The 57,671-nt window shown below is 33.4% G+C and carries 61 protein-coding genes, 1 tRNA gene and 1 pseudogene (2 of these 63 cut by a window edge); 52 read left to right on the forward strand and 11 right to left on the reverse strand.

Features of this window, described 5'->3' with window-relative positions:
- The 5 genes from BG261_RS06965 to ruvA form a co-directional block, all read left to right on the forward strand.
- On the forward strand, window positions 1–289 hold the 3' end of the coding sequence (locus BG261_RS06965) for a hypothetical protein (protein WP_070792584.1). 644 nt of this gene lie to the left of the window's left edge; 289 of the gene's 933 nt are visible here — the last part of the coding sequence; its start codon lies beyond the left edge, outside the window; the stop codon is at window positions 287–289.
- A 152-nt stretch (window positions 290–441) separates the two neighbouring features.
- The gene (locus tag BG261_RS06970; protein ID WP_070792586.1) at window positions 442–834 is read left to right on the forward strand and encodes a hypothetical protein; all 393 of its coding nucleotides are present in this window, start codon (window positions 442–444) and stop codon (window positions 832–834) included.
- 26 nt (window positions 835–860) lie between these two features.
- A complete protein-coding gene (locus tag BG261_RS06975) occupies window positions 861–1,256 on the forward strand; it encodes a hypothetical protein (RefSeq protein ID WP_070792588.1) in 396 nt (131 codons plus the stop codon).
- A 175-nt stretch (window positions 1,257–1,431) separates the two neighbouring features.
- A complete protein-coding gene (mutL, locus tag BG261_RS06980) occupies window positions 1,432–3,450 on the forward strand; it encodes a DNA mismatch repair endonuclease MutL (RefSeq protein ID WP_070792589.1) in 2,019 nt (672 codons plus the stop codon).
- Between the two features lie 235 nt (window positions 3,451–3,685).
- A complete protein-coding gene (ruvA, locus tag BG261_RS06985) occupies window positions 3,686–4,270 on the forward strand; it encodes a Holliday junction branch migration protein RuvA (protein WP_070792599.1) in 585 nt (194 codons plus the stop codon).
- A 147-nt stretch (window positions 4,271–4,417) separates the two neighbouring features.
- Here ruvA and BG261_RS11485 read toward each other — a convergent pair whose 3' ends face one another.
- Entirely contained in the window at window positions 4,418–4,591 is a 174-nt protein-coding gene (locus BG261_RS11485) for a hypothetical protein (protein ID WP_158007184.1), read from the reverse strand.
- Window positions 4,592–4,631: 40 nt separating this feature from the next.
- Between BG261_RS11485 and BG261_RS06990 the strand changes: the two genes are divergently transcribed.
- From BG261_RS06990 to BG261_RS07015, 6 genes are all read left to right on the forward strand, one after another.
- Entirely contained in the window at window positions 4,632–4,919 is a 288-nt protein-coding gene (locus BG261_RS06990) for a hypothetical protein (RefSeq protein WP_070792601.1), read from the forward strand.
- A gap of 132 nt (window positions 4,920–5,051) precedes the next feature.
- A complete protein-coding gene (gene ruvB, locus BG261_RS06995) occupies window positions 5,052–6,056 on the forward strand; it encodes a Holliday junction branch migration DNA helicase RuvB (RefSeq protein ID WP_070792602.1) in 1,005 nt (334 codons plus the stop codon).
- Between the two features lie 21 nt (window positions 6,057–6,077).
- A complete protein-coding gene (locus BG261_RS07000) occupies window positions 6,078–8,309 on the forward strand; it encodes an HAD-IC family P-type ATPase (RefSeq protein ID WP_070792606.1) in 2,232 nt (743 codons plus the stop codon).
- A gap of 9 nt (window positions 8,310–8,318) precedes the next feature.
- Window positions 8,319–8,759 carry a low molecular weight protein-tyrosine-phosphatase gene (locus tag BG261_RS07005; RefSeq protein ID WP_070792608.1) on the forward strand — a complete coding sequence of 147 codons (441 nt, stop codon included), beginning with the start codon at window positions 8,319–8,321 and terminating at the stop codon, window positions 8,757–8,759.
- A 203-nt stretch (window positions 8,760–8,962) separates the two neighbouring features.
- Entirely contained in the window at window positions 8,963–11,563 is a 2,601-nt protein-coding gene (gene adhE / locus BG261_RS07010; protein WP_070792610.1) for a bifunctional acetaldehyde-CoA/alcohol dehydrogenase, read from the forward strand.
- 212 nt (window positions 11,564–11,775) lie between these two features.
- Window positions 11,776–12,345, forward strand: a complete 570-nt coding sequence (locus BG261_RS07015) for a GDSL-type esterase/lipase family protein (RefSeq protein ID WP_070792613.1) — start codon at window positions 11,776–11,778, stop codon at window positions 12,343–12,345.
- 66 nt (window positions 12,346–12,411) lie between these two features.
- Here the strand turns inward: BG261_RS07015 and BG261_RS07020 are convergent.
- A tRNA-Cys gene (locus BG261_RS07020) sits at window positions 12,412–12,482 on the reverse strand.
- A gap of 248 nt (window positions 12,483–12,730) precedes the next feature.
- Here BG261_RS07020 and rpsB point away from each other — a divergent pair.
- The 3 genes from rpsB (at window position 12,731) to BG261_RS07035 (ending at window position 16,589) form a co-directional block, all read left to right on the forward strand.
- The gene (rpsB, locus tag BG261_RS07025) at window positions 12,731–13,516 is read left to right on the forward strand and encodes a 30S ribosomal protein S2 (RefSeq protein WP_070787521.1); all 786 of its coding nucleotides are present in this window, start codon (window positions 12,731–12,733) and stop codon (window positions 13,514–13,516) included.
- Window positions 13,517–13,690: 174 nt separating this feature from the next.
- A complete protein-coding gene (tsf, locus tag BG261_RS07030; protein WP_070787522.1) occupies window positions 13,691–14,725 on the forward strand; it encodes a translation elongation factor Ts in 1,035 nt (344 codons plus the stop codon).
- Window positions 14,726–14,846: 121 nt separating this feature from the next.
- A complete protein-coding gene (locus BG261_RS07035; protein WP_070792614.1) occupies window positions 14,847–16,589 on the forward strand; it encodes a septation ring formation regulator EzrA in 1,743 nt (580 codons plus the stop codon).
- Between the two features lie 75 nt (window positions 16,590–16,664).
- Here BG261_RS07035 and recF read toward each other — a convergent pair whose 3' ends face one another.
- Both recF and yaaA read right to left on the reverse strand, forming a co-directional pair.
- Window positions 16,665–17,777, reverse strand: a complete 1,113-nt coding sequence (gene recF, locus BG261_RS07040; RefSeq protein ID WP_070792616.1) for a DNA replication/repair protein RecF — start codon at window positions 17,775–17,777, stop codon at window positions 16,665–16,667.
- A complete protein-coding gene (yaaA, locus tag BG261_RS07045) occupies window positions 17,778–18,128 on the reverse strand; it encodes a S4 domain-containing protein YaaA (protein ID WP_070792618.1) in 351 nt (116 codons plus the stop codon).
- Window positions 18,129–18,255: 127 nt separating this feature from the next.
- On the opposite strand from yaaA, the gene yfmF reads away from it, so the two are divergent.
- From yfmF to BG261_RS07115, 14 genes are all read left to right on the forward strand, one after another.
- The gene (gene yfmF / locus BG261_RS07050; RefSeq protein WP_070792620.1) at window positions 18,256–19,539 is read left to right on the forward strand and encodes an EF-P 5-aminopentanol modification-associated protein YfmF; all 1,284 of its coding nucleotides are present in this window, start codon (window positions 18,256–18,258) and stop codon (window positions 19,537–19,539) included.
- Window positions 19,526–20,809 carry an EF-P 5-aminopentanol modification-associated protein YfmH gene (yfmH, locus tag BG261_RS07055; protein ID WP_070792623.1) on the forward strand — a complete coding sequence of 428 codons (1,284 nt, stop codon included), beginning with the start codon at window positions 19,526–19,528 and terminating at the stop codon, window positions 20,807–20,809. The genes yfmF and yfmH overlap by 14 nt, the downstream gene beginning before the upstream one ends.
- 85 nt (window positions 20,810–20,894) lie before the next feature.
- Window positions 20,895–21,758, forward strand: coding sequence for a helix-turn-helix domain-containing protein (locus BG261_RS07060; RefSeq protein ID WP_070792625.1), 864 nt, complete (start codon window positions 20,895–20,897; stop codon window positions 21,756–21,758).
- Window positions 21,759–21,778: 20 nt separating this feature from the next.
- A complete protein-coding gene (gene pgsA, locus BG261_RS07065; protein ID WP_070792628.1) occupies window positions 21,779–22,330 on the forward strand; it encodes a CDP-diacylglycerol--glycerol-3-phosphate 3-phosphatidyltransferase in 552 nt (183 codons plus the stop codon).
- Between the two features lie 869 nt (window positions 22,331–23,199).
- Window positions 23,200–23,931 (forward strand): sensor histidine kinase, encoded by a 732-nt coding sequence (locus BG261_RS11490; protein WP_158007185.1) that lies wholly within the window; start codon window positions 23,200–23,202, stop codon window positions 23,929–23,931.
- An 8-nt stretch (window positions 23,932–23,939) separates the two neighbouring features.
- On the forward strand, window positions 23,940–24,704 hold the full coding sequence (locus BG261_RS07075; protein WP_070792634.1) for a response regulator transcription factor: 765 nt from the start codon (window positions 23,940–23,942) through the stop codon (window positions 24,702–24,704).
- A gap of 151 nt (window positions 24,705–24,855) precedes the next feature.
- On the forward strand, window positions 24,856–25,053 hold the full coding sequence (locus BG261_RS07080) for a helix-turn-helix domain-containing protein (protein WP_070792636.1): 198 nt from the start codon (window positions 24,856–24,858) through the stop codon (window positions 25,051–25,053).
- 228 nt (window positions 25,054–25,281) lie between these two features.
- A complete protein-coding gene (locus tag BG261_RS07085) occupies window positions 25,282–26,121 on the forward strand; it encodes an energy-coupling factor ABC transporter ATP-binding protein (RefSeq protein ID WP_070792638.1) in 840 nt (279 codons plus the stop codon).
- Window positions 26,097–26,951, forward strand: coding sequence for an energy-coupling factor ABC transporter ATP-binding protein (locus BG261_RS07090; protein WP_070792640.1), 855 nt, complete (start codon window positions 26,097–26,099; stop codon window positions 26,949–26,951). Before BG261_RS07085 ends, BG261_RS07090 begins: the two co-directional genes overlap by 25 nt.
- Window positions 26,944–27,747 carry an energy-coupling factor transporter transmembrane component T family protein gene (locus tag BG261_RS07095; RefSeq protein WP_070792643.1) on the forward strand — a complete coding sequence of 268 codons (804 nt, stop codon included), beginning with the start codon at window positions 26,944–26,946 and terminating at the stop codon, window positions 27,745–27,747. Before BG261_RS07090 ends, BG261_RS07095 begins: the two co-directional genes overlap by 8 nt.
- A 25-nt stretch (window positions 27,748–27,772) precedes the next feature.
- Window positions 27,773–28,486 carry a 2,3,4,5-tetrahydropyridine-2,6-dicarboxylate N-acetyltransferase gene (dapD, locus tag BG261_RS07100; RefSeq protein WP_070792645.1) on the forward strand — a complete coding sequence of 238 codons (714 nt, stop codon included), beginning with the start codon at window positions 27,773–27,775 and terminating at the stop codon, window positions 28,484–28,486.
- Window positions 28,487–28,548: 62 nt separating this feature from the next.
- Entirely contained in the window at window positions 28,549–28,938 is a 390-nt protein-coding gene (locus BG261_RS07105) for an iron chaperone (RefSeq protein WP_083318296.1), read from the forward strand.
- A 1-nt stretch (window position 28,939) separates the two neighbouring features.
- Window positions 28,940–30,064: an N-acetyldiaminopimelate deacetylase gene (locus BG261_RS07110; protein ID WP_070792647.1), complete on the forward strand. Its 1,125-nt coding sequence runs from the start codon at window positions 28,940–28,942 to the stop codon at window positions 30,062–30,064.
- Between the two features lie 10 nt (window positions 30,065–30,074).
- A complete protein-coding gene (locus tag BG261_RS07115) occupies window positions 30,075–30,890 on the forward strand; it encodes a methyltransferase domain-containing protein (RefSeq protein ID WP_070792650.1) in 816 nt (271 codons plus the stop codon).
- Window positions 30,891–30,930: 40 nt separating this feature from the next.
- On the opposite strand, the gene BG261_RS07120 is transcribed toward BG261_RS07115, so the two are convergent.
- On the reverse strand, window positions 30,931–31,293 hold the full coding sequence (locus BG261_RS07120; RefSeq protein WP_070792652.1) for a MerR family transcriptional regulator: 363 nt from the start codon (window positions 31,291–31,293) through the stop codon (window positions 30,931–30,933).
- A 138-nt stretch (window positions 31,294–31,431) separates the two neighbouring features.
- Between BG261_RS07120 and BG261_RS07125 the strand changes: the two genes are divergently transcribed.
- Entirely contained in the window at window positions 31,432–31,806 is a 375-nt protein-coding gene (locus tag BG261_RS07125) for a carboxymuconolactone decarboxylase family protein (protein ID WP_070792654.1), read from the forward strand.
- A 44-nt stretch (window positions 31,807–31,850) separates the two neighbouring features.
- On the opposite strand, the gene BG261_RS07130 is transcribed toward BG261_RS07125, so the two are convergent.
- Together BG261_RS07130 and BG261_RS07135 are read right to left on the reverse strand one after the other, a co-directional pair.
- Window positions 31,851–33,182 carry an MATE family efflux transporter gene (locus BG261_RS07130; RefSeq protein WP_070792656.1) on the reverse strand — a complete coding sequence of 444 codons (1,332 nt, stop codon included), beginning with the start codon at window positions 33,180–33,182 and terminating at the stop codon, window positions 31,851–31,853.
- A 212-nt stretch (window positions 33,183–33,394) separates the two neighbouring features.
- Window positions 33,395–33,595, reverse strand: coding sequence for a cold-shock protein (locus tag BG261_RS07135; RefSeq protein WP_070787541.1), 201 nt, complete (start codon window positions 33,593–33,595; stop codon window positions 33,395–33,397).
- A 133-nt stretch (window positions 33,596–33,728) separates the two neighbouring features.
- Between BG261_RS07135 and BG261_RS07140 the strand changes: the two genes are divergently transcribed.
- From BG261_RS07140 to gltX, 15 genes are all read left to right on the forward strand, one after another.
- Window positions 33,729–34,268, forward strand: coding sequence for a 5-formyltetrahydrofolate cyclo-ligase (locus BG261_RS07140; RefSeq protein ID WP_070792658.1), 540 nt, complete (start codon window positions 33,729–33,731; stop codon window positions 34,266–34,268).
- On the forward strand, window positions 34,265–34,951 hold the full coding sequence (locus BG261_RS07145) for a rhomboid family intramembrane serine protease (RefSeq protein ID WP_070792660.1): 687 nt from the start codon (window positions 34,265–34,267) through the stop codon (window positions 34,949–34,951). The genes BG261_RS07140 and BG261_RS07145 overlap by 4 nt, the downstream gene beginning before the upstream one ends.
- Before the next feature lie 352 nt (window positions 34,952–35,303).
- On the forward strand, window positions 35,304–35,615 hold the full coding sequence (locus BG261_RS07150) for a PTS lactose/cellobiose transporter subunit IIA (RefSeq protein ID WP_070787544.1): 312 nt from the start codon (window positions 35,304–35,306) through the stop codon (window positions 35,613–35,615).
- Window positions 35,616–35,778: 163 nt separating this feature from the next.
- Window positions 35,779–37,110: a PTS sugar transporter subunit IIC gene (locus BG261_RS07155; RefSeq protein WP_414653947.1), complete on the forward strand. Its 1,332-nt coding sequence runs from the start codon at window positions 35,779–35,781 to the stop codon at window positions 37,108–37,110.
- Between the two features lie 114 nt (window positions 37,111–37,224).
- The gene (locus BG261_RS11495) at window positions 37,225–37,380 is read left to right on the forward strand and encodes a hypothetical protein (RefSeq protein ID WP_158007187.1); all 156 of its coding nucleotides are present in this window, start codon (window positions 37,225–37,227) and stop codon (window positions 37,378–37,380) included.
- A complete protein-coding gene (locus BG261_RS07160; RefSeq protein ID WP_070792665.1) occupies window positions 37,358–37,780 on the forward strand; it encodes a DUF3284 domain-containing protein in 423 nt (140 codons plus the stop codon). Before BG261_RS11495 ends, BG261_RS07160 begins: the two co-directional genes overlap by 23 nt.
- Window positions 37,781–37,891: 111 nt before the next feature.
- The gene (locus tag BG261_RS07165) at window positions 37,892–38,647 is read left to right on the forward strand and encodes a DUF975 family protein (RefSeq protein WP_070792667.1); all 756 of its coding nucleotides are present in this window, start codon (window positions 37,892–37,894) and stop codon (window positions 38,645–38,647) included.
- Window positions 38,648–38,765: 118 nt separating this feature from the next.
- On the forward strand, window positions 38,766–39,212 hold the full coding sequence (locus BG261_RS07170; protein WP_070792669.1) for a dUTP diphosphatase: 447 nt from the start codon (window positions 38,766–38,768) through the stop codon (window positions 39,210–39,212).
- A 2-nt stretch (window positions 39,213–39,214) separates the two neighbouring features.
- Window positions 39,215–39,874 carry a hypothetical protein gene (locus tag BG261_RS07175; RefSeq protein ID WP_070792673.1) on the forward strand — a complete coding sequence of 220 codons (660 nt, stop codon included), beginning with the start codon at window positions 39,215–39,217 and terminating at the stop codon, window positions 39,872–39,874.
- Between the two features lie 18 nt (window positions 39,875–39,892).
- The gene (radA, locus tag BG261_RS07180) at window positions 39,893–41,257 is read left to right on the forward strand and encodes a DNA repair protein RadA (RefSeq protein ID WP_070792674.1); all 1,365 of its coding nucleotides are present in this window, start codon (window positions 39,893–39,895) and stop codon (window positions 41,255–41,257) included.
- A gap of 165 nt (window positions 41,258–41,422) precedes the next feature.
- A complete protein-coding gene (locus tag BG261_RS07185; RefSeq protein ID WP_070792675.1) occupies window positions 41,423–42,496 on the forward strand; it encodes a PIN/TRAM domain-containing protein in 1,074 nt (357 codons plus the stop codon).
- A 32-nt stretch (window positions 42,497–42,528) separates the two neighbouring features.
- A complete protein-coding gene (gene ispD / locus BG261_RS07190) occupies window positions 42,529–43,194 on the forward strand; it encodes a 2-C-methyl-D-erythritol 4-phosphate cytidylyltransferase (RefSeq protein ID WP_070792676.1) in 666 nt (221 codons plus the stop codon).
- Window positions 43,187–43,897, forward strand: a complete 711-nt coding sequence (locus BG261_RS07195; protein ID WP_070792677.1) for a TIGR00266 family protein — start codon at window positions 43,187–43,189, stop codon at window positions 43,895–43,897. The genes ispD and BG261_RS07195 overlap by 8 nt, the downstream gene beginning before the upstream one ends.
- A gap of 1 nt (window position 43,898) precedes the next feature.
- Window positions 43,899–44,378, forward strand: a complete 480-nt coding sequence (gene ispF, locus BG261_RS07200; protein WP_070792678.1) for a 2-C-methyl-D-erythritol 2,4-cyclodiphosphate synthase — start codon at window positions 43,899–43,901, stop codon at window positions 44,376–44,378.
- Between the two features lie 99 nt (window positions 44,379–44,477).
- Window positions 44,478–45,938, forward strand: coding sequence for a glutamate--tRNA ligase (gltX, locus tag BG261_RS07205; RefSeq protein WP_070792679.1), 1,461 nt, complete (start codon window positions 44,478–44,480; stop codon window positions 45,936–45,938).
- Window positions 45,939–46,274: 336 nt separating this feature from the next.
- On the opposite strand, the gene BG261_RS07210 is transcribed toward gltX, so the two are convergent.
- The 3 genes from BG261_RS07210 to BG261_RS07220 form a co-directional block, all read right to left on the reverse strand.
- Window positions 46,275–47,150, reverse strand: a complete 876-nt coding sequence (locus tag BG261_RS07210; RefSeq protein WP_070792680.1) for a hypothetical protein — start codon at window positions 47,148–47,150, stop codon at window positions 46,275–46,277.
- Between the two features lie 386 nt (window positions 47,151–47,536).
- On the reverse strand, window positions 47,537–48,244 hold the full coding sequence (locus BG261_RS07215; RefSeq protein WP_070792681.1) for a gamma-glutamyl-gamma-aminobutyrate hydrolase family protein: 708 nt from the start codon (window positions 48,242–48,244) through the stop codon (window positions 47,537–47,539).
- Window positions 48,245–48,396: 152 nt separating this feature from the next.
- Entirely contained in the window at window positions 48,397–48,990 is a 594-nt protein-coding gene (locus BG261_RS07220) for a class I SAM-dependent methyltransferase (protein WP_070792682.1), read from the reverse strand.
- A gap of 131 nt (window positions 48,991–49,121) precedes the next feature.
- Between BG261_RS07220 and BG261_RS07225 the strand changes: the two genes are divergently transcribed.
- The 8 genes and pseudogenes from BG261_RS07225 to tnpA all read left to right on the forward strand — a co-directional run bounded on the left by BG261_RS07225 (window position 49,122) and on the right by tnpA (window position 56,745).
- On the forward strand, window positions 49,122–49,412 hold the full coding sequence (locus tag BG261_RS07225; RefSeq protein WP_070792683.1) for a LapA family protein: 291 nt from the start codon (window positions 49,122–49,124) through the stop codon (window positions 49,410–49,412).
- A gap of 110 nt (window positions 49,413–49,522) precedes the next feature.
- Window positions 49,523–49,981, forward strand: coding sequence for a DUF4352 domain-containing protein (locus BG261_RS07230; protein WP_070792684.1), 459 nt, complete (start codon window positions 49,523–49,525; stop codon window positions 49,979–49,981).
- Window positions 49,982–50,209: 228 nt separating this feature from the next.
- Entirely contained in the window at window positions 50,210–51,208 is a 999-nt protein-coding gene (lplA, locus tag BG261_RS07235) for a lipoate--protein ligase (RefSeq protein WP_070792685.1), read from the forward strand.
- Window positions 51,209–51,224: 16 nt separating this feature from the next.
- Window positions 51,225–52,334: a thiamine pyrophosphate-dependent enzyme gene (locus BG261_RS07240; RefSeq protein WP_070792686.1), complete on the forward strand. Its 1,110-nt coding sequence runs from the start codon at window positions 51,225–51,227 to the stop codon at window positions 52,332–52,334.
- Complete coding sequence (locus BG261_RS07245; protein ID WP_070792687.1) at window positions 52,335–53,315, forward strand: alpha-ketoacid dehydrogenase subunit beta; 981 nt, start codon at window positions 52,335–52,337, stop codon at window positions 53,313–53,315. It begins immediately after the preceding gene.
- Entirely contained in the window at window positions 53,308–54,606 is a 1,299-nt protein-coding gene (locus BG261_RS07250) for a dihydrolipoamide acetyltransferase family protein (protein WP_070792688.1), read from the forward strand. Before BG261_RS07245 ends, BG261_RS07250 begins: the two co-directional genes overlap by 8 nt.
- Before the next feature lies 1 nt (window position 54,607).
- On the forward strand, window positions 54,608–56,020 hold the full coding sequence (gene lpdA / locus BG261_RS07255; protein WP_070792689.1) for a dihydrolipoyl dehydrogenase: 1,413 nt from the start codon (window positions 54,608–54,610) through the stop codon (window positions 56,018–56,020).
- Window positions 56,021–56,310: 290 nt separating this feature from the next.
- Window positions 56,311–56,745 (forward strand): annotated as a pseudogene (tnpA, locus tag BG261_RS11280) (IS200/IS605 family transposase).
- Window positions 56,746–57,099: 354 nt separating this feature from the next.
- Here tnpA and BG261_RS07265 read toward each other — a convergent pair.
- A protein-coding gene (locus tag BG261_RS07265) for a serine hydrolase domain-containing protein (RefSeq protein WP_070792690.1) crosses the window boundary here: on the reverse strand, window positions 57,100–57,671 show its 3' end. 700 nt of this gene lie beyond the right edge of the window; 572 of the gene's 1,272 nt are visible here — the last part of the coding sequence; its start codon lies off the right edge, out of view; its stop codon occupies window positions 57,100–57,102.

Genomic DNA, 57,671 nt, shown 5'->3' on the forward strand with positions numbered 1-57,671 from the left:
AGTAGTAAAAACTTTGACTGATCAAGACCTAGTATATGGTACAAAATCTGGTGAAAAATATCATTTATATGCAGATTGCCAATACTTAAAGAGTGATAATGTAAAAGAATTATTTGAAGGAAGTGTTGAAGATCTTCATGCAAAAAATCATAAGATTGGTACAGGTGAAGATGCCCTTTGTTCAGCTTGTAAGAAGCGTGCATTGAAAGCTAAAAATTGGACAGAAGATGACCTAAATAATGCAGTAGCTGAGGCAAATGAAGCAAAAGAGTCAGAAGCTAAAAAATAAGTATGTAAACTAAAAAGCGGGTGCCCGCTTTTTTATATTGATTGTTTTTAGAGTGTTCTAACATAAGTTGTTTATTGTTGTTTTTTGTTTTATAATATTTTTAATAAGAAAAGAATTTCTGGATATAAAAATGTACGATAAGGGGTGCTACTATGGCAATTGCTCAAACTTCTATATGGGTCAGCATTATTTTTACAGTTCTTTACATAGTTACAATTTATTTCACTAATCGTAAGGTACCAAATGCTCAGTACTATCTTTTTATTTTCATTTCTGTAATTATTATTTTTGTAGGAATCTACAATTATAGGTATTTAGGAAAAATTACACCTTACAATTATGATACATTGAGTATGTTGACATATATAGTTGGTAATATTTCTTTTGTTGCATTTGTAGTACCTTATGTTTATTCTATTGTAAAATTACTGAGAGGGGATAATGCTCAAAAAATTCCAATTATTATTGTATCCTTATTGCTTCTTATTTTATTATGGTGGCTATGGATGGTAATGTTTACGGGGATATTCATTGGATTTGTATAATTAAAGATTTATTTCGGGGGGAATATATGACTTTTACACTTAATTCACTTTCAGTGGTAGCAATTGTTTTCTCATTTGTCTATATTCTAATGATATACCTTACTAATCGTAAGGTGCCTTATGCAAAATATTTTTTACCAGTTTTTGTATTTATAATTATTTTGTTTAATATTTATTATTATAATAGTTACTTAATTCAGGTTTCAAATGAAAAATACATTAAAATCAAAACTCCTACGGAAATTGTAGGGATAATTCTTTTTATACCTTTTGTAATATCAGGCATTAATTGGTTAATTAAAAGATTTGAATTAGGAGCTGAACATAAAATATTAACTACTCTTATATTTATAGCTTTCAATATTTTGTTATTGCTATTGTGGATGATTGTTTTTACAGCCGTATTCTTAGTATTAGTATAATTATGTTTATGATTTTATTTATGGGCTTTGTCTAGTGATAAATACAAATTGATAATATTTGCAAGTATTAGTTTCTTAAGTAAGATAACTAATACTTTTTATTTAAAATGAAATTAAAGTGGTAATTGCTGAATTTTGATATAATGGAGTAAGTATTTAGACAAGGAAGTGAATTATGGCAAAAATTATAGAATTAGATGCAAATTTAGCCGATAAAATTGCTGCTGGTGAGGTTGTTGAACGACCAGCGAGCGTAGTAAAAGAATTAGTAGAAAATGCCATAGATGCAGGTAGTAGTCAGATTACTGTCGCCGTTGAAGAGAGTGGTCTCAAATCTATTAGTGTGACAGATAATGGTGAAGGAATTAGCGCAGATGATGTTAAACTTGCCCTTAAACGCCATGCAACTAGTAAAATAAAAACAGCAGACGATCTTTTCAGGATTAGAACACTTGGATTTCGAGGTGAAGCCATGCCATCTATTGCCAGTGTGAGTGAGATGACTATCGAAACGAGCGTGGGAACAGAAGAAGCAGGGAGCTATTTATATTCAAAAGGTGGTAATATCGAAACTTTTAAACCTGCAGCTAAGAGAGCTGGTACAAAGATTACTGTTGAGAATCTCTTCTTTAATACTCCAGCTCGTTTGAAGTACATGAAAAGTATGCAGGCAGAACTCTCTCACATCACTGATGTTATCAATAGACAAAGTTTGGCCCATCCCGAAATATCATTCACCCTAATAAATGATGGCAAACAAATGATGAAGACAGCGGGTAATGGTGATTTAAAGACTGCGATAGCTGGGGTTTACGGTGTTGCTACTGCTAAAAAGATGGTGGAAATTTCTGCTAGTGATTTAGACTTTGAGCTCAAAGGATACGTTTCATTACCAGAACTTACACGCGCTAATCGAAACTATATTACCGTTCTAATAAATGGACGTTATATCAAAAACTTCCTTATAAATCGCGCCATCGTTGATGGCTATGGAAGTAAACTTATGGTCGGTCGTTTCCCAGTGTCTGTTTTGGATATTAGACTTGACCCATTTCTAGCCGATGTAAACGTCCATCCAACCAAGCAAGAGGTACGCTTATCAAAAGAAAAAGAGTTGATGGATCTTGTAAAAAAAGCAATTTCAGAAGCTCTACAACCAGAAGTTTTAATTCCAGATGCACTTGATAACCTCCAAAAATCAAGAGAAAAAAGGATTAAACCAGAACAAACTACCTTACCACTTACTAGTTCAAATCTCTATTATGACAAGGAACGACATGATTTCTTTGTAAAAGATGATGTAAAGGAAGAACTTCCAAAATCATTTACAAGTAATCGTCAAGAAAGACCCCCCTTTGAGAAAGAAAAAGACTTTTCAAGTCCTCAGACTCAAGAAGTGTACTTTATTGAAGAAGAACTAGAAGTTAAGAAAGATGTTAGTTCACCAGCAATTAAGTTTGCTACTAGGATTGACGAATCTGAAGATGATATTGAACATCCAGACTTTAATTTTTCAGATAAAAAATCGTTAAAAGAGTTTGGTACAATTTCTGATAAACTAGTTAATGAAGAAGAATCTACATTCCCAGAACTTGATTACTTTGGTCAGATGCACGGCACATACCTTTTTGCCCAAGGTCGTGATGGTCTTTACATAGTTGACCAACATGCTGCACAGGAAAGAATCAAGTATGAATACTTCAGAGATAAAATTGGTGAAGTTGAAGATAAGCAACAGCAATTACTTGTTCCTTATATCTTTACTTTTCCAACAGATGATTTTCTTTTGATAAAAGAGAAGTTGGATATTTTGGCTCAAACTGGTATTAACTTGCAAGAATATGGGGATAGGCAGTTTATTTTACGTGAACATCCAACTTGGTTGAATGAATCAGAGGTTGAGGCTGCAGTCTATCAAATGATTGATATGCTTTTGACTTTGGGAAGAGTATCAGTCAAGGAATATCGAGCGGATTTGGCTATTATGATGTCTTGTAAAAAATCAATTAAGGCTAATCACTGGCTTGATGAGCTGAGTGCTCGTAAGCTTATTGTTGACCTTGCCAAATGTAAGAATCCATACAACTGTCCACACGGACGTCCTGTGCTTGTTCATTTTACCAAGAGCGATATGGAGAAAATGTTCAGAAGGATTCAGGAAAACCATCGTGGCGGTTGGAATTTAGAGTTTTAATAATTGACAAAGCATGCTAAATGTAATATTGTTTGTTTAACAAAAAATAATAATCATTATGGGAGGTTGTTATGGCAATTATCTATACAGTTGGTAGCACATTGGCACTTGCTTGGGCCTTATCTAAAGTTTATAAGGTATCGGTTAAGAAGTAACATTAAGAGAGAGCGGGCAGAAATGCTTTGCTTTTTTTGTTATAATAGGTGAATACTTAATAGAGCATGAGGTTATAAAAATGTATGAATATTTAAAAGGAGTTTTAACTAAAATTACTCCTACTTACATAGTTGTTGAAGTTTCAGGAATTGGATATATTTTGAATGTCGCAAATCCATATAGCTACTCTCATCTAATGAATTCTGATGTGAAGATTTATGTCCATCAAGTAATTCGTGATGATGCTCATAGCTTATATGCATTTATGAATGAATCAGAAAAGAATCTCTTCTTGAAGCTAATCAGTGTTTCAGGGATTGGTCCAAAATCAGCTCTTGCCATATTAGCTACAGCTGATAATGAAGGACTTGTTGAAGCAATTCACGCAAGCGATATTAAATACCTGACTAAATTCCCTGGAGTTGGTAAAAAGACTGCCATGCAAATGGTACTAGACCTTGAAGGTAAATTTGAAATTGTGGCAGGGACTGTTCAAGACCCAGTTGCTAATAATGAAAATGTGGAATTAGAAGAAGCAATGGAAGCACTAGTTGCTCTTGGATATCGTGCAACAGAACTTAAAAAAGTTCGTACAAAACTAGAAGCAACTCAAGACACAACAGAAGGTTATATCAAGACAGCCCTAAGAATGATGATGGGATGAAACCATTGGAGTTAGCAAGGAATAATTCGTAAGAATTATGAACGCTTACGGAAAAGGTTCTCCGAATCACTTGCCATATAACTTGCAACTTTAGTTGCTTAAGTTATATGGACATCGTAACGAAGTGAAGTGGTGAATTGTGACCAATTAGGGAACAATGAATCTAGTAAATTCGGTCCCATTGGAGTTGCGATTAAAACTAGCAACTTTAGTTGCATCAGTTTTATCGACATCGAAGCTAAGCGTAGTAGCAAGGAATAATTCGTAAGAATTATGAACGCTTGCCATTGAAACTGACGAGTTTACTCGTGATAGTTTCATGGACAACGTAATAAAATGAAGTATGTAAAGAGGTTAAAATATGAATGAATATAGTGAGTTAATGAAAAGAATAGCTACAGGTGTTTATTTAGAACTTTTTAAAGAACTAGGTGATGAAGCGGTTGTGGATACCATAGTGGAAGCCTCGAAGGATCAGAAACAGATAATACTAAAGATAAATCTAAATGAAGATTATAGTGATCAAATTATTGATTCATTATTTGCATTAAATTCTAAACATATTGATGAGAAGAATGTTGAAGAAATAGAAGAAGAAATTCTTGAACCAGGGATGGAGAAATGGGAGCGTGAAATCGGCCTAATCTAGTATTCACTAATATAATGATTATTAAGTTATTTCAGATGTTTTATTTATCTAAATATCATATTTTTAAAGCCTAAGGCCGATTTATTCGGTCTTTTCTTATGTTATAATATTAAAAATAGGAGATTTTTACAGATGACAAATGAATTTTTAGATGCTAATGAGCATGATGAAGATACTTTCGTGGAACTTTCGCTAAGACCACAGACTTTAAAACAATATATTGGACAAGATAAGGTTAAAGAGCAGCTTGAGATATTTATTGAAGCTGCTAAAATTCGAGAGGAAAGTCTTGACCATGTCTTATTATTTGGACCTCCAGGTCTAGGTAAAACAACAATGGCTTTTGTAATTGCAAACGAACTTGGTGTTGGACTTAAGCAAACAAGTGGCCCAGCAATTGAAAAGCCAGGAGATTTGGTAGCACTTCTTAATGAACTTGAGCCAGGTGATGTACTGTTTATTGATGAAATTCACCGAATGCCAATGAATGTAGAAGAAATACTTTATTCAGCTATGGAAGATTTCTACATTGACATTATGCTAGGATCAGGAGATGGTAGCCGTAGTGTTCACTTAGAACTTCCTCCTTTTACCTTGATTGGAGCTACTACGAGGGCTGGGATGCTGTCAAATCCACTTCGAGCTAGATTTGGGATTTCTGCCCATATGGAATACTATGAAGTATCAGACCTTAAAGAAATTGTAATGAGAACCTCTGATATTTTTGATATGGAAATAACGGATGATGGGGCACTTGAGATAGCTCTTAGAAGTCGTGGAACCCCACGTATTGCCAATCGTCTTTTGAAAAGGGTTCGTGACTATGCACAAATTAAAGGTGAGGGTGTAATTGAAAAGGAAATTACAGACCGTGCTCTGACAATGCTAGATGTGGATAGGGCTGGCCTTGATTATGTTGACCAAAAGATTCTTCGTACGATGATTGAAATGTACTCTGGGGGTCCAGTAGGTCTAGGTACTCTTGCAGTAAATATTGCTGAGGAAAGAGATACAGTCGAAGATATGTATGAACCGTACTTGATTCAGCAAGGTTTCTTAATACGTACAAGGCAAGGGCGAAAAGCTACAAAACTTGCTTATGAACATCTAGGGATACCATATTTTGAGAATGACTAAGTAGATGAGAGAATGGAGAGAATGGAATATTTAACTAAAGAACAAGTAGAAAAAGCCAAGAAAAATGTAGATAAGGACAAAACTACTAGAAGTACTTGGGATATAATTCTTTCAAATACCTTTACTTTCATTAATGGTATGGTTCTAGTCATAGCATTATTCGTGGCTACTACATTTAGATTTGAAAATCTGACTTTTGTTTTTGTTATTATTATAAATACTTTTATAGGAAGTTTTCAGGAGATTCGCTCAAAGAGAGCATTAGAAAATCTTCAGTTGCTTAGTAGAAGTAAATATAAGGTCAATCGTGATAATAAAACGGTTGAAGTATATTCAGAAGATATTGTCGAAGGTGAGTATTTACATCTTAACCTAGGAGATCAAGTCCCTGTTGATGGATATATAATTTCAGGACAAATTGAAGTTGATGAATCTCTTCTTACGGGTGAAAGTGATAACATCCATAAATCAAAGGATGACCATCTTTTAAGTGGAAGTAATGTTGTAAGTGGGAGCTGTCTTTTAAAAGTTACAGCGGTAGGGTCAGACAGTTATATCAATCAATTCGCTCAGAAATCAAAGAAATTTAAGAAATATCCATCGGAGCTTAGAGATAATCTAAATAAGATTCTTAAAATTATCTCACTTTTGATGATTCCTATAGCAATCCTCCTAGTACTTAGAGGTATGAGTGAAGGAAGGTCATATAATTCAATCGTTCTATCAACGTCTGGAGCTTTGATTGGCATGATTCCAGAAGGGCTCATGCTCCTAGTTAGTGTATCCCTTGCGGTATCAGCTTATAAGTTATCAAAGAAAAAGGTCTTAGTTCAGGAACTTTATTGTGTCGAAACCTTAGCGCGCGTGGATACTCTTTGTTTCGATAAAACCGGGACCATTACTACGGGACAAATGGAAGTTGTAGAGATATCAGATAAGGTTGAGGAGGTCTTAAAGAATTATCTTTCCTACTTTGATGATGAGAATGCAACTTCAATAGCCTTGAAAAACTATCTTAGCCTTGAAAAAAGTTGGCAAGTAAGAAAAATTGGAGCTTTTTCTAGTAAAAATAAATATTCATTTATCCAGGTTGAAGGAGAAGGTACTTATTTTTTTGGGGCGGATGAATTTTTGAATTTGAGTGATTCCATACCAGTACATTACCAAGATATGAAAAAACAAGGATTACGTGTATTGACTTTAGCTAAGAGTTCAGATTATGTTGAAATTCCTGAGAATTTAGCTTATATAGGTAGTGTGGTTTTATCAGATAAGATAAAAGAAAATACTAAGGAAACTTTTGAGTATTTTGAAAGCCAAGATGTATCTATTAAGATAATAAGCGGCGATAATCATTTGGCGGTTTTAGGTGTAGCAATTAAGGCGGGATTTAATCCAAACGCTAAGGCTATCGATATGAGCAAGGTAAAACTGGATGATTTTGAACGAGTTATTCTCGAAAATGATATTTTTGGTCGAGTAACACCAACTCAAAAGGAAGCAATGGTTGAAGTTTTGCAAAAAGATAAGAAGACAGTCGCTATGAGTGGAGATGGGGTAAACGATGTCCTAGCACTTAAAAAGGCGGACGTAAGTTTTGCTATGAACGGTGCGACAAGTGCAGCTAAAAGTGTATCAAATATCGTATTTTTAACTGATGATTTTTCTGTATTCTACGATATTTTGATGGAAGGGCGTCGTGTTATAAATAATATTCAAAAGGTAGCATCTTTATTCTTAACTAAGACTTTCTTCTCTATAATATTCGCAGTTCTTTCAATAATATTCGCCCTTAAATTCCCATTTACTCCAATCCAGTTTACTCTAATCTCTACCATAACTATCGGTATACCGTCATTCTTTCTAACCTTTGAAGAAAATAAAAATAAGGTTAAACCAGATTTTATGAAGTCGGTAATGACCAACGCCCTAGTTGGTGGTGGAACACTGGTGTTGGCAGTATTACTTACTAATATCTTCATTAATGATTCTAGTAAACTTGGAATAATTTGTATTAGTCTGGCACTCCTCAATGGATTACTCATGATAGTCAGAGTAAGTAGACCTTTTAATCGTTATAAGCTGGTCTTGCTCATGTTCCTAACCATCGCAGCTGTCATGGCAGTTGTAATTGATGTCTTTTACTTGGATAAAAGTCAACTTCCCTTTACCTTGTATGATTTTGTTATAGCAGGCTTGATGATGGGACTAGTAATTTTAGCGCACTTTATTTTAGATAAGAAAGTTAAATAGGAGTATAAGATGAAAAAAGTATTATTTGTTTGTCTTGGAAATATTTGCCGTAGCACTATGGCAGAATTTGTTTTCAAAGATAAACTTGAAAAACATGGCTTGTCTAATGACTACCATGTTGAGAGTAGGGCAACTAGTTCGTGGGAACATGGGAATCCAATCCACCAAGGAACCCAAAAAATTCTTAGAAAATATAATATAGACTATGATAAGGATAAGACTAGTAGGAAAATAAGTAATCAGGATTTTGAAGATTATGATTATATTTTAGGAATGGATGATTCAAACATTGAAAATCTGAAATCTATGGCACCGGACGGGACAGAAGATAAGATTTCTCTCTTCTTAGACGGTGTTGAAATTCCTGATCCGTATTACACAGGAGACTTTGAAGAAACATACAGTTTAGTCGAACAGGCATCTGATAAGTTTATAGAAAAAATGCAGTGAAAACTGTGTTTTTTTGTGTTCTTTTTATTGTTATTGTGAAAATATTAACAACAATGAAAACGTTAACAAAGTTGAAAATAAAAGGGTTTTCAATGTAAATATTGTGAAAATAAGCACATGTTTACTTTTGAGTATTTTTTGATATAATAAGTTTGTAAATTAATTAACAAACATTTTTGAAATTTATATAATAAGGAGAACACATGGTAGTAAAGTCTGTAGAGGTAACAGAAGTTTCTGAAACTCAATTAATGATTGATGAGCTTGTAGGCAAAGCAAATATTGCACTTGCAGGACTAGAAAAATTAAATCAAGAGCAAATTGATCATATCGTTCATGAAATGAGTATGGCAGCCCTTGATAAGCACATGCTTTTAGCTAAGATGGCCGTTGAAGAAACTGGACGCGGAATCTATGAAGATAAAGCAATTAAAAACATGTACGCATCTGAGTACATTTGGAATTCAATCAAAGATAATAAAACTGTAGGAGTTATTGATCGTGATGATCAAGCTGGTCTTGTTTATATTGCTGAACCAGTAGGTGTTGTTTGTGGAGTTACTCCAACAACAAACCCAACTTCAACAACAATTTTTAAATCAATGATTGCAATTAAAACTCGTAATCCAATCGTATTTGCCTTCCATCCATCTGCGCAACAATCTTCTGCAGAAGCAGCACGTATCGTTCGTGACGCAGCAATTGCAGCAGGTGCGCCTGAAAACTGTATTTCTTGGGTAACTAAACCAAGTATTGAAGCTACTAACTTACTTATGAATCACCCTGGAGTTGCGACTGTTCTTGCTACAGGTGGTGCTGCAATGGTTAAAGCGGCCTACTCAACTGGTAAACCAGCTCTTGGGGTTGGACCTGGTAACGTACCAAGCTATCTTGCTCCAGATGCAAATGTTAAACGTGCAGTTAACGATTTAATTCTTTCTAAATCTTTTGATAATGGTATGATTTGTGCTTCTGAACAAGCTGCAATCGTTGATAAAGAAATTTATGATGATGTTAAAGCAGAATTTGAAGCTCACAACTGTTATATCGTTTCTAAGCCAGCTGAACTTAAGAAATTAGAAGCAGCTGTTATGCTTCCTGATGGACATGCAGTTAATCCTAAAATCGTAGGTTATTCAGCTGAACATATTGCTAACCTTGCTGGAATTAAAGTACCTGTTGGAACTAAGATTCTTCTTGCTGAAATTAAAGATGCTGGACCTGATTATCCACTTTCACGTGAAAAATTATCACCAGTTCTTGCCTTAATAAAAGCTGATGGAATTGAAGATGGTTTGAATAAAGCTGAAGCAATGCTTAACCTTGGTGGACTTGGACATACAGCTGTAATTCATACTGAAGATGAAGATTTACAAATTCGCTTTGGTCTTCGCATGAAAGCTTGTCGTATTCTTGTTAATACTCCATCTGCAGAAGGTGGTATTGGTAACATTTATAACGAAATGATTCCGTCACTTACACTTGGTTGTGGATCTTATGGACATAACTCTGTATCACATAACGTTAGTGCAGTAGATCTTATCAACGTCAAAACATTAGCAAAGAGAAGAAATAATATGCAATGGTTCAAACTTCCATCAAAAATTTACTTTGAAAAGAACTCAATTACTTACCTACGCCAAATTAAAGCAGAGCGTGTTATGCTTGTGTGTGACCCTGGTATGGTTCAATTTGGATATGCTGATTTAATTCGCAAACAATTAGAAAAAAATCCTAACGATCCTAAGATTGAAGTATTCTCAGATGTTGAACCTAACCCATCAACAAATACTGTATACAAAGGATTGGAAGTATTTACTTCATTCCAACCAGATGTAGTAATCGCATTAGGTGGTGGTTCTGCAATGGATGCTGCTAAAGCAATGTGGATGTTCTTTGAACACCCAGACGTAAGCTTCTTTGGTGCTAAACAAAAATTCTTAGATATCAGAAAACGTGCATATAAGATTCCTTATGCTGAAAAAGCTCAATTTATCTGTATTCCAACTACTTCTGGTACTGGTTCAGAAGTTACACCATTTGCAGTTATTACTGATAGTGAAGATCATACTAAATACCCATTAGCTGACTATGCTTTAACACCTGATGTTGCAATTGTTGATCCTCAATTAGTTATGAGTGTGCCAGCAAGCGTAACAGCAGACACAGGTATGGACGTACTTACTCATGCTATTGAATCTTATGTATCTGTAATGGCAAGTGACTACACTCGTGGGCTTTCATTACAAGCTATTAAACTTGTATTTGACTACTTAGAAACTTCAGTTAAAACTGGTGATCCACTTGCTCGCGAAAAAATGCACAATGCATCAACAATGGCTGGTATGGCATTTGCCAATGCATTCCTAGGTATTTCTCACTCAATCGCTCATAAAGTTGGTGGAGCATGGAATATTCCTCACGGACGTACTAATGCAATCCTATTACCACATGTAATTCGTTACAATGCAAAAGATCCTCAAAAACATGCAATGTTCCCTAAATATGACTTCTTCCGTGCAGATACAGATTATGCTGATATTGCTAAGTTCCTAGGATTACCTGGTGAAACAACAGCAGAGCTAGTAGAATCATTAGCTAAAGCAGTTTATGATTTAGGTACTGCAGTTGGTATTGAAATGAACTGGAAATCTCAAGGACTTACTAAGAAACAAATGAATGCTGAAATTGATCACTTGGCTGAAAAAGCTTATGAAGACCAATGTACAACAGCTAACCCTAAAGAACCACTAATTTCTGAACTTAAAGGAATTATTGAAACTTGCTATGACTATAAAGGTTAATCCTTTAAAATATCAAAGGCTATCCTAAAAAATTAGGATAGCCTTTTTTCGTATATATAAACCCTATTATAATTGATTATTTTAAGATGGTAATAATGAATATGTTGGAAAATAGTTTTTATTTCACTATTTGTATTAGATATTTTATGATCGGATTTAGAAAATAGGTAGTACAATAATAATAAAGCTTTTAAATTAGAAGGGAATAAGAAATGAAAATTCAATTAACAGGGGATAGTTTAATGGCTCGGAATGAGGGATTGAAAGAACCAGCAATCAATGAAACATTGAAAAATAGAATTAATGGTTTAGAAATAGTTAATACTGCTGTTTGTGGTGAAAATTCAGGAGCTCTTTTAGAAAGAATTGATTCTGAAATTTTAGCTGTAGAAAAAGCACAAAAGATTTTTATTATCATTGGTACAAATGATCTCGCAACTAATAAGCGTGTATTTGCAGATCAATATGAAGAAAATTTACAAGCTATAATACTGCGACTAATTGGAAAATACGATAGAAATAACATATTCTTCCTATCAATTCCACCAATTGATGAGGATAAACAAAGATTTCGAAGTAATTTATTAATAAATGAATATAATACAGTGTTAAAGGAAGTATGTCTGAAAAACAATTGTAACTATTTATTATTTAATGAAAGACTTAATCGCTTTGAAACAAAAGAATTACAGGATATATTAGAAGGAAGTATGGACGATGGACTCCATTTTGGTTTAAAAGGTTACCAAATAATGGCAGATATCATATATGAGGCCTTATAGAGAAGAAGCATAAGCTAAAATTTACAAAAAAATCCTGAAAATCAGGATTTTTAAATATATTAATTAAGGCGGTAGACGGATTTGAACCGACGATCAAGCTTTTGCAGAGCCGTGCCTTACCACTTGGCTATACCGCCGTCTAATTGACAACATTAGTATTATACCTTGTTAATATGGTATTAGTCAAGAGTAAAATATAATATAATTGGCAAATACTTTACGTAAATGACTTGAAATACAGATAATTATAGGTTATAATGGTTAAGCTGTTAAATCAGCAAAATATTTCACATCTTGAAAGGATTGTCTTACATGTGCCGTTTGGTCTGTTTGGCAAGTTGAAGATCAAGAGAGGAAAAAAACAAAATTAAAGGAGACTTGCAAAATGGCAGTCATTTCAATGAAACAACTACTTGAAGCAGGTGTTCACTTCGGTCATCAAACACGCCGTTGGAACCCTAAAATGAAACCTTACATCTTTACAGAACGTAACGGAATCCACGTTATCGATTTACAAAAAACTGTAAAAATGGCAGATACAGCGTATAACTATATGCGTAATGCTGCAGCAGAAGGTGCAATCGTACTTTTCGTAGGTACTAAAAAACAAGCAGCAGAAGCTGTTAAAGAAGAAGCAACTCGTGCTGGTCAATATTACATTAACCATCGTTGGTTGGGTGGAACTCTTACTAACTGGGGAACTATCCAAAAACGTATCGCACGTCTAAAAGAAATCAATAGAATGGAAGAAGACGGAGTATTCGAAGTACTTCCTAAGAAAGAAGTTGTTTTACTTAACAAACAACGCGACCGTCTTGAAAAATTCCTAGGTGGTATTGCTGATATGCCACGTATCCCTGATGTAATTTATATCGTGGATCCACATAAAGAACAAATCGCTGTTCAAGAAGCAACTAAATTAAATATTCCAATCGTTGCTATGGTTGATACAAATGCTGACCCAGATCCAATTGATGTAATCATTCCTGCAAATGATGATGCTATTCGTGCCGTTAAACTTATCACAAGCAAAATGGCTGACGCTATCATTGAAGGACGTCAAGGTGAAGATGCTGGTGAAACAGTTGAAGCTCAATTAGCAGCTACTGATACAGTTTCTGACGAATCAATTGAAGAAATCGTTGAAGTTGTTGAAGGAGATAACAACTAACTAGTTGTTTAATCTTAAAAATGATGAAACGCTGAGGCGGGGCTTTGGCCTCGCCTTGTTTTAATGTAGAAGTGTTTTCTTAAGACTTCATAGATATGTTCGATAAAACAGAGCGCTTACCATCTATCATAATAGATGACTTAAAATTGTAAAAATTACAGAGGAGAATATAAAATGGCAGTTACTGCAGCTCAAGTAAAAGAATTACGTGAAAAATCTGGTGCCGGTGTTATGGATGCTAAAAAAGCATTAGTTGAAACTGACGGAGATATGGAAAAAGCAATTGAACTTCTTCGCGAAAAAGGTATGGCTAAAGCAGCTAAAAAATCTGATCGTGTAGCAGCTGAAGGGCTTACAGGAGTTTACGTTGATGGTAACTCTGCAGCAGTTGTAGAAGTTAACTCTGAAACTGACTTTGTAGCTAAAAATGAGCAATTCGTTAACCTTGTTAATGAGACAGCAAAAGTTATTGCTGAAGGTAAACCAGGAAGCGTAGAAGAAGCATTAGAACTTAAAACTGCTTCAGGTGATACATTAGCAGAAGCTTATGTAAATGCTACAGCTACAATTGGTGAAAAAATTTCATTCCGTCGTTTTGCTTTACTTGAAAAAACTGATGACCAACATTTTGGTGCATACCAACATAATGGTGGACGTATTGGTGTTATTAGCGTTGTTGAAGGTGGAGATGATGCTCTAGCTAAACAAATTTCAATGCATATTGCAGCTATGAAACCAAATGTTCTTTCATATAAAGAACTTGATGAACAATTTGTTAAAGATGAGTTAGCTAAAATTAACCATGAAATTGAACAAGATAACGAAAGCCGCGCAATGGTTAACAAACCTGCTCTTCCATTCCATGAATATGGATCAAAAGCTGAATTAACAGATGAAATTATTGCTAAAGCTGAAGAAGATATCAAAGCTGAACTTGCTGCTGAAGGAAAACCAGAAAAAATCTGGGATAAGATTGTTCCTGGGAAATTAGCTCGTTTCATGCTTGATAACACTAAAGTTGATCAAGAATACACTCTTCTTGCTCAAGTTTACATCATGGATGATAGCAAGACAGTTGAAGCTTACCTTGATTCAGTAAATGCTAAAGTAATCGAATTTGCTCGTTTCGAAGTTGGTGACGGAATCGAAAAAGCTGTAAATGATTTTGCAGCAGAAGTTGCAGCACAAACAGCAGCAGCAAGCAAATAAAGATGTTTATTAAAAAACATCTCCAAATGGAGATGTTTTTTAAATTTAACTACCATAACTATGAAAATTATGGTATAATTTATGGAGCAAAAAAGACTAACTAGTATTAGGGGAATTATACATGCCAACAACAGTTATTTGGGTTCTAGTAACCATCGCGGTTGTTGCCATTGCAGCATATATTTTAATAATGATAATGCGCAAAGGTAATGAAAACCGTATCCACAAATTAGAAGAAGAGAAGGAAAAGCTACTTGACCTTCCTGTTCAAGATGAAATTGATGCCGTTAAAAAGATGCATTTAGTTGGTCAAAGTCAAAATATTTACCGAGAGTGGAATCAAAAATGGATTGACTTATCATCTAATTCCTTCGCAGATTTAGAAAAACATTTATTTGATGCTGAAGAGCTAAATAGCCATTTTCACTTTTTAAATGCAAGAACAGAAATTGATGCATGTGAAAAGCAACTTGATTTAATGAAGGGTGATGCGGAGAACATCCGCGGAGCTATTTCTGAATTAGCTGCTCAAGAACAACGTAATAGTACAAAGATTCAAGAGTCACTGGACTTGTATGAAGGACTTCGTAATGAAATTTCTGAAAATGCAGAAGCTTATGGAACTACAATCGGTGAAATTGAAAAACAATTAAATAATATTGAAGAAGAATTTACTAATTTTGTAACATTAAATTCAACTGGTGATCCAATTGAAGCAGCAGAAGTTCTTGAAAATGCAGAGGAGCATACTATTGCTCTTGGAAATATTACAAAAAGAATTCCTGAAATCGTAAAAGTAGTTGAAGAAGAGTTCCCACGTAAGATATCAGAACTTAACGAAGGATATGCTAAGTTTGAAGAGTTGGAATACAAACTTCCTGCAACATTAGATTTCAAACAAGAAATTAATAATATTCAAGATCGGATGAAATCATCAACGGAATTTGCTGAACGTTTTGAACTTGACCGTGCTGAGTCTGAAATTAAATTAATTAATGATGATATCAATGAACTTTATGATATTTTTGAATCAGAGTACGCAGCTAGTAGACTAGTAGAACAAAATGCTGGGTCAATTAAAAGCTATATTGACCATACTCGTGAAAATAATAAGAATCTTCTTCTTGAAATTGACCATGTATCTCAAAGTTACGTATTGACTGGAAATGAGATGGGACAAGTTCGTGCATATCAAGCTCAAATTGAGCAAGCAACTAATGATACAGATGAATTGTTAGAAGATATTGCTGAAAATACAGAGGCTAACTCAGTATTTAGCAGTCGTTTGAAAGCCATTCAAGGTCTGTTAGAAGAAATTGAAGATAATCAATTGAAAATTAATGATTCACTTTCTAAACTTAAGGTGTCAGAAAAAGATGCACAAGTTAAGGCAGATGCTTTCGATATTGAATTACGTACAATTAAACGTTATGTTGAAAAGTTAAATTTACCAGGATTGCCAAAAGAATATTTAGATTTATTCTATATGGCTACATCACGTGTTGAATCTCTTTTCAAAGAACTTAATAAGGTGCGAGTAAATGTCGACACTCTTAATCATTTACTAGATATCTCTAATGAAGATATGAATGTGTTAGAAGATGCGACAGATAAGCTTACTGATGATGCAAATCTTGCAGAACAACTTATTCAGTACTCAAATCGTTACAAAACTACTGATGGTGAGGTTGCTAAGGCTTTTAACCGAGCAGTACAAGTTTTTGATAATGAATGGGATTACGGCAAAGCAAGAGAAGATATTTCAACTGCCCTTGAACAAGCTGAGCCAGGTGCGGTAGATCGTATTAGTAATTTCTACTTTAATAATAAAGAAGTTCCTGATTATAAAGGAATAAGAAGATAAAAAGGAGTTGATTTTAACTTCTTTTTTTTAATTTATTCTATAGTTTTTGTATAGAAAAAAAGAACTAAGATTATCTTAATTCTGTTCAATAATTTCACCATTTTCAACTTGAAATATTTGCATATTGGTGGGTAAATTTTGCAAATGATCAAGTGTTGTAGTTGTAACAAATGTTTGAGTTTTACCAATTATCGCCTCAAGCAAATCAAGTTGACGTGTATTATCCAATTCACTCATAACATCATCTAAAAGAAGAATAGGATATTCGCCAGTTTCCTCAAAGACAAGATCAATTTCAGCTAATTTGATTGATAAAGCTGTAGTTCGTTGTTGACCCTGAGAACCAAAATCTCCAACATTAATATCATTTATAAAAAATTCGAGGTCATCTCTATGTGGCCCTAAGAGAGTCTGGTGACGATAAAGCTCTTTTGAGCGTAAGGCAATAAGCTGTTCATGAAAATCTGTTTCGATTGTTTTTAAATCAGGATTAGCCTTTGAAAACTTGAGACTTGATTTGTAATTAATTGTTAAGTTTTCTAAGCCGTGACTCAATTTACTATGAAGTTCCTGTGAAATTCGTTCTAATTCCTTAATAAAATTCAATCTATGTTCGATCATCTTACTTCCATACTCAATAAGTTGGTCATCAAGAACTGATAAATATGTTTCGTCAATATTTGCTTGATCAAATTTCAGATAGGCATTACGCTCTTTCAAAATCTTATTATAACGAATAGAATCATATAGATATAAAGGTCGAATTTGTCCAATTTCCATGTCAATAAAGCGTCTGCGAATGGCAGGGCTCCCTTTAATAATTGATAAATCTTCCGGTGCAAACATAATGACATTCATTTGTCCTATATAGTCTGCGACCTTTTGTTGACGGAGATGATTGACCTTAGTAACCCTTCCTTGTTTACTCATGATAATCTCAAGTGGAGTATTGGTATTACGCTTTTCAACAGTACCAGAAACCTCCATATTATCCGACCTCCAAGAAAGTAAGTCCTTATCGGAAGATGTCCTATGACTACGAGTCAGGGCTAGAAAGTAGATGCTCTCCAAAATGTTGGTCTTCCCCTGTGCATTCTGACCTAAAAAAATATTTAAATTGGGGTGAAAATCAAGAGACAATTGCTCATAGTTGCGAAAGTTCTTGAGGGAAATATTTTTCAGTTTCATCTATCTCATTCCTGGGAAACGTGGTTTTGTTGGTTTCTTTGTAACCTTTTTATTTTCCTTATTCATCTTGGCAACAATTTCTTTCACTCGTTTTTTTTCTTCCAATTCTTCAGCATGTTCAGCCTTTTCCTCTTCACTAGGAGCTTCAATGTGGATTTCCATACCAAGCTCTGGAAAAATTAAGACATCTGTTGGATAAAGTTTTTTACCACGACGATTCTCATGTTCATCATTTAAAATTACAGTGTTTTCAGCTAAGAAAGCTTTTGCGGCACCACCGCTACTTATAATATCAATCTCTTTAAGCAATTTGCCAAGAGTGATAAATTCATCAAATAATATATAGTCCATGAATCTATTTTACCACAAATAATTCTATATTCTTAAGAGCTAGTTCAAATTATGAAGGTATCAAATAAAAATCAAATAGATTAGCCTTAAATTTGTTATAATAGGAACATCACTTGAGGAGAAAAATATGCAGTTAAAAAAGGGTGTAAACCTTAATATTATTAAAGAAACAAAATTTAAAACCGTAAGTATAGTTGTTCGTTTTAGAACGGAACTCAAAAAAAATACGGTAGCTAAGAGAATGTTAATATCTAACCTTTGGGAAACAAGTAATGCAGTACTTAAAACCAACAGAGACCTTGATTTAAAACTTTCAGATATGTACGGTGCAAGTTATTCGACTACAGTATCGAAAAAAGGTCGTGAACATTTTCTTAATCTTAATCTATCAATAGTTGATCCGAAGCTATTGAATGAAAATAATTTATTAAATGAAGCCATTATTTTTTTGAAAAATGTAATTTTTAATCCACTTCTAACAATTGAAGGTAAAAAAACTTCCTTTGAAGAAGAGTCATTTAAAAGGGAAAAGAAAAATCTAATTAAATATTTAGAAGCAACTGTTGAGGATCGTGCCTATTATGCAGGACAACAGTTAAATAAATTGTATTTTACAGATGAAAACATGCAGATCGCAGGTACTGCAAATGCTGAATTAATAAGAAAAGAAACAGCTCAAACTACTTATGACTACTATCAACAAATGCTCAATGAAGATGCTGTTGATATCTTTGTTCTAGGTAATCTTGATGATGAAGTAATTGATTTAGTTGAAAAAAGTTTTTCAAATTTTGATTTCATTGATAGACAAGATAAAAGTAACTATTTTTATCAACAGGATATTAAAGAGATTCAAGAAATCACTGATGAAAAAGACGCTCACCAGTCAATAATTCAAATGGCTTATAATTTACCAATTCAATATGGTGATGATTTATATATGGCTCTACAAGTTTATAATGGTTTGTTAGGCGGTTTCCCCCATTCAAAACTTTTCATGAATGTTCGAGAAAAGGAATCCTTAGCATACTATGCAACAAGTTCTTTTGATTCCTTCTCAGGTATTTTGAGGATTCGTGCAGGAATTGAAGCAGAAGATAAGGACAAGACGCAGGCATTGATCACTGAACAAGTCGAGTCAATGAAAAATGGTGAATTCTCTGAACAAGAGATTGAACAAACTAAGAAAATGTTAGCTACTTCTTACCATTTGGCACAGGATTCTGGTAGAAATTTAATTGAACAATCTTTTACTAGAACTCAATTTCCAGATAAGTATATGGAAAAAGAAGAGTGGCTTCAAGCACTTGAAAATGTGAAATCAAAAGACATTATTTCTGTTGCTAAATTGATTAAGCTACAAGTAGTATATTTCTTGAAAGGACAGGATTCATTTGATGAAGAAAATTAATTATAAGTTAACTGGAGATATCCTTTATCAAGATAAATTAGAAAATGGTTTGGAAGTATATTACCTACCAAAGCCAGAGTATAATAAGACTTATACACTTTTTTCAACTAACTTTGGCTCACTTGATACCAAGTTTATTCCTCGAGGACAGGAAGATTTTGAATTATATCCAGAAGGTATTGCCCACTTTTTAGAGCATAAGCTTTTTGAAAAAGAGGCTGGAGATGTTTTTCAAGACTTTGGCAAACTAGGAGCAGCAAGTAATGCGTTTACTAGTTTTAACCGTACTAGTTACTTATTTTCAACAAGCGATAATGTTTATGAAAATATGGAAGTCTTGCTAGATTTCGTCCAAGAACCCTATTTTACTCAAGAAAGTGTTGAGCGTGAACAGGGGATAATTACCCAAGAAATTCAAATGTATCAAGATGATGCTGATTGGAGATTATATTTTGGGCTTTTGCAAAACCTTTATCCGGAATCTCCATTAGCTGATGATATTGCAGGAACTCCAGCTAGTATCAGAAAAATTACTGCAGAGCAGCTTTATGAAAATTACTATACATTTTATCATCCAAGCAATATGACATTATTTGTTACGGGACCTTTTGATGTAGAAAAAATGGCAAGTTTTGTAAGTGAAAATCAATCTAAAAAAGAATTTTCCACTGCAGAGCCTGTAGCAAGAGCACCATTCGTTGCAGCACCTGTAATTAGGGAATCGCAAATTCAAATGGATGTAGTAAATCCAAAGTTTGCATTAGGTTTTAGGGGGCAAGATGCACTCCCAATTGATGGAAAAAAACTTTTGGAGTATCGCTTGTCTAATTATCTTTTGTTGACAATGCTAGTGGGAAGTACAAGTAAAAGATATGAAAAACTTTATAATTCAGGTTTAATTGATGACTCTTTTGATTATAGTTTTGAAATGCATGATAGATTTCATATGGCCTCATTCACAAGTGATGGAGGAAACATTTCTGAGCTTGAAGAGATCCTAACTTCAGCTTTAATAAATTTCAAGTCTGACGAAGATTTTAATGCTGAACACCTGGAACTCATCAAAAAAGATTATTTAGGAAATTACTATCAAAGCATGAATTCTCTTGAATTTATAGCAAATCAATTTTCTTCAAATATTTACCCTGATATAACATTTTTTGACTATCCAGAAATTCTTGCAAATATTGATATTGAAAAAATTGAAAGAAATGTGGCTCTCTTTATTGGACAAATGGAGAAGAGTATATTTGTTATTAATCCTAAGTAGTTGATTTGTTTTTGACTTTTAAAAACGCTAAAATAATTGTATACTTGAAACAGTCAACTAGAAAACAAAGAGAAAGGAGGACTCAATGGAATCGAAAACTGCAGGACAAATTCTAAAAGAAAAAAGAATAGAGCGTCGGTGGACAATCGATGATGCAGAGCAGGCTACACGGATTAAGAAAAGGTATATTATCGCTCTTGAAGATGATGATTATGATGATATCCCTGGAGACTTTTATGTTCGAGCATATATCAAGCAGTATTCAGATCGTCTAGGAACAGATTATAGCCCATTAATTAATTATTATGAAACCGGTGAATTAATTGGAGAAGACGATGAATCTGAGTCTTCTTTAGATAGGCAGTTAAACTCTGGAAATAATATAAGAGTTTCCGATCAAGATCAAAATAGTATAATAAATAATATTCGTAATCATTTACCAATAATATTGTTGTCAGGTACAGCGCTTCTGATATTAATAGGTGTTAGTGCTATTGTTTTCTTTAATAGGCCTAAAATACCATTACCTACAGATACTTCTAGTGAGAGTTCATCAAGCCTCGTTGCTAAAGAAGAAACTACTGAAGAGAAGAAAGAGGAAGAAACTAGACAAGAGGCGAAAACTAAGCTTGAAGCATCAGTAAACGGTTCAGATATGCAAGTTAAAGTAACTGATGCTCCAAATCCTTTAAGTATCGAAATTTTAGTCTCTGATGGTGTTGAATCTTGGATTTCAGTTACAAATTCTGATCAAGAGAATGGTGTTGTTCTAAATTCAAGTAAAAAATCAATAACAGCTAAACTTAGTGACAAAGCTTCAAATACTGTCATTACTTTGGGAGTAGTACAAGGAGTTTCAATAAAGATTGATGGACAAAAATTAAATATGACTAAACTAGCAAACCAAACAACTGGTACTGTTAGTTTAAATATAAATTATAAAAATTAAGAAAGTAAGAGGTTTCCTTGATGGAAATGAATCTACCCAATAAACTAACATTGCTACGAATAATTTTAATTCCCGTATTTATTATTATTTTGTCAATACCATCACCAACAGATGTATTTGGAATACCACTGATGCATCTTCTTGCAGCAATCATATTCGCTTTTGCGAGTGCTACTGACTGGTTGGATGGTTATCTTGCACGTCGTGATAATTTAGTAACTAACTTCGGTAAATTTGCTGATCCCCTAGCTGATAAAATGCTTGTCATGACAGCTTTCATTATGCTTGTAGGTATTAGTTTTGTACCAGCTTGGATTGCAGCAGTTATTATCTGCCGCGAGTTAGCAGTCACAGGATTACGCCTATTACTGGTAGAAAATGGAGGAGCAGTCCTCGCAGCAGCAATGCCAGGAAAAATTAAAACAGCAACTCAAATGGTTTCAATTATTTTACTCTTATTAGGCTTCCACACTATTGGAACAATCGTTCTTTACATTTGTCTATTCTTTACAATCTATTCAGGATATGACTACTTCGCAAAAAATATGCAAGTATTTAAGGATGTAAAATAATAATCAAAAAAGACGATTATTCGTCTTTTTTGATACAAGGCTTTTGATATATTAGGGATATGTTTACTCAGGATATATTTTTATATAATTCAAGACAATAAATTTTTTTTGTCAGAAATAAAATATAAAATATAAAAAATTATTAAATATTATTAATCGAGTTTATTAACTAATGTTTATTGGTAATTTTAATTTATGGAAAGGAAGGGCTGTCATGCAAGGTCATACGGGAAATTTAATTGAATGTTTCTTTTCATTTTTTAGAAAATGTAATTAGAAATTTAGGATTACTTCTAGGAGGTAAGTAAATGTTTATGATAAGCTCAAAAGTTTTTATTATTAATTTGATAACTGAACTTTTAATTTATTTTATCTTCTTTTCTTCAATTATTGGAAATAGAAGAAAAAATAAACTAAAATTGAATATTTTTTTAGTAATTATTAACTTTTTTTGCGCTCTATTTTTATTTGATGTTTATGAATTTATACCAAGTATAGTACTAATTATCACAACATATTTAGTTTATCGTGAAATAAAAATAGATTATTATTTATTTAATACAATACTTATCTCTAGAGTAATCTTTAATATTGTTACAATAATTGTTAGAATATTGATTCTTCCATTTATTAGTCACTTGAAAATTTTAAATGTTTTCGTTATAAGCCTTGAAAATGTAATAGTTTTGTTTCTTTTATTATTAGTTTCATTTTTCTATAAAAAATATGATATAAGAAATATTGCTAGGGATGGTAGTTATACACTATCTATCTTATCTCTCTATATATTAATCATTTTGGAAAGCTTTTTCTATCTTGGCAGAAGGAGTGGGGAACTTAATTCCATTATACTTGGATTTTCTATATTTTTGTTATTACAATTAATTTTTATTATAACACTTTTCATTATTCAAATAGAAAATTCTAAGACGCGAGCTAAAAGAAAGCTAATTGATAATCAACTAAGTAACTTGAAATATTATACTGATGAATTAGAACAAAATCAAAGAGAACTGAATAAATTTAGGCATGATTATACAAATATGATATTAGCTTTGAAAAGTAGTTACATAGATGGTACCATTAATCTTTCAATGATTGAAGACTTTGATAGATATTCTTCCGATTATTTTGAGGGAGAGATAGTTGATTCTATGGGAGATTTACTTAATATAGAAAATCCATTAATAAAAGGATTTTTATTCATGAAGTTAGTTCAAATGAAACATGATAAGATTGACTATGAATTTGAATGTAAAACAACAATATCCAAAAGTAATATTGAAACCCACGATATGATAAGAATCATTGGAAACAGTATTGATAATGCAGTACAAGAAATTGCTAGAATGGGTACTGGAAAAGTAGAAATATTTATATATCAGAACTCTGAAGAACAAGAATTTCTAATTGAAAATCCGTATATGAAGAATGATTTAGATATAGATTATTACATTGAGGAAGGTAATACTAGTAAGAAGGGACATTCAGGATTTGGACTATCTAATGTTAAGCAGATATCGGAAAAATATGATAATCTCTATGTTCAATATTCTGCTACTGAAAAGTTTTCTACTAGAATAATGATTATTATGAAATAGGAGGAATTATGAGCTATCCAATAATAATATGTGAAGACAACCAATCACAATTAAATATGCTACAAGGGATTGTGGAAAATTATATTATGTTTCATGGCGAACACTTTCGTTTAGGGTTAAAATCTCAAAATCCCGATGAAGTATTAAAATATATTTTAAATTATAAACCAAACGGAGGAATTTATTTTCTAGATTATGATTTAAGTCATAACCTTACAGGAATAGATTTAGCAGAGAAAATTAGAGCAAATGACGTTCAAGCAAAAATTATATTCATCACAACTCATGGAGAAGTGGCACCTAAGACTATTAAAAGGAGGGTTGAACCCTTAGCTTTTATAGATAAGAATCAAGATTTTGATGAATTTAGAGCAGAAATAGCATCTAGTTTAAGTATAGCTCAGGAAAGAATTGCTAATGCAAATACTATACAAGGAAAAAACTTTTCATTTAAGGTGGGAAGCCAAATTTACAATATAAAATTAGATGATATATTGTTTTTTGAGCCTTCGGAAATTCCACATCGATTAGTGTTATTAACCAAAAATGCAAAATTTGAATTTTATGGTAAATTATCAGAAGTGGAGAAAACAAATTTAGGTCTGTTTAGAATAAGTAGATATTGTATAGTTAATCCTGAAAATATAGTATTAATTGATTATAAAACTCGTGATGTATATTTTGATAAAAAGACAAATAGACGTTTTTCTCTAGGAAAAGGGAAAAAGTTGAAAGAAATAATAGCAAATAAGGGAATGAATTTAGATTATTAATTTAAGGTATCTAATATATATATTAGATATTTTTTTAATGCTATCATATGCTCTAGTTATTCAGGATTATTAAAAGTCAATTGGTGATAAGATATGTTTTATCAACCAATTTTTTGATATAGTTTCATTAAATTTATAAGGAGGAAGTTATATGTTTGCAAGAAAAATTAAATTTGCACGAAGAATTAAATGTCTAACTAAAGAACAAATAGCAGATTACTTGAATGTAAATCAAGAGGTAGTTGATAGTTGGGAAAGAGGTGAAAATTTGCCTGATTTTTATAAATTAGTTGAATTGTCAGCTTTACTTGGTTTAAGCATAGAGGTTTTACTAGGTGCAATAGATTAATTTTTTTATCAATAATTATCTGAATATTAAATCAAAAGGTCGGAGGATAGTAAACTGATAAGATCCTATAAGGTTACTATTTCTAAAGGATTAGAGTTATAATTTGAAGTAATCTAATAAATTTTAGTTAAGTTTTAAAATAAGAAAAACTCATGAAAACCACTGAAATAGATGAAGGGTAGTTCTTAAACCCTAGCAAAGGTAAAGGCTACATGCTATAATTAGAACATGAAAAAAATTCTTGAAATTCAAAATTTAACATATAAATATGAAGAGGATAGTGACAAGCTAAATCTATCAGGTGTAAGCTTTGATGTTAATGAGGGAGAGTGGATTAGCATTATCGGACGTAACGGATCTGGTAAATCAACGACAGCCCGCTTGATAGATGGTCTGATGCCAGCTCTGTCTGGTACCATCAAGGTTGATGGAGAAGTTTTGACGGAAGCAAATGTTTGGGATCTTCGCCGCAAAATTGGTATGGTTTTTCAAAATCCTGACAATCAATTTGTTGGAGCTACTGTTGAAGACGATATTGCTTTTGGGATGGAAAATCAACAAATTGAGCGTGATGAGATGATTAAACGTGTTGATGATGTTCTTGAACTGGTGAATATGTCAGACTTCAAAGATCGTGAGCCAGCTAGCCTATCAGGTGGACAGAAGCAACGTGTTGCTATTGCGGGAGTTATAGCTCTTCGTCCGAAAATTATTATTTTAGATGAAGCAACAAGTATGCTTGATCCAAATGGTCGTAATAAGCTCATGAATGTTGTTAGAGAAATTAAAGATGAGTATGGTTTGACCGTTCTCTCAATAACGCATGACCTTGATGAAGCAGTTAATTCTGATCGTATAGTAGTCATGAAGGATGGAGAAGTTGTTCGTATTGCTACTCCTGATGAGATATTTGAAAGTGAAAATGACATGGTATCAATAGGACTTGATGTTCCATTTACTTCGAACCTTATGATAGATTTAAGAGCGAAGGGCTTTGATATCCCTGAAAAATATATGGATGAGGAAGGATTGGCTGATTATTTATGGCAATCGTATTTGAAAAAGTAGATTATGTGTACCAAATAAATACCCCTTTTGAGAATCAGGCTCTTTTCGATATTAATTTAGATATTGAAGATGGAAGTTACACAGCCCTTATAGGACATACAGGATCCGGTAAATCAACACTTTTGCAACACTTGAATGGATTAATTAAACCAACTCGTGGCAGCGTGAAAGTTTTTGATACAGTGATTACTAACGAAAGTAAAAATAAAGATATAAAACCAATTAGAAAAAGAGTAGGAGTCGTTTTCCAATTTCCTGAAGCTCAACTTTTTGAAGAAACTGTCCTTAAGGATGTAGCCTTTGGTCCACAAAATTTCGGAATTTCTAGTGTTGAAGCTGAAAAAATTGCTCGTGAAAAATTAGCTTTGGTTGATATTGATGAGGAATTATTTGAACGCTCACCATTTGAATTATCTGGAGGGCAAATGCGCCGTGTGGCAATAGCAGGGATCTTAGCTATGAATCCTGATGTATTAGTCCTTGATGAACCAACAGCAGGTCTTGATCCAAAAGCTAGAATTAAAATGATGGAATTATTTTATAGTCTTCACAAAAAAGATAATTTGACAACAGTCCTTGTAACTCATTTAATGGATGATGTGGCAGATTATGCAGATTATGCTTATGTTTTAGATAAGGGGCGCGTGGTGAAGTCAGGTGTTCCTAGTGATGTATTTCAAGATGTGGATTTTATGAAGAAAAATCAGCTTGGGGTTCCTAAGGCAACTGATTTTGCATTAAAGCTTATTGACAAAGGCGTAAATTTTGATCATCTTCCAATAACAAGAAAAGAGTTAGTTAATATATTGGAGGATAAGATTCATGGATAAAATAATTATGGGTCGATACATACCTGGTGATTCAATAATTCACAGGATGGATCCTCGAAGCAAGTTACTTGCAATGTTTGCTTTTGTATTTGTAATTTTTATGGCAACTGATCTAGTTGGATATGGAATTTTATTTGCCTACACTGTATTAGCAGTAGTTCTTTCAAAAATAAAAATTTCTTATTACTATACTGGTTTAAAACCAATGTTTGGATTAATTATTTTCACAGCTTTATTCCAAATATTATTTACCGCAAGTGGAGAAACTATCTTTAAATTCTGGATTATCAATATTACGACAGGTGCCCTAATGAATGCCCTCTATATGTCACTAAGGTTAATCTTGATAATAATTCTAAGTACAGTTCTTACGCTAACAACAGCACCATTAACACTCGCAGATGGTGTTGCTACTGGACTTGCACCACTAAAAAAAATAGGAGTTCCAGTTTACGATATTGGTCTGATGCTTTCAATAAGCCTACGTTTCATTCCTACATTGATGGATGATACAACAAGAATTATGAATGCTCAAAGATCAAGGGGGATGGATTTTGGAGAAGGAAACCTAATCCAAAAAATTAAAAGTGTTATTCCTATCCTAATTCCTTTGTTTGTTTCAAGTTTTAAGAGGGCGGATGATTTGGCAATTGCTATGGAAAGTCGAGGTTTCCAAGGTGGAGACAATAGAAGCAAGTACCGTATTTTAAAATGGCATTTTAGAGATACCGCTTTAATATTATCGATAGTTGTTTTGATAGCTATTTTGTTCATGTGGAATAGTTTTATAAAATAAAAAAGTATTTGATAAAAGAGGAGATATGATGACTACAAAAATGAATGCACAAGAAATTATTCAATTTATTGGAAATGCCGAAAAGAAGACACCTGTTAAAGTAACTTATAAAGGGAATTTAAAAGGTGATTTAAGTAAAGTACAAAATTTTGATTCAATTGTTAAAGATGGATTTGGAATTGTATTTGGTGATTGGGCATATGTAAAACCATTGCTTGAAAATCTAAAAGAAGATGAATATGTAATTGAAAATGATGCTCGTAATTCTGCTGTTCCTTTACTGGATAAAAAAGAAATTAATGCACGTATTGAACCAGGTGCAATTATTCGTGATCAAGTCGAAATTGGGGATAACGCAGTTATTATGATGGGTGCAGTTATCAATATTGGTGCTGAAATTGGTGCAGGGACAATGATTGATATGGGAGCTATTCTTGGCGGTCGAGCTATCGTAGGTAATAATAGTCATATTGGTGCAGGAGCTGTTCTTGCAGGCGTTATTGAGCCAGCTAGTGCAGAACCAGTTCGTGTTGGTGATAACGTTCTTGTGGGAGCTAATGCTGTAGTCATTGAAGGAGTTCAAATAGGTGATGGCGCAGTAGTAGCAGCAGGAGCAATCGTAACTGAAGATGTGCCAGAACGTGTTGTAGTTGCAGGGGTTCCAGCAAGAATTATTAAAGAAATTGATGAAAAGACTGAAGCGAAAACAGCATTAGAAGACGCTTTGAGAAACTTATAAAAATTAAAACTTCCTTGAATATTTATAATTAATAGTATTAATTTTAGGACATGGAGAATGCTATGTTAAGAAATCAAGAAATAGATGATTATATTGCCCAAAGTTCAGCAACAAAAGAGCAAAAAAAGTATTTTGAATTTGCTAAAAATAAAGTCCATGAAATTTGGCCGACAACTGTAGAAAAAATAAGTTATGCCATGCCAGCTTTTTACCCAGATGAAAAAGCAAAAGGAAGGCAGTTACTTATTTATCTCAGCTTGAATAAAAAATGGTTAGGTTTTTATCCTATGCCAGCGTTTATAAATGCAAATGAGCCTTTACTAAATGAACTGAATTTAAATTTCTCTAAGGGAGCAATTCAAATACCTTATGATACTAGTAAAGATATCTTAACAGATTTGCTAGAGAGAGCGATTGAGTTTAATGGTCGTAAATATTTAGAGGATAAGTAATATGATTGATTTAATAAAAACTAGAAGAGAACTCCATCAAATTCCAGAAATTGGTCTTGAAGAGTTTGAAACTCACAAGTATTTGATGGAAAAAATAGATAAGATTGCTGAAAAAAATGATTTTACCGAAATTCGAACATGGAATACTGGTATTTTGGTCATGCTTCATGGAAGTAATCCTGAGAAAACGATAGGCTGGAGAACTGATATTGACGGTCTACCTATTGTTGAAGAAACAGGTCTAGAGTTTAAGTCAGTCCATGATGGTCGAATGCATGCTTGTGGACATGATTGCCATATGACAATTGCCTTGGGCCTTCTTGATCAGTTATCTCTTGAGCAACCTAAGAACAATATGCTTTTCCTTTTTCAGCCAGCTGAGGAAAATGAAGCCGGTGGTATGCTTATGTATAAAGATGGAGCATTTGGTGACTGGCTTCCTGACGAATTCTATGGTCTTCATGTTAATCCAGATTTGCCGGTTGGTACCATTGCTTGTAACAATAATACCCTATTTGCAGGAACTTGTGAGATTGAGATAACTTTTAAGGGTCTTGGTGGACATGCTGCTTTCCCACACAATACACGTGATGCCCTTGTGGCAGCAGCAACATTTGTTACTCAGGTTCAAACGGTTGTTAGTAGAAATGTTAACCCTATTGAGGGAGCAGTAGTAACCATCGGAAGCTTTCATGCTGGAAATACGCATAATGTAATTTCAGAAGTAGCAACAGTTAAAGGAACCATCCGCACCCTAACAGCAGAGATGAATGAGTTGACTCAAAAACGAGTTCGTCAAATTGCTGAAGGTGTAGCAATGAGCTTTGATTTAGATGTTGAAGTTTCTTTGAATCAAAAAGGCTACTTGCCAGTTGAGAATAATCCAGAGTTAGCAGATAATTTGATGTCCTTCTTTAATGAAGAGGAGGAGGTGAATCTTTTAGATGTTCTTCCAAGTATGACAGGAGAAGACTTTGGATATCTCCTTCATCAAGTACCTGGAGTTATGTTCTGGCTTGGAATTGATAGTCCCTATGCACTTCATCACCCTAAAATGTCTCCAGATGAAAAAGCTCTGCCATTTGGAGTTAAAAATATTGCAAAATTTTTAAAGAGCAGAATTTAGAAAGTATATTATGAAAAAACCACATTATCGTTCATGGATCCCTAAAAGAAAAGTTGTTATTTTTCTTGCAGTAAGTTTATTTCTGCTACTATTACCTTTAATCTATGATTTTGGACAATTAGCAAATATTCTCATGATAATAGCAGCTGTTCCTGCTATTATCATGACTTTTAAACTTAGCTTGACATATAATGCATTCTCGCCTAGTGGTGGAAATTATCAAGATAAAATCTATGACCTTGCTGCTCAAGAGTTTGATCTTGAGGAAGGCAAGGCATTGGATGTTGGTACTTTAAGTGGTGCTCTTCCAATCAAATTAGCTAAGAAAAATCCCAAAATTACCATTGAAGGTGTAGATCACTGGCGTGATGATGCTCTTATCAAAAGAAGAGACAACAAAAAAAAGAAAAATAAAAAAAATCGTCAGCCATTACTTTTAGGTGATGAAGAATGTCGACAAAATGCTGAGGTTGAAGGAGTTAGCCTTAAACAAGTTAAATTCTCACGCGTTCATATTAACCGACTTCCATTTAAGGATGGTGCATTTGATGGCTTAACAAGTGTTCTTACATATCAACAAGCAGCCGGTGAAAAAAATGAAAATCTAGTTTACGAATCATTACGTACTCTACGTATCGGTGGTGAGTTTGTTCTAATTGATCAATTTAAAGATAAAAATGCTTTTGGAGATTTTGATAAATTCATTAAAAATATGGATGTTTCAGAAATTGAAATTATTCCTTTAGAAGAAAAAATTGATTTACCATGGATCTTAAAACTAAAAAGCAATTTAGGGAATGTTGTCATCCTTAAAGGTATAAAATAAAAAAATCTACTTCCTTTAACTGGGGAGTAGATTTTTTATTTCAGTCTGTAGGTAAGAGTTCCTTGTAGATATTAATTTTTTGATTTAAAAATTCAATATCCTCATTTAATTTTTTTCTATCATTTTCTAATTTTTCAAGTTGTGTATTTAGTAATTTTAATCTGTCAGGGACAGTAGAATCACCTATATAACGAAGTTCTGCATATAATTTCATATCAGATATCTTCATTCCAGTTTTTTTGAGTCGGATAGTAAATTCTATCCATTTTACATCACTATCATTATATATTCTACGATTTATATTATCTCTATGAGAAAAGATTAATTTTTCTTTCTCATAATACCGTAGAGTATCGACCGACAGTCCGGTAATATTTGAAAATTCTCCAATTAAATATCCCATAATTCACTCTTTCTACATCAATTTTTTATATTTTATCATAAAACTATTAATTATACTTGACATGGAGTTAACTCCAGCAGTTATTCTAGTTCTATAGAAAATTATTCTATAAACAATAATTCTTTAAAGGAGAAAGATATGAACGAAAATAATAGGTATATAAAAGGATTAGACAATTTGAGTAAAATTGATGGTGAGCAGGGTCAATTAGTTATTGATTCATTATCTGGAATAGCTGAAGACATAGGGATGTATATTATAGAATTTGCATTTGGTGATATTTATGATAGAAAGACTCTTGATTTGAAACAAAGGGAGATGATTACGATTACAAGTCTTTTGAGCCAAGGCGGAACAGAAAATCAGCTACGTGTGCATATAAATGGTTCATTAAATGTTGGATTATCAAAAGAAGAGATTATCGAAATATTTATTCAATGTATTCCCTATGTTGGGTTTCCAAGGGTATTAAATGCAACTAGTATAGCTTTAGAGATATTTGCTGGAAAATAAAAAAATCTACTTCCTTTAATTTGGGAGTAGATTTTCCATTTATACTATGATAATTTTTTGAAACTTCTTACTGTCACTAATATTGTAGGTATTAAGACCAATATACTTCCTATCCAAGCTGCTGGATTGGAAGCTACAACAATTGTGTAGCTCATCCTATGAACACCATATATAGCAACACCAGCCCTCATAAATAACTCCATAAATCCTGCTAATGTCGGGATTTTACTATTTCCAAGGCCTTGAATTGTACCCCGAGTAGAGAATAAAATTGCTAAAAGCCAGTAAAAGGCGCCGTTAATAATATAGTATTGTTTAGCCATATTAATTACAGCAGTTTCACTTGGTGATATAAAAACAGTTGTGACTTGGTGGTTAAAAGTGATTAATAAAATGGCATAAATAATTCCCCAGACTACTGAAATTAAGGTAGCTTGTTTCAAACCAGAGATTATCCGTTTATATTTTTGGGCACCGTAGTTTTGCGCAGCAAACGTCGACATAGCAAGTCCAATTGAAATCATAGGAAGCATTGCAAACTGGTCAACTTTACTTACTATTGATTGTGTGGCCACTGCATTGGTCCCTAAGGTGTTTAAGGCAATCTGGAGGGTAATGCTCCCAATAGCAATAATACTTGACTGAAAGCCCATTGGAAGGCTCAGACGAGCATGCTCTTTAAATTCATTTTTATCAAACTTAAGATACTCTGTAGGGAAATGTAGCTCAGGAACTTTTTGCGATATATGGTAAGCCAAGTAGCAGACGGAAATTGCTTGAGCAGCGACTGTCGCAATACTAGCACCTGCTATCCCCCATCCAAGACCCAAAATTGCGGTATATTCTAATATAATATTTGCAATGCTTGAAATAACTAAGGCATATAGAGGAGTTTTTGAGTCCCCAAGCGCTCTTAAGGCGTTTGATAGAAAGTTAAATAAGTTGGCGAAAATCATCCCACCAAGCATGAAAGTCATAAAAGTTTTTGCACCCTCAAATATTTCATCAGGAGTCTGCATCATTTTAAGAAGTGGTCCAATAAAAATTACAGATAGGATACTTAAAATTAAAGAGGCAATTACCGTAAATACAAGACCAGTAGCAAAAGACTTTTTGACATCCTGAAAATGCTTTGCACCAAAACGTTGAGCAGTTACAATAGTTAACCCACTTGTCAATCCTTGAGCAAATCCTACAATTAAAAAGTTAACTGCACCTGTGGCACCAACACTGGCTAATGCTAGTTTACCAAGAGTCTGACCAACGATAATTGTGTCGGTAGTATGATATAATATCTGAAAAAAATTTCCCAATAAAAGAGGTAAGGTAAATAAAATCAGTCCTTTAGAAATACTTCCTTTTGTTAAATCATTCATTTAATCGTTTCTCCTTTCGCATATTATACAGATAGTTTTAAAATACTTAATGAATTCATTAAGTATTTTATTGTTTATGTTTATTAACACTGATGGTGGGTAAACTGTTAACCATGTAGTAAAATTTTTAAATTATATGTGTCTTTCAATAGCATTTTATAACAGCAAAATGGACCAACCGAGGTCAGTCCATTTTTACTACTTAATTAAAATTAAGCTTTTGTTACGTTAACCGCTTGAGGTCCGCGTTGTCCGTCTTCAACGTCGAATTCAACTGCTTGACCTTCTTCAAGAGTTTTGAATCCATCAGTTTGGATAGCAGAGAAATGTACGAATACATCTTTCCCATCTTCAGCTGTGATGAAACCAAAACCTTTTTCTGGGTTAAACCATTTAACAGTACCTTGTGCCATGTGAACACACTCCTAAAAATTTATTTGTATCTCTTTAGCCTTAAAAGTGTGTAACATTGGATCTTTTTACAGAATGCAACAAGCACCGATTTAATTCTTAAATAAAATACAAATTTAGTGTATCATATATAATATGAAAAGGAAAGCAATAACTAGAGAAAATATGCAAAAAGCTCTGAAAAGTCAAAAAAATTCAGAAAAGTCTTTACAAGAATCTTACTTAAATAAAAGATTTCTTGAAAATCAACAAGTAAAAGATAGCAATGTCATCGCTTTGTTTATGTCCATGCCTTTTGAATTTGATACTACCCATATTAGAAAGCAATTATTAGAGCAAAATAAGATAATCGTGATTCCAAAGGTAATCGGTAAAGGACTAATGAAATTTTATCCATACGATGAAAAGAGATTAGAATTGTCAAAGTTTGGGATTTTGGAGCCAGTAGATTTAGAACCAATGATACCAGATTTAATTCTTGTACCAGGCTTAGCATTTGATAGGGAAGGATATCGAATAGGCTATGGTGGAGGATTCTACGATCGATATTTAGAAAATTATTATGGGGAGACCATAAGTCTCGCCTTTGACTTTCAAAAACAAGATTTCCAAGTAGAAGATTTTGACATGAAGGTAAAAAAAATCTATTTTTATAGTAGAAAAGAGGAAAAATGACAAATTTAAAAAAATATTTTAATCCTAATCACAAGGTGACTTATATCATCACGGCTATTACAACGCTTGTTTTTGTATACATGTTGATTGTCTATGGTCCTGATGGTATGACATCACCAGTTGCATTAATAAAATCAGGCGCTCTGTGGGGAGGGGTAATAAGCTCACCTTTTGATTTATGGCGTCTTATAACCCCGATATTTGTTCATATTGGTTTCGCGCATTTTTTCTTTAATATTTTCGCAATATATTTTATTGGTGCACAGGTTGAAGAAATATTTGGATCATTTCGTTTCTTCATTCTTTATATGTTTTCTGGTATATTTGCAAATGCCATGTCATTGTATTTTAGCCCGGAAACAATATCTGCTGGAGCATCAACATCAATTTTTGGAATGTTTGCGGGAGTTGTAGCTCTTGGATACATATCTAATAATTCAGCATTTAAGGAAGTAGCAAAAGGATATCTAGCTTTGATAATATTTAACTTAGTTTCAAACTTATTCGAAGTAAATGTAAGTCTACTAGGTCACATAGGAGGAATAATAGGAGGAATACTACTCGCTTTTGCAATTCCATATAATTATCCAGGAATGAGAAACCCGAAAGGAGTTCGTTTTGCTGCTCTAGTAATCTATTCAGCTCTTCTAATATTCTTTTGTGTATTTTCAGTTTATAGATAAAATAGACATTAATACAGCCTGTCAATGTATTTAGGCTGTTTTTTTGTGTTTTTTAACAACATGTTTATTAAAATAGTACAAGTTTTATGAAAACGCTTGAAAACCTATAGTTATCAGCTAGCTGTGGTATATACCAATTTTGCTAATTTTAGAAAGTGTTATTTTATTATTTGAGTAAAAAGCTTTTAATTACTTGGATAAAAGCTTTTATATTATTATCCATAAATCACTAAAAAATTATTTTATGATTCCGTAAGCGTTTGCACTTTCTGTATTCTGTGATATGATAAGTGTAGATGAAAAACGCATCTGAAAAATGGTTTGGAAAATAGGAAAGGAGAATAATTCATATATGGATGACGCACAACTTGAAATCATCATGCCACTTATTATGTATGGTGGTGAAGCGAAGTCTAATGCAATCGAAGCTATAGCAGCAGCTAAAGTAGGGGACTTCGATAAGGCACAGGAAAAGCTTGACGCAGCTGGTAAAGCGATTGTGGAAGCACACCACGGGCAAACTGATCTTTTAACTAAGGCAGCAAATGGTGAAGAAGTACCGCTAAATATTTATATGGTTCATGCACAGGACCACCTAATGACAGGAATCGCCTTTGTAGATTTGGCAAAAGAAATTGTTGAACTCTACAAGGTTATTAATTAATAATTTTATTTAAGGAGAACTTTTTATGAACAAACTACTTGCGTGGATGGAAAAACATCTGGTTCCATTCGCAGCGAAAATTGGGAGTCAAAAACATTTAGTTGCACTCCGTGATGCATTCATTGGTACAATGCCAGCTACAATGGCAGGTTCTGTTGCATTAATGATTAACGCTATTATTCGTGATCTTCCAGCAATGCTTATTAAAGGATATGATGTCGCAAATGTTCCTGTACTACGCGATATTGTTGGTATCAATGGTTTTGTGTGGCAAGGAACACTTGCAATTGCAGGGGTAATCTTCGCTTATACTTGGGGTTATAATCTTGCTAAAGCATACAAGGTTAATGCTGCAGCTGGAGGTGTAGTTGGTCTTGCAACTTTATTCCAGGGAGTAGCATTTTCAGCATCTACAGCGATTAATGTACCTAAAGGTGAACTCGGACAAAAAGCGTTAGATTTGATAACTGCAGCAGGTTCAACAGTTTCGGTATCTGATGTTAAAGACCCAGTGACTGGTGCGATTTCTCAATTTGATACAATTACTACTGGTGCATGGGGTTGGTTAAAACTCGCTCACCTTGGAGGTAATGCTTACTTTACAGTAATGATTTTGGGAGCAATTTCAGTAATTATTTACAGTAAACTTATGCTTAAAAATATTACTATCAAACTTCCTGACTCAGTTCCACCAGCAATCTCGAAAGCGTTTGCTGCTATCATTCCGGCTACTGTAGCTTTATATGTAATAGCAATTATTAATTACGTGGTTGGTAAAGTATCAGGTGGTCAACTATTAATCGATTTAATTCAAAAATATATCGCTGAACCATTTATGGGTGCGACTCAAAGTCTATTTGCAGTTCTTATCATCGGTATTTTTATTCAAGTATTATGGTTCTTTGGATTACATGGTCCAAATATTATGGCACCAATCTTGGAAGGTATCTATGGTCAAGCACAATTAGTTAACCAAAACATCTACCAAGCAGGATACAACGGTCTTAAAGGTGCTGACGCAGTTAAAGAAGCAGTTAAAGATGGTAAAGCGTATAACTGGGTTCGTGGTTCGTTTGATGCTTATGCATGGTTCGGTGGTTCAGGTGGAACATTAGTACTTATCGTTGCAATTATACTGTTCTCTAAACGTGAAGACTACCGTGCAGTTGGTAAACTTTCACTAGGACCTGGTATTTTCAATATCAATGAACCAGTTATGTTCGGTCTTCCAATCGTACTTAATCCAATTCTTGTAATTCCGTTTGTTTTAGCTCCAACTGCATCACTTGCAATTGGATGGTTGGCAACTAATGCAGGACTTGTAAATCCAGTTACTCAAGCACCAACATGGGTTACACCTCCATTCTTGCTATCATTTATGGCTACATTTGACTGGCGTGCGCCAATCGTTACACTTGTCTGTGTAATTGTATCATTCTTTATTTGGGCACCATTTGTTATTGCAGCAAACAAAGTAGAAATTCCAGAAGATTAATATCTTTCTTAAATAATTATGGGACTAGCTTGAGCTAGTCCTTTATAATTAAACTATCAAAAAAGTAATAATTGAGATATAATCTATTTATAGATTATAATAAAGGTGGAAATTATGTATTCTTGGGGATTATTTGTAGTAAGTCTTGCATTATTAGCATTTATGTATCAAAGATGGTTAATTGCGTTTGTATTATTTATTTTTGGTGGTAGTATACTTGTAAAAGCAAGAAAAAACGGAGAAAAATATGGAAATAAAAAAGACAATTAAAGTTCCACAAAGTTTTATTTTCAATAAAATTATTGAATCTGGCCTATATGATGTTGAAAAACAAACAGGTCGTAGACCATCGCTCAAGGAATTGAATGATTTTGAATATATTAAGAAATTTGCACAAAATAGAACTGGTCGTATCAAATTTGATCAAGTAATAAAACCAGAAGTTTATGCATTTTCTACTTATACAGATAAAGTAGCTTACCATACTCGTTGGGAATTGAAACCAAATTCCGATGGGACAACAGAAGTTATAGTTAGTGAAAAACAAGATTCAAATGGACTGTTTCAGAAAGCCAATGATATGGTACTTGGTTTAACAGTAGGATGGTTGAAAAAAAGACAAATTTCTGCAATTATTGATAACATCAATAAGTCATACAACGGACAGTAAAACAAAGGGATATTTTAATAAATATTAGATAGTATAAACGATAGAGTTTATACTATTTTATTTTTTACAAGTTTGATATAATTAAAAGCATAATTTATTAGGAGAAGTGATGTGAATAGAAAATTAATAAAAAAAGAAGCCAAGGATTTTATTGGACAAAATCTAAAATATAGTATTAGTCTATGGTCACTAACAATTGTGCTTTCATTTATAAGTGGAACAATTGGATATAAAATTGATGACTATATTGATGGTGATATACCAGTGATTCTTAGTATCTTATCAGTCTTAGTAGCCATTGCTGTTTTTATTACTAGAAGTAGTGCAAATTACGTAACCTTAGATAATTTAAGACTTGGTCGTCCAACAGGTAAAGCATTTCAACAACAATCTGAAATTTTAAGTAATCAATATTTTTGGCCAAATGTTGGGATTTCTCTTATAGTTGGAATTTATACAGTACTTTGGGGATTCCTTTTTGCAATGTGTATTTTAGTTTTATCTTCTCTGAGTGGCCCTAATATACCAGATTGGCTTACTATAACTTTGATTGTTATCTTTGCTATTGGCGGTGGAATTTTTTATACATCAAAAGTTATCTCATATGTACAAGCAACAAATGTATACAAAGACGCAATTGATAGCGGTATTAAACTTTCATGGAGGCAGGCTATTAAAAGAAGTCAAGTTCTTATGTATGGCAGAAAGCTAGATTATGTAATTTTTAATCTTAGTTTTGTACTTTGGGGACTCCTTGTGATAGTTACACTTGGATTAGCATCTTTTTATGTTCTTCCATATATGCAAACAGCAAGTCAAAATTATTATATAAAATTAAGAGAAGAAAAATTGACAGCTGGATTATAATTAATAAATAATATTGGAAAAGTGAAGATTAATCTATTCTGAAAAGATGGTTGAGTCTCACTTTCTTTTTTTTGTTATAATTAGGAAGCAAAATCGTATTTAGTATTGGAGAATAAAAATGAAAATTCGTGGATTTGAAGTAATCTCATCTTTTGCTGATAAAAATATAAACTTGCCTGAACGTTCAACTGAGCATTCGGCAGGTTATGACATAGAAGCATCAGAAAACACTGTATTAAAACCCGGGGAAATTAAACTTATACCAACTGGATTAAAAGCCTATATGCAGGCAGGAGAAGTGCTCTATCTTTTTGATAGAAGCAGTAACCCACGTAAAAAGGGACTTGTTTTAATCAACTCCGTAGGTGTAATAGACGGAGATTATTATAATAATCCTAGTAATGAAGGGGCTATATTTGCTCAAATGAAGAACATTAGTGACGAGGACGTGTTAGTTGAAAAAGGAGAACGAGTAGTTCAAGGTGTATTTATGCCATTTTTAGTTGCGGATGGAGATAATGCCCAAGGAGAACGTACAGGTGGTTTTGGAAGTACTGGAAAATAACAATGAAGGAAATTCCTGAATTTTTAATTTTTAACACTACACATCCAGAATCTTATTTATTAAAAGACTTACGAAAAAAGAATGAAGCAGTGAGTATTGCTAAATTTGAAGGTAAGGGACTTCTTTATCGTTCTCAAAAAGTAAATCTACCTTTCGAGATTATTAGAAAGACAAGGACATTATCAGGAAGTTTAGAAACTTTCCTTGACGATAGTAATAATAACAATATACGGACTTATAATGAACTAAGTAAAGCTGAAAAGTTGGAGTTTTGGAGCTATCATTATAAACTATACAGGAAGACACATGAAGTTAATCCAGTAGCTAATTTTGACATTGAAAAATGGGAATCAATAGTTGAAGATGAATATTTTCTTCCAGATTTATCCTCTGTGCTTTATGATAATGGTAATATTTTTGGCGTTTTGATTTCATACAAATCTAATGACGCTAACAGCATAGAAGTGGGATACTTATATGCTGAAAAAATAGATGGTTTGAAAATTCTCTTAAACAATCTAGCTTTAAAAGCTAATACCATAGGGATTGAAAGCTTTAAAGATTTTGAAGTGGACAGTACTTATCCGTTATTGTGGGGGTTATTCAAAAAAAAGAGTGTAAAAGATAGTGAAGAGGTCCTGATAACTTATCGCATTTTGTAATTTAGAAAGAGGGATAACTTGGCAAAAAAAGCAAAATCAACATTCATTTGTCAAAATTGTGGTTATCATTCACCGAAATATTTAGGACGTTGTCCTAACTGTGGTGAATGGAATAGTTTTTTAGAAGAGATTGAAGCAGAGCCGATTAAGAATGCACGTGTTAGTTTAACAGGTGAAAAATCTCGTCCGATGAAGCTTGATGAAGTAGAGACGCAACATACATTACGTGTAGAGACTGATTTAGATGAATTTAATAGAGTTTTAGGTGGTGGAGTTGTACCAGGAAGCTTGGTTCTTATCGGTGGAGACCCAGGGATTGGTAAGTCAACACTTTTACTTCAGGTTTCAACACAACTTGCCAATCGCGGTAGAGTCTTATATGTATCTGGAGAAGAAAGCGCACAACAAATAAAACTAAGGGCAGAGCGACTTGGTGATATCAATAGTGATTTTTATCTCTATGCAGAAACGAATATGGTCAACATACGTGCTGAAATTGAAAGGATGCAGCCCAATTTTGTAATTATCGACTCTATACAAACAATTATGTCACCAGAAATAAGTAGTGTTCAAGGGAGTGTAAGCCAGATTAAAGAAGTTACTGCCGAACTGATGCAGTTAGCTAAAATGAATAATATTGCAATTTTTATTGTTGGTCATGTTACTAAAGAAGGTAACTTAGCAGGACCAAGAATGCTTGAACATATGGTTGACACCGTACTTTATTTTGAAGGAGAAAGACAGCATACTTTTAGAATTCTTAGAGCAGTAAAAAATAGATTTGGTTCAACTAATGAAATTGGTATTTTTGAGATGCAATCAGTTGGTTTAGTTGAAGTGACCAATCCATCAGAAGTCTTTTTGGAAGAGCGTCTTGCTGGTGCAACTGGATCAGCAATTGTTGTATCAATGGAAGGTACTAGACCAATATTAGTTGAAATTCAAGCCTTAGTTACACCGACTGTATTTGGAAATGCTAAACGAACAACAACTGGTCTAGACTTTAATAGAGTTAGCCTGATTATGGCGGTTCTTGAGAAGAGGGCGGGACTATTACTACAAAACCAAGATGCTTATCTTAAGTCGGCTGGTGGTGTAAAGCTTGATGAACCAGCTATTGACCTTGCTGTGGCAGTAGCTATTGCTTCAAGTTATAAGGAAGAACCAACTTCAGCAGATGCAGCATTCATTGGTGAAATTGGTTTAACAGGAGAAATTCGAAGAGTAAACAGAATTGAAAGTCGTATAAATGAAGCGGCTAAACTTGGCTTTAAAAAAATCTATGTACCTAAAAATTCTTTAACGGGATTAAAAGTTCCTAATACAATTCAAGTTGTGGGAGTTACCACATTAACAGAAGTTCTTGGTAAAGTATTTGGTTAAATAAATTAAAAGAATCAGATTTTATTGTCTGATTCTTTTAATTTATTTTTAAGAATTTTATTTTATAATTAAAGCTATAAAAACAGCTAAAACACTGATTTTATAAGTATTTAAGTTGTTTTTATGGTAAAATTGTATTGTACAAAAATTAAAAAGGAGGTACCCATGAGACGATTAATTATACAAGGATTAATGGTGGTAATCGGAGCAGCAGTTGGAAGTTCGTTCTTACCGTATCTATGGTCCGCATTGAATCAAACTAAACTTGAAAACAACAACGTAGTTAATAGTATTATTGGTGCAATTATTTTTCTATTATTATCATTTATTTTTAACAAATCTATTCTACGTGCTCTTTCAAAGTTGGATGAAGACATCAGTAAGTTAAATCTGCAGAAGTTTGCATCTAATCTTACAGGAACTCTATTGGGACTGGTGGCAGGAGCGATTGCAAGTGTTGCGCTTTGGGCACTTAATATCCCATTTGTTAGCACAGTTGGGCCATTGATTCTTATGTCCGGTTTTGCTTATGTAGGCTATCGAGTATTTGCTCGTCGTGGCAAAGAAATTTTTGCCATGTTTAGTCGTAAAAAACCTGTGGTTGTTGAAGAAAACGAAGCTGAAGAAAAAAATGAAGTCATTCAAGTAGAAAATTATAAATTACTTGATACAAGTGCTATTATTGATGGGCGAATTATTGATGTATTAAAAACTGGTTTTGTTGATGGAATCATCTTAATTCCAAATTTTGTGGTTTTTGAATTACAGCTAATTGCCGATAGTAATGATAAACTTAAACGTGCTAAGGGAAGACGCGGATTAGACTTAGTAAATGATATTCAAAAGCTTAAAAATATTAAGGTCGAAACTACTGATAAGGACTATGATGATATTCATGAAGTGGATACTAAGCTGTTACGACTAGCAACAGAGCTTAAGGGAAGTTTGATAACAAATGATTACAATTTGAATAAGGTAGCTGAGATCCAGCGCGTGCCTGTTTTAAATATTAATGAACTAGCAAATGCAGTCAAACCTCAAGTTGTGGTTGGTGAAGAACTTAAAGTTACCATTGTTAAAAAAGGTAGTGAAAGACATCAGGGAATTGGATATATGCCTGATGGAACTATGATTGTTGTAGAAGACACTGATAATATGATTGACGAGACTGTTGATGCTGAGGTTACAAGTGCACTTCAAACTAATGCGGGTCGTATGATTTTTGCAAAATTAATATAGAATATTTAAACATTAGAAATTAGGTTAAATAAATGAAATATGATGCGATTATTCTTGCGGCTGGTTCTGGAAGAAGAATGGGGATAAATAAAAATAAGATTTTCCTATCAATAGATGATAAGCCCATTTTCCAATATTCAGTTGACTTATTCAAAGCTGACTCTGATTGTCAAAAAATAATTTTGGTTGGTAAGAAGGAAGAGCAGGGCATATTTACTTCTTACTTGTCAGAGAATATAGTTTTTGCCGTTGGAGGTCAAGAAAGACAAGACAGCGTGAGAAATGCATTGAAATTAGTTGAATCAGATTACGTCATGATTCACGATGGAGCACGTCCATTTATAAATCAGAGAGAACTCAATTGTTTAAAGAAAAAACCGAATTCAATTTTGGCTGTTCCTGTGAAAGATACAATTAAACAGGTGGAGTCAGATGGAAAGATCAAACAAACTATTCCACGCGAGACTCTATTTTCGGCTCAAACTCCCCAATGTTTTCAAAGTGATTTAATAATTAATGCTCATATGGAGGCCTTTGAAAATAACTTTTTAGGCACTGATGATGCAAGCCTGATTGAGGAATTTGGAGAAGTTTCGGTCTCTATCGTAGAAGGCTCTTATAATAATATAAAGGTTACTACGCCTGAGGATATCCTCATGGCTCGCTTGATTAAGGAAAGGATGTCAACTAATGGCTGATAACAGAATGAAATATGTGATTGATTCTAATATGCAATTTCCGCTTGTGGAACTTTATTTAGAGGCTGGCGAAAGTGCTTATATCCAACGTGGAAGTATGGTCTATCACAGTCCAGGAATCAAATTGTCTACTACTTTAAATTCTAAAGGCTCAGGACTTAGTAAACTTGTAGGAGCGATGGCTAGAAGTGTAACAAGTGGAGAGAGTATGTTTTTAACTCAAGTTTCTTCAACTTCGGATAGTGGTAGACTTGCTCTTGCACCTAATACTCCAGGTCAGGTTATGGCCCTTGAATTAGGTAATGAGCAATATAGGCTCAATGATGGGGTATTTCTTGCACTGGATGGAAGTGCTCAATATACTATGCAAAGACAGAGTGTTGGCAGAGCTGTATTTGGTGGACAAGGTGGTTTCTTTATTATGACTACAGAAGGTCAAGGGACTCTCCTTGTAAATTCCTTTGGTTCTATTAAGGAAATTGATCTTTCAAATGATGAGATAACAATTGATAATGCTCACGTTGTAGCATGGAGTACAAGTCTTGACTATGATATTCGTTTGGAAAATGGATTTATGCAAAGTATTGGTACTGGTGAAGGGGTTGTAAATACTTTCAGAGGTACTGGTAAGATTCTTGTACAAAGTCTCAATGTTGAGTCATTCGCTAATGTTCTAAGTTCGTATATTGCTACAGGTAATTAATATGGATATTAAAATTGGACAAGGATACGATGTTCATGAGTTGGTTGAAAATCGTAAATTGATTATTGGAGGAGTTGATATTCCTCATGATAGAGGTTTGTTAGGTCATAGTGATGCAGATGTTCTTTTGCATGCTATTACAGATGCAATTATTGGAGCCCTTGGTCTAGGTGATATTGGTCATGCATTCCCTGATACAAATCCAGAGATTGCGGGTATTGCGTCAACGAAAATACTCTCAGATACTTATGATAAGATGATTGATAAAGGATTTGTTATTGGAAACATTGATGCTACTATCATGGCCGAGCAACCAAAGATGAAACCTCATTTAGCTGAAATGAAAAAGAATATTGCTCAAATACTACATACATCAGAAGAAAATATTAATATAAAAGCCACTACAACAGAAAAATTAGGTTTTGTAGGCCGTGAAGAAGGGATGGCCTGTGAAGCGGTTGTTTTAATTATAAAATCTTAACTTGATTAAGCTTTTGTGTTATACTATTCTATGCTAAAAAGTAAAAGGTTAAATTAGTTTAGCCTTTTATATTTTATATTTGTACAAATTGGAGGAAAAATGTCAGATAAAATTCGTGTGCGTTATGCACCATCACCAACAGGACTTTTACATATTGGAAATGCTCGTACAGCATTATTTAACTACTTATTTGCTCGTCACCACGGTGGTGAGTTCATAATCCGTATAGAGGATACAGACCGTAAACGTCATGTCGAAGATGGTGAACGTAGCCAATTAGAAAACCTTGCTTGGCTAGGAATGGATTGGGATGAAAGTCCACAAAATCCAAATGAAAAATATGGACCATATCGTCAATCAGAACGTTTAGATATTTATCAAAAATATGTTGATGAACTTTTGGAATCAGGTAAAGCTTATAAATCGTATAAAACTGAAGAAGAAATTGCCGCTGATCGTGAAGCTCAAGAAGCAAAAGGTCTTCCGCCTGTTTACGTGAGTGAATATAAAGGAATGACTGAAGAAGAAAAAGCATCTTATATTTCTGAACGTGAAGCACAAGGAATTGAACCGACTGTTCGTATAAAAGTTCCTGAAGGGTCAATTTACAAGTGGGATGATATTGTTAAAGGTGAAATCGAGTTTGAAGGTAAGAATATTGGCGGTGACTGGGTAATTCAAAAACGTGATGGATACCCAACATATAATTTTGCCGTAGTAGTTGATGATCATTTAATGGATATTAGCCATGTTATTCGTGGAGATGACCATATTGCCAACACTCCTAAACAACTTATGATTTATGAAGCGTTAGATTGGGAAGCACCAAAATTTGGTCATATGACTCTTATCATCAATAGTGAAACAGGTAAGAAACTTTCAAAACGTGATACAAACACGCTTCAATTTATTGAAGATTATCGTAAAAAAGGTTTCATGAATGATGCAATTTTCAACTTCATTGCATTACTTGGATGGAACCCTGGTGGAGAAGAAGAAATTTTCTCTAAGGATGAGTTGATTAAGTTATTTGACGAAAATCGTTTAAGTAAATCACCAGCAGCTTTTGATCAAAAGAAACTTGAGTGGTTGGATAATCAGTATATTAAGAATGCTGACTCAGAAGTAGTATTTGAACTTACAAAGCCTTTCTTAGAAGAAGCAGGACGCTTAGACGAAAAATCACCATATCTTGTTGATTTATATAAACCTCAACTTAAATATGGAGAAGAAATCATTGAGTTGACAGATCTTTTCTATGAAGATTTTCCAGCATTAACGGATGAAGCAAAAGAAGTTTTATCACTTGAAACTAGTCCAGTAGTCATCAAAGCCTTTAAGGAAAAATTAGAAAATCTTGATGATGCTGATTTTACTAAGGATAATATCTTCCCATTAATTAAGGAAGTCCAAAAAGAGACGGGTATCAAAGGTAAAAACTTATTTATGCCAATTCGTATTGCTGTTTCTGGCGAAATGCATGGACCTGAATTACCTGATACAATCTATTTATTAGGAAAAGAAAAAGCAATTGCGCATTTAGAAGAAAATTCAAAATAAAAAAATAATCCTCAAATTATATTTGGGGATTATTTTCTATGATAATGATAAATGTTATTTTGTATAGTTGTAAAATAGAAATACCTTCGTCTTGCTACACTGTCGATTACACTTAAATAAGCAAGCTTATTAGTGTAGGTCGCAAGACAAGGAATTTCGCTACGCTACGATGTCCATAGAACTTAAATTGCTAAAGTAATTAGTTCTAATGGCGACGAATTGATGATAGAATTAGCGTTCATCGAGATGAGTCAATCTATTTTTAAGTGAGTATAATAAAAAGCTATGGGATGGCCACCCATAGCTTTATGAAACCTCATTCCTGTTTATATGAGATTAATTAGCTCTTGTCATTGTATAAGTTTTCCCATTTTGTGATGTAATAGTTGCTTTGTTTTTACCATCAAAAGTCACTGATGTGTAGTTATTTGACATCCCATCTCCTCCAATGATATCTCTTGCAGATATTGAATTTCCTTGTACAAGTAACTCTTTGCGTGATAATTTAGCGACTTGACCATTAGGAAACTCTTTATTAGTTTTGTAAATATTAATGTAGTCAGGATTATCAGTAACTTCTGCTTGGATAACATTTCCATCACTATCATTCCATGTTCCTAAGATATCATCAATAGTATATTCAGAAACAGGTTGAGATTTTTTAATTTCATCTTGACTTGTTCTTACTAGATTCCATGTTTCGCCATCGTTAAACGTTACAGTCATGTTATCTTTATCATTAGAAGTAATCGTGATTGTATCTTTACCCTCAGTTCCGTATTCTAATTTTGAAGAAATAGTGTTTCCATCAATTTTTGCATCGCTAATGTTGAAAGAACCATCAGCAGAATGTCCAGGCATTTTTCCATAGGCAACAATAGTGTTCTCAACGTTTGAAATGAAGGTCATATATTTGCCATCAGAATTTTTCCAAAATCCATAAATATTATCAAAAGGAAATTCTGATTGTTTGTCTTCATTGTTTGTTTCTGAAGTTGAGTTATTTGTATTAGTTTCAGTACTCTCAGCAGGAATATCAGAAGAGTCATCTTGTTTATTTTTTTCATCACTATTTTCTGTGCTCTTTTTTATTACTTGCGATGAAGAACCTTTTGTAGTACTTGTTGAAGTAGTACTTTTTTTATTTGAACCACATGCTGCAAGTGAGAGAATTGCTGTTGTTGTTAATAATATAGTAATTGTCTTTTTCATTTTTATTCTTCCTTTTTATTTTATCTTTAAGGTTATATCTATTTTATTGAAACTATGTCTATTTTTTCATTTTGTAAATATAATTCTCTCCATATAGATTCCTCGCTAAAATAAAATTAATTTCTTTTGTGTATTTATTATTACATTGTTACAAAAATGTGTCAAGTATTTCTTTTATGTTTCTTGAGAAAAAATAAGTTTATTTTAATTCTTTGATAAAGATATTTATGTATCTCTTTATTGCAGAGTTTAATAAGGATCTTTGGTTTATAAATATATTTTGTATAAAAAAACAATATATTAATATTACTTTTAAGTTACAAAGATTATTAGACCGATATATTAAAACCGAATCTATATATCATAAATTCGGTTTGTTTTTTATATTATAAATCGTTTAGAAAATATGAGAATAAAGCTTTATCTTTGTCAAAACGATGCCATGTTGCTTCTGGATGCCATTGGACAGCGATAATTTTTCTTTGTGTATCACTGATTGCCTCAATAATTCCATCTTTCGCATGTGCAATAGCAGTAAAGTTATCGGCCAATTGTTTTATTGACTGGTGATGGAAAGAATTGACCATATGTGTTTGGCCAAGGAAGTTTAAAACACTATCAGATTTAACTTCAATTGAATGTGTGGGAAAGCGCTGTTTAGTAGGTACTTGCATGTGTTTAATTTTTGTTCCTGTATAAGATACATCTTGAAATAGGGTTCCACCAAATTTAACATTTAATACCTGCAGACCTCTACATACACCAAAAATTGATTTACCTTGATCTAAAGCCGATTCAATTAGAGCAAATTCAAAAACATCTCTTTCGGGATTAGTATTTCCTAGAAGCTTGTCAGGTTCCTCGTTATAATACTGTGGACTAACATCTTCTCCACCCATTAATATAAGTTTATCTACAATATTAATATAGTTAGCCGCTCTTTCGGGTTTATCATTTGGGATTATTAGAGGTATATGACCCATGGCTTGAATAGCATCTACGAAACCTTTTCTAGTATATATTACTTTATTTCCATGAAATGGTACTTCATCCTCACCGTAATAGGTTGTACCTGCGATACCAATAATTGCCATATTTAAATACCTCTGTTTCTCTAGACTTGTGGAATAATAGTTATTCCAACACTGTATGATAAAGGATAGCAAAAAAAGCTATTTCATACAAGGTGTTTAGGTATATGAAAAACTTATAGCTTCTTATAAATTTTTTATAAGAAATTTGTTATTTATTTTTCTGCTTGGGCAATAAATAATGTTGCATCTTCTTTCATAAACAAATTGTTAGCGGAATAAAAATTTTCAATAGTAATATTCTTAAATTCTTCTTTTTCAAGTATTGATTTTAATTCCTTATGCTGGAATCCATTATGTAATTTAGGATGATTAACTTTTTCATTTTTGTCGAAGTCAACTATAATTATCTTTCCATTTGGCTTCAAGATCTCATAAATTTTTTTAAGAATTGCTTCTATATTCGGAATGTGAATTAATACTAATGATATAATCACTATATCAGCGCTAGGTAATAATATAGTATCATCTACAAGTGAAACAGAAGCATTAAAGATGTTACCACTATTAATTTTGCTAAGTGCTACTTCAAGCATCGATTTTGAAGTATCAGCTATAATAACATTTTTGAATTTTTCTGCAATAGGTAAAGATACAAGACCTGTACCTCCTCCATAGTCTAATAAAATGCTATTAGAACAGTCACCAGGAATATATTTGGAGATTTCTAATCTAATGATGTCAGATAACTGCTTTCGGTCATCGTTATCATAATTATTAGCCATGTTGTTGAATACATTTTCATTCATCTTGACTTCCACCTTTCATTATCAATTCATATGATAGACCAATATCATATATTCAACAAAGCTTTTAACTGAAAAAATTATAAAAATTTTGTATAATGATTGTAGCAACAAATCAGAAGAGGAGTATATCTATGAATAAGTTAAAAGAATTACTTACACCAAAGAGGGTGATAGCTATTTTAGTATTAATTGCAATTATTGTTTTCGCCTTCCAAAATCTAAATTTGGTAGAATTATCATTTATTTTCTTTTCAATTAAAATTCCATTATTAGTCTTAATTCTTATCATGTTTGCAATTGGTGTTGTTTTGGGTTGGACCTATAAAAAAGGAGATGCAAAGAAAGCCTTAAAAAATATTCAGTCTGAAACTCAAAAAGAAATTTCAAATTTACAATCTCAAATTGAAGATTTAAAAAAATAATCTGGCAGTTATGCTAGATTTTTAAATTATTCTTTTAAATGTTATAATTATACACGAAAGCGGTTGCGCATGTTAATTAGGAGTTTTTAATAGTATTTAAGGAGAAAAAATTGAAAGATAAGAGATACAAAAAATTTATTTTTATTGGAGTAATTTTAACTTTATTTATCTTTTTAATTGTAAAGATATACTCTACAGCACATCAAACAGGAGAAAGCGTTAAGCTTGATTATTATGAGATACGCGTTGATAAAGTAGTAAAGAGTCAGGGTACTGATTATACTAAGCCTAAAAACGGTAAGGAGTTTGCTGTTGTAACAGTTACATTAACTAATAATGGAAAAAAATCTGTTAAGTATAATCCATTAGATTTTGTATTACGAACTGAAAAAGGTGATGATATTAATGCAAATTTAAATGTTGATGGTATTGATATTTTAGAAGCTGGCACACTAAAAAAAGGTGAAAAAATAACAGGAAATCTAGTTGGAGAAGTCAAAAAAGGCACTAGACTGCAATTAGTTTACAAAACAAATACTGAACAAGAAGTTGTTATTGATTTGCAGTAGTATTATAAAAACTGGATGGAAGTCTAGTTTTTTTGTTTTAGTAAATTAATTTAGTGAAATTAATAACTTTGTGAATTTTTGTTATACATCCATTGTAGAACACCTCGGAACCCTTATCAAATAAAGAAAAAGCAAACAAAAAGTTTGTAAATTTTTTTGAAATGTTTTACAATGATAATGTAAGCGATTGCTGATTTTTTTAGCAAAATATTTGTAAAGGAGATAGTCTTGAGATACGTTGTAAACGAAAATAAGACTGCACCATTTAATATTGCCATGGATGAATGGCTGCTCACAAAATTGAAACCGAGCGAGCCTGTATTTGCCTTATGGCAAAATAAGAGTGCCGTAATTGTTGGTAAGCATCAAAATACATTTGAAGAGATTAATGCACCATTTATTGAAGAAAATGGCATTGAAGTTGTTCGAAGAGTATCTGGTGGGGGAGCCGTGTATCACGATTTAGGAAACCTCAATTTTACCTTCATAATACCATTAGATCATCCAGATCAAGTTGAATGGAAAAAATTTATTCAACCTATGGTAACAGCACTTCAAAAGCTAGGAATTCCTGCAGAAACAAGTGGTAGAAATGACTTACTTGTTAATGGGAAGAAGATTAGTGGTAATGCCCAAAGATATTCTAAAGGATATCTGATGCATCATGGAACACTACTATTCAATAGCGATACAGAGACTTTAGTACGTTCTCTAAATGTGAGTGATGAAAAATTTATTTCAAAAGCGGTGAAAAGTGTGCGTAGCAGAGTTGGAAACATTCATGAGGTTGTTCCTGACTTAACTTTGTCTGAATTTCAAGAGGCACTGACCTATGAACTTTCTGATCATAATAAAGATAAAGAAATTATTTTGACAGATGAGCAATTAGCCGAGGTTCATAAACTTGAAGAAGAAAAGTTTTCTAAATGGGAATGGAATTATGGAGAGAGTCCAAAATTCAACTATCATGCACATGAAAAATTTGACGGTGGAATTATCGACCTCAAAGCACAAGTAGAAGATGGAATTATCAAATCTATTACATTTGAAGGAGATTTCCTTGATGTAGAAGATGTTGAAAATATTTTACCTGAATTTATTGGTTTGCCGTTTAGTGAACCAAAAATTTTAGAATTGTTAGGACAGTATGAGCAAAAAAAGTACTTTGGTGCGATTAGCTCAGAAGAAGTAGCAAGTTTGTTCAATGAAGAACAAATTGAAGAATAGGGAGGAAGTAGATTCTATGAGTAAAGGCACAGAGATTCTTGATTTTAGAAAACAATTAGAAGATCAAGAAAATGAATTTCCTACATTACAAGTACTTGATAATGATGGAAAATTAGTTGACAAAGAATTGTTTGAAGAATCTGGAATTACAGATGAAGATTTAGTAAATATCATGCAACGTATGATTAAACAATTCGTATTAAATGAGCGTAGTACAAAGCTTGCTAAACAAGGTCGTCTAGGTTTTGTTGCCCCAACACGTGGTCAAGAAGCTAGTCAATCAGCAACAAGTTATGCGTTTACGGATGAAGATTATTTATTACCTGGATATCGCGATATCCCACAAATGATCCATAAAGGTTATCCAATTTATAAGAACTTTTTGTGGAGTCGTGGTCACTACCTTGGTGGAGAGATGGATGGAGTTAAGACTTGGTTCCCTCAAATTATCATTGGAGCTCAGTTTGTTGAAGCCGCAGGTATCGCCCTTGGTATGAAGATGAGAAAGAAAAATGCTGTTGCTTATACGTACACAGGTGATGGAGGATCTTCTCAAGGTGATACTTATGAAGGGATGAACTTTGCAGGTGCATATAAAGCTAACGCAGTATTCTTTATTCAAAATAATGGCTTTGCAATCTCAACACCACGTGCACTTCAAACAGCTGCACCACATATTGCATCAAAAGGATGGGGAGCAGGTCTTCCAAGTATCGTAGTTGATGGTATGGATGCATTAGCTTGTTACATTTCAGCTAAAAAAGCACGTGATTGGGCAGCGAGTGGTAACGGACCTGTTTTAATTGAAACTTTATGTAACCGTTTAGAACCTCATTCAATGAGTGGAGATGATCCGTTACGTTACCGTACAAAAGAAGATATCGATGAAAACTTCAAGAAAGATCCTCTAGTTCGTATGCGTACTTTCCTTGAAGGACGTAAATTATGGAGTGAAGAAATTGAAGCGGCTTATGCAGCAGAAGTTAATGCAGAAATTGACGAAGCAGTTAAGTTAGCTGATAATGCTCCAAAACAAAAAGTGTCAGACTTTATTGCAACTACCTTGGAACAACCAGGCTATGTAATGCAAGAACAAATCAAAAAATTCCAAGAGGAGGGCAAATAAATGGCAGTCAAGACATATATTGCAGCAATTACAGAAGCGCTTGATTTAGCGCTTGAAAAAGATGATAACGTCCTAATATTCGGTGAAGACGTTGGTGAAAACGGTGGAGTTTTCCGTGCTACAGAAGGCTTAAATGCTAAATACGGAAATGAACGTGTTTTCAATACACCACTTGCTGAAAGTGCTATTGGTGGGGCAGCTATTGGTCTTACAACTGAAGGATATCGTCCAATATTTGAAGTTCAATTCTTTGGTTTCGTATTCGAAGTTATGGATTCAATTTCAGGTCAAATGGCACGTAATCGTTTTCGTTTCCATGGTCAAAAACAATTTCCAATTGTAGTGCGTGGCCCATATGGTGGTGGTACACATACTCCTGAGATGCACTCAGATAGTTTAGAAGGATTGATGGCTCAAACTCCTGGTCTTAGAGTAGTTATGCCAAGTAACCCTGCTGATGCAAAAGGTTTATTATTAGCCGCTATTGAATCAAATGATCCAGTTATTTATCTTGAAAATTTGAAACTTTATCGTTCAGTAAAAGGTGAAGTTCCAGAAGGATATTACACAACTCCTCTTGACAAAGCAGCAATTGCTAAAGAAGGATCTGATGTAACTATCATTACTTACGGTGGAACAGTTCCAACAAGTTTAAAAGCTGCTGAAGAGCTTGAAAAAGATGGAATTTCAGTAGAAGTTATTGACTTACGTACTGTTCAACCACTCGACATTGAAACAATTGGACAAAGTGTTGAAAAAACTGGTCGTGTAGTTGTAGTTCAAGAAGCACAACGTCAAGCTGGTATTGGATCAGCTGTAATGGCAGAAATTAGCGAAAGATTTATTTTAAGCTTGAAGGCTCCTATTGGACGTGTTGCTGCACCAGATAGCATCTATCCATTTGCACAAGCAGAGAATGATTGGTTACCACAAGTTAAAGATGTTGTAAGTAAAGTTAAGGAGGTTGTAGACTATGACTGAGATTTTCCGTATGCCTGACGTAGGCGAAGGTATGGCTGAGGGTGAAATTGCTTCTTGGTTAGTAAAAGTTGGTGATGAAATTAAAGAGGATGATGCTTTAGCAGAAGTACAAAATGATAAACTATTGCAAGAAATTCTATCTCCTTACTCTGGTAAAGTAACAAAGATTTTTGTTGATGCTGGAACTGTTGTTGAAGTTGGGGCACCATTAGTAGAATTTGATGGTGATGGAACTGGTAGTTCAGCCGGTGCACCTGCAGCGGCAACTGAAGAAGTAAAAGATGAACTTATTGAAACTAGTGAAGAAGTCTCAACTGGAGCAGCACCTCAAGCTGAAGTTACAGGAGTTGGGGCACCAGTTGTAAATGGTAAACTTCGTGCAATGCCTTCAGTAAGAAAATTAGCTCGTCAAAATGGAGTTGACTTAACCACAGTACCTGCTACAGGTCGTCATGGACATGTAACTGTTGATGATGTTAAAAACTTTATTGCCAATGGTGGAGCATCAGCTGAAGCAACACCAGTAGAAGAAACTGTTGTTGAAACTGTAACTGAGACTACTTCTAAACCAGCAGCACCTGCACCTGCTAAAGAAGGTCGTGTACCTATGACTCCTGTTCGTAAAGCTATTGCTAAGAATATGGTAAGTCAAAAACAAAATGTTCCTCACGTAACATTATTTGATGAAGCTGAAGTTTCTAAACTTATGGAACATCGCGCTAACTTCAAAGAAATTGCAGCAAAAGAAGGTGTTAAATTAACATATCTTGCTTATGTTGCTAAAGCATTAGCAGCTATGTCTAAGAAATTCCCAGAATTGAATGCACATGTTGATATGGCTAAACAAGAAATTGTTTACCCTGATGGAATTAATGTTGGTATTGCTGTTGATACTCCAAACGGACTATTTGTACCAGTTGTTAAAAATGCTGATAGTAAATCAATCCTTGCAATTGCAGCTGAAATTTCTGATTTAGCAAATCGTGCTCGCGATGGTAAATTAACTCCAGATGTATCAACTGGTTCAACTATCACAATTTCTAATATTGGGTCAGCTCGTGGAAGCTGGTTTACACCAGTAATCAACGTTAATGAAGCAGCTATCCTTGGTTTAGGTACAATTTCTAAAGAACCAATCGTTAATGCTGAAGGCGAAATTGCTGTTGGTAACATGATGAAACTATCACTTTCATTTGACCATAGATTAATTGATGGAATGTTAGCACAAAGTGCAATGAATTATTTAAAACAATTGCTAGCTGATCCTAGCTATATGTTAATGGAGGTATAAAATGGTTGTAGGTTCACAAGCAAGAGAAGTTGATTTAGTAGTTATCGGAAGTGGCCCTGGCGGATACGTTGCGGCTATCCGTGCTGCGCAATTAGGTAGAAAAGTAATTATCGTTGAACGTGATGAAATTGGTGGAGTGTGTTTAAATGTTGGATGTATTCCATCAAAAGCATTAATCAATGCTGGACACATTTATCATGAACAATTACATGATACAAATACAATTATGGGTGTCCATTCAAAAGGTGCAACATTGAACTGGGAAGAAACACTTAAATGGAAAGATGAAAAAGTAGTTAAGACTTTAACTGGTGGAGTAGGAATGCTTCTTAAAAAGAATAAAGTTGAAATTCTACGTGGTGAAGCTCGCTTTAACGATAATCAAGTGTTAAACGTTATTAGTGGTGACGAATCTCATCTTTTAGAATTTAAATCTTGTATCATTGCAACTGGTAGCCGCCCAATTGAAATTCCAGGTTTCAAATTTGAAGGTCGTGTTGTAAATTCAACAGGAGCTCTTAGCCTACCTGAAGTTCCTGAAAAACTTGTTATTATTGGTGGTGGAGTAATCGGAAGTGAATTAGCTGGAGCTTACTCAAATTTAGGTTCAAAAGTTACTATTCTTGAAGGACTTCCTCATATTCTTAATGGATTTGATGATGAAATGATTAAAGTTGTTGTTGATGAATTCAAAGAACGCCATATTGACATTGTTACAAATGCGCGTGCTAAATCTTCAGAACAAACTGCTGACTCTGTTAAAGTTACATACGAAGTTGATGGAAAAGAAGAAGTTCTTGAAGCAGACTACGTTTTAGTTTCTGTGGGTCGTAGACCAAATACAGATGAGCTTGGTCTTAATAATACTGACATCAAGATGACTGATCGTGGACAAATTGAAGTTAATAATCGTCAAGAAACAAGTGTTCCTGGAATCTATGCTATTGGTGATATTGTTGCAGGACCAATGCTTGCACATAAAGCTTCTTACGAAGCAAAAATCGCTGCAGCCAATGCTGCAGGTGATGATGAATTAAATTGTGCAGTTGCAATCCCAGCTGTAGCATATTGCGATCCAGAATTAGCTACAATGGGAGAAACACCTGATTCTGCTAAAGAAAAAGGATTGAACTTCAATATCGCTAAATTCCCATTTGCAGCAAATGGACGTGCTATTACAATGAACGCTACTAACGGTTTTGTTCGTATTTTGACTGATAAAGATACACATGTAATAATTGGTGCACAAGTTGCAGGACCTGGAGCAAGTGACTTGATTTCAGAATTTGCAGTTGCTATTGAAAATGGTCTTTCTAGTGAAGATATTTCAATGTCAATTCACCCACATCCAACTCTTGGAGAAGCAATTATGGATACAAGTGAATTAGCTGATGGGTTACCAATTCATATTTAAAAAAACTTTAGAGGAGATATAACTGTTTATTTCCTAACTGATATTTCTATATAAAAGTATCCAATAATTAATTATACTTTATGCAGCACGTTCATCGTGCTGCTTTTTTTATATTTAGGCTTTCAGACTGTCTACTACATAATAGTAAACAAAAAACCACCTGCTATACGGGTGGGGAACAAAGGCTTTTAGTAATTCAAAAACTACTATAATAAATAAAGTTGTTAAATATAATTATAGAAGGAATAAGAATGGCAAAAACCAATTACAGTTTATAACAAACAAAATAGATAGGTAAATATCATATAGTATTTATACCTAAATATCGTAGAAAATCAATCTATAATTAAGTACGAAAAGATTTGATAGAAATAATAAAACAACTTTATACTTATAAAGTTGTTGAGATAATAGAAGGTCATATGAGTCCAAACCATGTTCACTTTTAGGTTCTAATTACACCTAAAATAAGTATGTCAAGCTTAATAGGATATTTAAAAGGCAAGTGTGCATTAATAGTTTTTGATAAGCATATGAATTTAAAATATAAATACAACAATCGAAAGTTCTGGGCAGAAGGATATTACGTAAGTACAGTTGATTTAAATGAACAAATAGGAGCGAAATATATAAGAGAACAGGAAAAGCATAATATTTTGATTGATAAACTAAGTGAAAAAGAATATGAAGACCCGTTTAGTGATGACAATTTCAAGACGAAGTAACCCCGTTTAGACGAGGTTAGGACGAATCAAGATAATGAGACCAAAGTTCAGCCAGAGTCTTTGAGCGAGCTGACATTTACTGAGATAAAAAGTTACAAAGTAAAATTTCCTTGTATAATCATTATTCTTCTCTTTAATTTATTAGTTTTATTAAAACCATAAGCAATTTTATTTACGGTATTAATTATATTATAAATTTTATGTGAACTGGAAATTCATAAATATTTTAATACATATGGAATGCTTTCCTCGCTTTTAACTATTGCAGCAGAGAAGTTTTTCATATAAAAAGTATGAGTGCCTGTGAAGCACTCATACTACAAACTTTTTCTTACATATATAATAAAATAAGAATTAAAATTTTACATAATTACCTGTTAATTCTTGATAAAAAGAAGAAATCATAGGTTGGAATACATCTTGATTTACTCGATTGCTAAAGAGAATAACAGCATTTTTTGTATCTTTTGAAATTAATATAGCTAATTGTTGGGAGTCTATTACACCATTCATTCGATATGCATCACCTTGGTCGTAAAAACCTCCGATGTATGCATTACTATCATCATATATTGGTTTCCATGCTTCTTCAAGTACAGAATTCTTGATTATTTTACCAGTTAAAAATTTATTGAAAAATTTGTATACATCTCCTGCGGTTGAATCTATATTACCTGTACCTACTTCTCGTATAAAGAGTTGAGGATCATATGCTCTAGGTAACGAGTATATATATTCACCAGTTTTTTGGTACCCTGTGGTATATCCTTTTCTTTCGGGCCAATCTGTATATTGTCCGAAATCTTTCAAACCTATACCGTGGAAAAATTTTTCAAAGTTCTCATAATAACTTTTCCCAGTTATTTTTTCAATAATACCTGCAAGTAAATTGTAGTTAACTGCCTGATATTTATATATCTTTTGAC

This window comes from Floricoccus tropicus (assembly GCF_001832905.1).
In the GTDB taxonomy this organism is placed as follows: domain Bacteria; phylum Bacillota; class Bacilli; order Lactobacillales; family Streptococcaceae; genus Floricoccus; species Floricoccus tropicus.

Bases quoted from the DNA above. Each gene is read 5' to 3' on its own strand.
- BG261_RS06970 (WP_070792586.1), top strand. From the start codon at position 442: ATGGCAATTGCTCAAACTTCTATATGGGTCAGCATTATTTTTACAGTT.
- BG261_RS06975 (WP_070792588.1), top strand. From the start codon at position 861: ATGACTTTTACACTTAATTCACTTTCAGTGGTAGCAATTGTTTTCTCA.
- mutL (WP_070792589.1), top strand. From the start codon at position 1,432: ATGGCAAAAATTATAGAATTAGATGCAAATTTAGCCGATAAAATTGCT.
- ruvA (WP_070792599.1), top strand. From the start codon at position 3,686: ATGTATGAATATTTAAAAGGAGTTTTAACTAAAATTACTCCTACTTAC.
- BG261_RS11485 (WP_158007184.1), bottom strand. From the start codon at position 4,591: ATGAAACTATCACGAGTAAACTCGTCAGTTTCAATGGCAAGCGTTCAT.
- BG261_RS06990 (WP_070792601.1), top strand. From the start codon at position 4,632: ATGAATGAATATAGTGAGTTAATGAAAAGAATAGCTACAGGTGTTTAT.
- ruvB (WP_070792602.1), top strand. From the start codon at position 5,052: ATGACAAATGAATTTTTAGATGCTAATGAGCATGATGAAGATACTTTC.
- BG261_RS07000 (WP_070792606.1), top strand. From the start codon at position 6,078: ATGGAATATTTAACTAAAGAACAAGTAGAAAAAGCCAAGAAAAATGTA.
- BG261_RS07005 (WP_070792608.1), top strand. From the start codon at position 8,319: ATGAAAAAAGTATTATTTGTTTGTCTTGGAAATATTTGCCGTAGCACT.
- adhE (WP_070792610.1), top strand. From the start codon at position 8,963: ATGGTAGTAAAGTCTGTAGAGGTAACAGAAGTTTCTGAAACTCAATTA.
- BG261_RS07015 (WP_070792613.1), top strand. From the start codon at position 11,776: ATGAAAATTCAATTAACAGGGGATAGTTTAATGGCTCGGAATGAGGGA.
- rpsB (WP_070787521.1), top strand. From the start codon at position 12,731: ATGGCAGTCATTTCAATGAAACAACTACTTGAAGCAGGTGTTCACTTC.
- tsf (WP_070787522.1), top strand. From the start codon at position 13,691: ATGGCAGTTACTGCAGCTCAAGTAAAAGAATTACGTGAAAAATCTGGT.
- BG261_RS07035 (WP_070792614.1), top strand. From the start codon at position 14,847: ATGCCAACAACAGTTATTTGGGTTCTAGTAACCATCGCGGTTGTTGCC.
- recF (WP_070792616.1), bottom strand. From the start codon at position 17,777: ATGAAACTGAAAAATATTTCCCTCAAGAACTTTCGCAACTATGAGCAA.
- yaaA (WP_070792618.1), bottom strand. From the start codon at position 18,128: ATGGACTATATATTATTTGATGAATTTATCACTCTTGGCAAATTGCTT.
- yfmF (WP_070792620.1), top strand. From the start codon at position 18,256: ATGCAGTTAAAAAAGGGTGTAAACCTTAATATTATTAAAGAAACAAAA.
- yfmH (WP_070792623.1), top strand. From the start codon at position 19,526: ATGAAGAAAATTAATTATAAGTTAACTGGAGATATCCTTTATCAAGAT.
- BG261_RS07060 (WP_070792625.1), top strand. From the start codon at position 20,895: ATGGAATCGAAAACTGCAGGACAAATTCTAAAAGAAAAAAGAATAGAG.
- pgsA (WP_070792628.1), top strand. From the start codon at position 21,779: ATGGAAATGAATCTACCCAATAAACTAACATTGCTACGAATAATTTTA.
- BG261_RS07075 (WP_070792634.1), top strand. From the start codon at position 23,940: ATGAGCTATCCAATAATAATATGTGAAGACAACCAATCACAATTAAAT.
- BG261_RS07080 (WP_070792636.1), top strand. From the start codon at position 24,856: ATGTTTGCAAGAAAAATTAAATTTGCACGAAGAATTAAATGTCTAACT.
- BG261_RS07085 (WP_070792638.1), top strand. From the start codon at position 25,282: ATGAAAAAAATTCTTGAAATTCAAAATTTAACATATAAATATGAAGAG.
- BG261_RS07090 (WP_070792640.1), top strand. From the start codon at position 26,097: ATGGCAATCGTATTTGAAAAAGTAGATTATGTGTACCAAATAAATACC.
- BG261_RS07095 (WP_070792643.1), top strand. From the start codon at position 26,944: ATGGATAAAATAATTATGGGTCGATACATACCTGGTGATTCAATAATT.
- dapD (WP_070792645.1), top strand. From the start codon at position 27,773: ATGATGACTACAAAAATGAATGCACAAGAAATTATTCAATTTATTGGA.
- BG261_RS07105 (WP_083318296.1), top strand. From the start codon at position 28,549: ATGTTAAGAAATCAAGAAATAGATGATTATATTGCCCAAAGTTCAGCA.
- BG261_RS07110 (WP_070792647.1), top strand. From the start codon at position 28,940: ATGATTGATTTAATAAAAACTAGAAGAGAACTCCATCAAATTCCAGAA.
- BG261_RS07115 (WP_070792650.1), top strand. From the start codon at position 30,075: ATGAAAAAACCACATTATCGTTCATGGATCCCTAAAAGAAAAGTTGTT.
- BG261_RS07120 (WP_070792652.1), bottom strand. From the start codon at position 31,293: ATGGGATATTTAATTGGAGAATTTTCAAATATTACCGGACTGTCGGTC.
- BG261_RS07125 (WP_070792654.1), top strand. From the start codon at position 31,432: ATGAACGAAAATAATAGGTATATAAAAGGATTAGACAATTTGAGTAAA.
- BG261_RS07130 (WP_070792656.1), bottom strand. From the start codon at position 33,182: ATGAATGATTTAACAAAAGGAAGTATTTCTAAAGGACTGATTTTATTT.
- BG261_RS07135 (WP_070787541.1), bottom strand. From the start codon at position 33,595: ATGGCACAAGGTACTGTTAAATGGTTTAACCCAGAAAAAGGTTTTGGT.
- BG261_RS07140 (WP_070792658.1), top strand. From the start codon at position 33,729: ATGAAAAGGAAAGCAATAACTAGAGAAAATATGCAAAAAGCTCTGAAA.
- BG261_RS07145 (WP_070792660.1), top strand. From the start codon at position 34,265: ATGACAAATTTAAAAAAATATTTTAATCCTAATCACAAGGTGACTTAT.
- BG261_RS07150 (WP_070787544.1), top strand. From the start codon at position 35,304: ATGGATGACGCACAACTTGAAATCATCATGCCACTTATTATGTATGGT.
- BG261_RS07155 (WP_414653947.1), top strand. From the start codon at position 35,779: ATGATTAACGCTATTATTCGTGATCTTCCAGCAATGCTTATTAAAGGA.
- BG261_RS11495 (WP_158007187.1), top strand. From the start codon at position 37,225: ATGTATTCTTGGGGATTATTTGTAGTAAGTCTTGCATTATTAGCATTT.
- BG261_RS07160 (WP_070792665.1), top strand. From the start codon at position 37,358: ATGGAAATAAAAAAGACAATTAAAGTTCCACAAAGTTTTATTTTCAAT.
- BG261_RS07170 (WP_070792669.1), top strand. From the start codon at position 38,766: ATGAAAATTCGTGGATTTGAAGTAATCTCATCTTTTGCTGATAAAAAT.
- BG261_RS07175 (WP_070792673.1), top strand. From the start codon at position 39,215: ATGAAGGAAATTCCTGAATTTTTAATTTTTAACACTACACATCCAGAA.
- BG261_RS07185 (WP_070792675.1), top strand. From the start codon at position 41,423: ATGAGACGATTAATTATACAAGGATTAATGGTGGTAATCGGAGCAGCA.
- ispD (WP_070792676.1), top strand. From the start codon at position 42,529: ATGAAATATGATGCGATTATTCTTGCGGCTGGTTCTGGAAGAAGAATG.
- BG261_RS07195 (WP_070792677.1), top strand. From the start codon at position 43,187: ATGGCTGATAACAGAATGAAATATGTGATTGATTCTAATATGCAATTT.
- ispF (WP_070792678.1), top strand. From the start codon at position 43,899: ATGGATATTAAAATTGGACAAGGATACGATGTTCATGAGTTGGTTGAA.
- gltX (WP_070792679.1), top strand. From the start codon at position 44,478: ATGTCAGATAAAATTCGTGTGCGTTATGCACCATCACCAACAGGACTT.
- BG261_RS07210 (WP_070792680.1), bottom strand. From the start codon at position 47,150: ATGAAAAAGACAATTACTATATTATTAACAACAACAGCAATTCTCTCA.
- BG261_RS07215 (WP_070792681.1), bottom strand. From the start codon at position 48,244: ATGGCAATTATTGGTATCGCAGGTACAACCTATTACGGTGAGGATGAA.
- BG261_RS07220 (WP_070792682.1), bottom strand. From the start codon at position 48,990: ATGAATGAAAATGTATTCAACAACATGGCTAATAATTATGATAACGAT.
- BG261_RS07225 (WP_070792683.1), top strand. From the start codon at position 49,122: ATGAATAAGTTAAAAGAATTACTTACACCAAAGAGGGTGATAGCTATT.
- BG261_RS07240 (WP_070792686.1), top strand. From the start codon at position 51,225: ATGAGTAAAGGCACAGAGATTCTTGATTTTAGAAAACAATTAGAAGAT.
- BG261_RS07245 (WP_070792687.1), top strand. From the start codon at position 52,335: ATGGCAGTCAAGACATATATTGCAGCAATTACAGAAGCGCTTGATTTA.
- BG261_RS07250 (WP_070792688.1), top strand. From the start codon at position 53,308: ATGACTGAGATTTTCCGTATGCCTGACGTAGGCGAAGGTATGGCTGAG.
- lpdA (WP_070792689.1), top strand. From the start codon at position 54,608: ATGGTTGTAGGTTCACAAGCAAGAGAAGTTGATTTAGTAGTTATCGGA.